The organism is uncultured Lacinutrix sp. (assembly GCF_947500605.1).
Classification (GTDB): domain Bacteria; phylum Bacteroidota; class Bacteroidia; order Flavobacteriales; family Flavobacteriaceae; genus Lacinutrix.
In genome coordinates, this window is sequence record NZ_CANMSJ010000005.1 from 1 (window position 1) to 57671 (window position 57671).

At 31.2% G+C, this 57671-nt stretch carries 52 protein-coding genes (1 of these 52 running past the window's edge); 26 read left to right on the forward strand and 26 right to left on the reverse strand.

Annotated features, from left to right (window positions below):
• Positions 1–776: 776 nt before the first annotated feature.
• Positions 777–4229, reverse strand: a complete 3453-nt coding sequence (locus tag Q0935_RS08580; protein ID WP_299384713.1) for a pyruvate carboxylase — start codon at positions 4227–4229, stop codon at positions 777–779.
• A gap of 13 nt (positions 4230–4242) precedes the next feature.
• Positions 4243–5304: a hypothetical protein gene (locus tag Q0935_RS08585; RefSeq protein ID WP_299384716.1), complete on the reverse strand. Its 1062-nt coding sequence runs from the start codon at positions 5302–5304 to the stop codon at positions 4243–4245.
• A gap of 493 nt (positions 5305–5797) precedes the next feature.
• On the opposite strand from Q0935_RS08585, the gene Q0935_RS08590 reads away from it, so the two are divergent.
• Entirely contained in the window at positions 5798–6655 is an 858-nt protein-coding gene (locus Q0935_RS08590; protein ID WP_299384719.1) for a YitT family protein, read from the forward strand.
• 72 nt (positions 6656–6727) lie between these two features.
• Here Q0935_RS08590 and Q0935_RS08595 read toward each other — a convergent pair whose 3' ends face one another.
• A complete protein-coding gene (locus tag Q0935_RS08595; protein ID WP_299384723.1) occupies positions 6728–7027 on the reverse strand; it encodes an immunity 53 family protein in 300 nt (99 codons plus the stop codon).
• A 320-nt stretch (positions 7028–7347) separates the two neighbouring features.
• Positions 7348–9264 carry a molecular chaperone HtpG gene (gene htpG / locus Q0935_RS08600; protein WP_299384727.1) on the reverse strand — a complete coding sequence of 639 codons (1917 nt, stop codon included), beginning with the start codon at positions 9262–9264 and terminating at the stop codon, positions 7348–7350.
• Positions 9265–9559: 295 nt separating this feature from the next.
• Between htpG and Q0935_RS08605 the strand changes: the two genes are divergently transcribed.
• On the forward strand, positions 9560–10570 hold the full coding sequence (locus Q0935_RS08605; RefSeq protein WP_299384731.1) for a 3-oxoacyl-ACP synthase III family protein: 1011 nt from the start codon (positions 9560–9562) through the stop codon (positions 10568–10570).
• A 1973-nt stretch (positions 10571–12543) separates the two neighbouring features.
• On the opposite strand, the gene Q0935_RS08610 is transcribed toward Q0935_RS08605, so the two are convergent.
• Positions 12544–15021, reverse strand: a complete 2478-nt coding sequence (locus tag Q0935_RS08610) for a TonB-dependent receptor (protein WP_299251352.1) — start codon at positions 15019–15021, stop codon at positions 12544–12546.
• A gap of 141 nt (positions 15022–15162) precedes the next feature.
• Here Q0935_RS08610 and Q0935_RS08615 point away from each other — a divergent pair, with 141 nt between their 5' ends.
• Positions 15163–15525, forward strand: coding sequence for a CoA-binding protein (locus Q0935_RS08615; protein WP_299251355.1), 363 nt, complete (start codon positions 15163–15165; stop codon positions 15523–15525).
• Here the strand turns inward: Q0935_RS08615 and Q0935_RS08620 are convergent.
• Positions 15509–16966: a sodium:solute symporter gene (locus Q0935_RS08620; RefSeq protein ID WP_299251358.1), complete on the reverse strand. Its 1458-nt coding sequence runs from the start codon at positions 16964–16966 to the stop codon at positions 15509–15511. The genes Q0935_RS08615 and Q0935_RS08620 overlap by 17 nt on opposite strands.
• Positions 16967–17050: 84 nt before the next feature.
• Between Q0935_RS08620 and recR the strand changes: the two genes are divergently transcribed.
• The 3 genes from recR to Q0935_RS08635 all read left to right on the forward strand — a co-directional run bounded on the left by recR (position 17051) and on the right by Q0935_RS08635 (position 20203).
• The gene (gene recR / locus Q0935_RS08625) at positions 17051–17668 is read left to right on the forward strand and encodes a recombination mediator RecR (protein WP_299384736.1); all 618 of its coding nucleotides are present in this window, start codon (positions 17051–17053) and stop codon (positions 17666–17668) included.
• Positions 17669–17674: 6 nt separating this feature from the next.
• Positions 17675–18772 carry a glycosyltransferase family 2 protein gene (locus Q0935_RS08630; protein WP_299384739.1) on the forward strand — a complete coding sequence of 366 codons (1098 nt, stop codon included), beginning with the start codon at positions 17675–17677 and terminating at the stop codon, positions 18770–18772.
• Positions 18773–18886: 114 nt separating this feature from the next.
• Entirely contained in the window at positions 18887–20203 is a 1317-nt protein-coding gene (locus Q0935_RS08635) for a dihydrolipoamide acetyltransferase family protein (RefSeq protein ID WP_299384743.1), read from the forward strand.
• A gap of 264 nt (positions 20204–20467) precedes the next feature.
• Here Q0935_RS08635 and Q0935_RS08640 read toward each other — a convergent pair whose 3' ends face one another.
• The 4 genes from Q0935_RS08640 to Q0935_RS08655 all read right to left on the reverse strand — a co-directional run bounded on the left by Q0935_RS08640 (position 20468) and on the right by Q0935_RS08655 (position 23555).
• Positions 20468–21214, reverse strand: a complete 747-nt coding sequence (locus Q0935_RS08640) for a T9SS type A sorting domain-containing protein (RefSeq protein ID WP_299251370.1) — start codon at positions 21212–21214, stop codon at positions 20468–20470.
• Between the two features lie 188 nt (positions 21215–21402).
• Positions 21403–22002, reverse strand: coding sequence for a GNAT family protein (locus Q0935_RS08645; RefSeq protein ID WP_299384747.1), 600 nt, complete (start codon positions 22000–22002; stop codon positions 21403–21405).
• Positions 22003–22137: 135 nt separating this feature from the next.
• Positions 22138–22857 carry a 3-ketoacyl-ACP reductase gene (locus Q0935_RS08650; protein ID WP_299251376.1) on the reverse strand — a complete coding sequence of 240 codons (720 nt, stop codon included), beginning with the start codon at positions 22855–22857 and terminating at the stop codon, positions 22138–22140.
• Positions 22858–22916: 59 nt separating this feature from the next.
• A complete protein-coding gene (locus Q0935_RS08655) occupies positions 22917–23555 on the reverse strand; it encodes a glutaredoxin domain-containing protein (RefSeq protein WP_299384751.1) in 639 nt (212 codons plus the stop codon).
• Positions 23556–23643: 88 nt separating this feature from the next.
• On the opposite strand from Q0935_RS08655, the gene Q0935_RS08660 reads away from it, so the two are divergent.
• The 8 genes from Q0935_RS08660 (at position 23644) to ftsY (ending at position 28839) form a co-directional block, all read left to right on the forward strand.
• Complete coding sequence (locus Q0935_RS08660; protein WP_299384755.1) at positions 23644–24417, forward strand: 3'-5' exonuclease; 774 nt, start codon at positions 23644–23646, stop codon at positions 24415–24417.
• 123 nt (positions 24418–24540) lie between these two features.
• Entirely contained in the window at positions 24541–25152 is a 612-nt protein-coding gene (locus tag Q0935_RS08665) for a fumarylacetoacetate hydrolase family protein (protein ID WP_299384759.1), read from the forward strand.
• Positions 25153–25494 carry an Hpt domain-containing protein gene (locus tag Q0935_RS08670; protein ID WP_299384764.1) on the forward strand — a complete coding sequence of 114 codons (342 nt, stop codon included), beginning with the start codon at positions 25153–25155 and terminating at the stop codon, positions 25492–25494.
• Between the two features lie 10 nt (positions 25495–25504).
• Complete coding sequence (locus tag Q0935_RS08675; protein ID WP_299384768.1) at positions 25505–26752, forward strand: competence/damage-inducible protein A; 1248 nt, start codon at positions 25505–25507, stop codon at positions 26750–26752.
• 78 nt (positions 26753–26830) lie between these two features.
• A complete protein-coding gene (gene rpmB / locus Q0935_RS08680) occupies positions 26831–27067 on the forward strand; it encodes a 50S ribosomal protein L28 (RefSeq protein WP_055435479.1) in 237 nt (78 codons plus the stop codon).
• A gap of 27 nt (positions 27068–27094) precedes the next feature.
• Entirely contained in the window at positions 27095–27277 is a 183-nt protein-coding gene (gene rpmG, locus Q0935_RS08685; RefSeq protein ID WP_055435478.1) for a 50S ribosomal protein L33, read from the forward strand.
• Between the two features lie 9 nt (positions 27278–27286).
• On the forward strand, positions 27287–27439 hold the full coding sequence (locus Q0935_RS08690; RefSeq protein WP_299384774.1) for a DUF4295 domain-containing protein: 153 nt from the start codon (positions 27287–27289) through the stop codon (positions 27437–27439).
• A gap of 425 nt (positions 27440–27864) precedes the next feature.
• Entirely contained in the window at positions 27865–28839 is a 975-nt protein-coding gene (gene ftsY, locus Q0935_RS08695) for a signal recognition particle-docking protein FtsY (protein ID WP_299384779.1), read from the forward strand.
• An 80-nt stretch (positions 28840–28919) separates the two neighbouring features.
• Here the strand turns inward: ftsY and Q0935_RS08700 are convergent, their stop codons facing one another.
• Positions 28920–29996 (reverse strand): serine hydrolase, encoded by a 1077-nt coding sequence (locus Q0935_RS08700; RefSeq protein WP_299384785.1) that lies wholly within the window; start codon positions 29994–29996, stop codon positions 28920–28922.
• Between the two features lie 107 nt (positions 29997–30103).
• Between Q0935_RS08700 and rimO the strand changes: the two genes are divergently transcribed.
• Positions 30104–31411 carry a 30S ribosomal protein S12 methylthiotransferase RimO gene (gene rimO, locus Q0935_RS08705; RefSeq protein ID WP_299251404.1) on the forward strand — a complete coding sequence of 436 codons (1308 nt, stop codon included), beginning with the start codon at positions 30104–30106 and terminating at the stop codon, positions 31409–31411.
• A 23-nt stretch (positions 31412–31434) separates the two neighbouring features.
• Here the strand turns inward: rimO and Q0935_RS08710 are convergent, their stop codons facing one another.
• Positions 31435–31857: a hypothetical protein gene (locus Q0935_RS08710; protein WP_299384789.1), complete on the reverse strand. Its 423-nt coding sequence runs from the start codon at positions 31855–31857 to the stop codon at positions 31435–31437.
• A 186-nt stretch (positions 31858–32043) separates the two neighbouring features.
• Here Q0935_RS08710 and Q0935_RS08715 point away from each other — a divergent pair, with 186 nt between their 5' ends.
• Entirely contained in the window at positions 32044–32598 is a 555-nt protein-coding gene (locus Q0935_RS08715) for a thioredoxin family protein (protein WP_299384794.1), read from the forward strand.
• 7 nt (positions 32599–32605) lie between these two features.
• On the opposite strand, the gene Q0935_RS08720 is transcribed toward Q0935_RS08715, so the two are convergent.
• Positions 32606–33094 (reverse strand): hypothetical protein, encoded by a 489-nt coding sequence (locus Q0935_RS08720; protein WP_299251410.1) that lies wholly within the window; start codon positions 33092–33094, stop codon positions 32606–32608.
• A gap of 175 nt (positions 33095–33269) precedes the next feature.
• Here Q0935_RS08720 and ctlX point away from each other — a divergent pair, with 175 nt between their 5' ends.
• Entirely contained in the window at positions 33270–34202 is a 933-nt protein-coding gene (ctlX, locus tag Q0935_RS08725) for a citrulline utilization hydrolase CtlX (RefSeq protein WP_299384799.1), read from the forward strand.
• A 1-nt stretch (position 34203) separates the two neighbouring features.
• On the opposite strand, the gene Q0935_RS08730 is transcribed toward ctlX, so the two are convergent.
• Positions 34204–36276 carry a tetratricopeptide repeat-containing sensor histidine kinase gene (locus Q0935_RS08730; RefSeq protein ID WP_299251414.1) on the reverse strand — a complete coding sequence of 691 codons (2073 nt, stop codon included), beginning with the start codon at positions 36274–36276 and terminating at the stop codon, positions 34204–34206.
• A 438-nt stretch (positions 36277–36714) separates the two neighbouring features.
• On the opposite strand from Q0935_RS08730, the gene argS reads away from it, so the two are divergent.
• From argS to Q0935_RS08750, 4 genes are all read left to right on the forward strand, one after another.
• Entirely contained in the window at positions 36715–38517 is a 1803-nt protein-coding gene (gene argS / locus Q0935_RS08735; protein ID WP_299384804.1) for an arginine--tRNA ligase, read from the forward strand.
• A gap of 130 nt (positions 38518–38647) precedes the next feature.
• Positions 38648–39247 carry a SprT-like domain-containing protein gene (locus Q0935_RS08740; protein ID WP_299384809.1) on the forward strand — a complete coding sequence of 200 codons (600 nt, stop codon included), beginning with the start codon at positions 38648–38650 and terminating at the stop codon, positions 39245–39247.
• Positions 39247–40338, forward strand: a complete 1092-nt coding sequence (locus Q0935_RS08745) for a mannose-1-phosphate guanylyltransferase (RefSeq protein WP_299384814.1) — start codon at positions 39247–39249, stop codon at positions 40336–40338. Before Q0935_RS08740 ends, Q0935_RS08745 begins: the two co-directional genes overlap by 1 nt.
• Before the next feature lie 3 nt (positions 40339–40341).
• On the forward strand, positions 40342–41829 hold the full coding sequence (locus Q0935_RS08750) for a DUF389 domain-containing protein (protein ID WP_299384824.1): 1488 nt from the start codon (positions 40342–40344) through the stop codon (positions 41827–41829).
• Positions 41830–41882: 53 nt separating this feature from the next.
• Here the strand turns inward: Q0935_RS08750 and Q0935_RS08755 are convergent, their stop codons facing one another.
• Complete coding sequence (locus tag Q0935_RS08755) at positions 41883–42650, reverse strand: ABC transporter ATP-binding protein (RefSeq protein ID WP_299251424.1); 768 nt, start codon at positions 42648–42650, stop codon at positions 41883–41885.
• Positions 42650–43387: an ABC transporter permease gene (locus tag Q0935_RS08760; RefSeq protein ID WP_299251426.1), complete on the reverse strand. Its 738-nt coding sequence runs from the start codon at positions 43385–43387 to the stop codon at positions 42650–42652. Before Q0935_RS08760 ends, Q0935_RS08755 begins: the two co-directional genes overlap by 1 nt.
• Positions 43388–43586: 199 nt before the next feature.
• On the opposite strand from Q0935_RS08760, the gene pafA reads away from it, so the two are divergent.
• Positions 43587–45248, forward strand: coding sequence for an alkaline phosphatase PafA (gene pafA, locus Q0935_RS08765; RefSeq protein ID WP_299384829.1), 1662 nt, complete (start codon positions 43587–43589; stop codon positions 45246–45248).
• Between the two features lie 115 nt (positions 45249–45363).
• On the opposite strand, the gene Q0935_RS08770 is transcribed toward pafA, so the two are convergent.
• The 7 genes from Q0935_RS08770 to rsfS all read right to left on the reverse strand — a co-directional run bounded on the left by Q0935_RS08770 (position 45364) and on the right by rsfS (position 50540).
• Positions 45364–45714 (reverse strand): SdpI family protein, encoded by a 351-nt coding sequence (locus Q0935_RS08770; RefSeq protein WP_299384834.1) that lies wholly within the window; start codon positions 45712–45714, stop codon positions 45364–45366.
• An 18-nt stretch (positions 45715–45732) separates the two neighbouring features.
• Positions 45733–45999, reverse strand: coding sequence for an acyl-CoA-binding protein (locus tag Q0935_RS08775; RefSeq protein ID WP_055435462.1), 267 nt, complete (start codon positions 45997–45999; stop codon positions 45733–45735).
• Positions 46000–46003: 4 nt separating this feature from the next.
• Positions 46004–46651 carry a phosphatidylserine decarboxylase family protein gene (locus tag Q0935_RS08780; protein ID WP_299251433.1) on the reverse strand — a complete coding sequence of 216 codons (648 nt, stop codon included), beginning with the start codon at positions 46649–46651 and terminating at the stop codon, positions 46004–46006.
• Positions 46641–47462: a phosphatidate cytidylyltransferase gene (locus tag Q0935_RS08785; protein ID WP_299251435.1), complete on the reverse strand. Its 822-nt coding sequence runs from the start codon at positions 47460–47462 to the stop codon at positions 46641–46643. The genes Q0935_RS08780 and Q0935_RS08785 overlap by 11 nt, the downstream gene beginning before the upstream one ends.
• A gap of 3 nt (positions 47463–47465) precedes the next feature.
• Complete coding sequence (locus Q0935_RS08790; protein WP_299251437.1) at positions 47466–48071, reverse strand: LUD domain-containing protein; 606 nt, start codon at positions 48069–48071, stop codon at positions 47466–47468.
• Between the two features lie 112 nt (positions 48072–48183).
• Positions 48184–50160: an ATP-dependent zinc metalloprotease FtsH gene (ftsH, locus tag Q0935_RS08795; RefSeq protein WP_299251439.1), complete on the reverse strand. Its 1977-nt coding sequence runs from the start codon at positions 50158–50160 to the stop codon at positions 48184–48186.
• Positions 50161–50168: 8 nt separating this feature from the next.
• Positions 50169–50540: a ribosome silencing factor gene (gene rsfS / locus Q0935_RS08800; protein ID WP_055435457.1), complete on the reverse strand. Its 372-nt coding sequence runs from the start codon at positions 50538–50540 to the stop codon at positions 50169–50171.
• Between the two features lie 106 nt (positions 50541–50646).
• On the opposite strand from rsfS, the gene Q0935_RS08805 reads away from it, so the two are divergent.
• The gene (locus tag Q0935_RS08805) at positions 50647–51378 is read left to right on the forward strand and encodes a biotin--[acetyl-CoA-carboxylase] ligase (RefSeq protein ID WP_299384843.1); all 732 of its coding nucleotides are present in this window, start codon (positions 50647–50649) and stop codon (positions 51376–51378) included.
• Between the two features lie 13 nt (positions 51379–51391).
• On the opposite strand, the gene Q0935_RS08810 is transcribed toward Q0935_RS08805, so the two are convergent.
• Both Q0935_RS08810 and pyrE read right to left on the reverse strand, forming a co-directional pair.
• Positions 51392–51787, reverse strand: a complete 396-nt coding sequence (locus Q0935_RS08810; protein WP_299384845.1) for an SRPBCC family protein — start codon at positions 51785–51787, stop codon at positions 51392–51394.
• A gap of 64 nt (positions 51788–51851) precedes the next feature.
• Positions 51852–52496, reverse strand: a complete 645-nt coding sequence (gene pyrE / locus Q0935_RS08815; RefSeq protein WP_299251448.1) for an orotate phosphoribosyltransferase — start codon at positions 52494–52496, stop codon at positions 51852–51854.
• A 132-nt stretch (positions 52497–52628) separates the two neighbouring features.
• Between pyrE and Q0935_RS08820 the strand changes: the two genes are divergently transcribed.
• Together Q0935_RS08820 and Q0935_RS08825 are read left to right on the forward strand one after the other, a co-directional pair.
• Entirely contained in the window at positions 52629–53210 is a 582-nt protein-coding gene (locus tag Q0935_RS08820) for an NUDIX domain-containing protein (protein ID WP_299251451.1), read from the forward strand.
• Positions 53211–53383: 173 nt separating this feature from the next.
• Positions 53384–55678 carry a T9SS type A sorting domain-containing protein gene (locus Q0935_RS08825; RefSeq protein WP_299384847.1) on the forward strand — a complete coding sequence of 765 codons (2295 nt, stop codon included), beginning with the start codon at positions 53384–53386 and terminating at the stop codon, positions 55676–55678.
• A gap of 62 nt (positions 55679–55740) precedes the next feature.
• Here Q0935_RS08825 and Q0935_RS08830 read toward each other — a convergent pair whose 3' ends face one another.
• Positions 55741–57474: a M14 family metallopeptidase gene (locus Q0935_RS08830; protein ID WP_299384851.1), complete on the reverse strand. Its 1734-nt coding sequence runs from the start codon at positions 57472–57474 to the stop codon at positions 55741–55743.
• Between the two features lie 98 nt (positions 57475–57572).
• Between Q0935_RS08830 and Q0935_RS08835 the strand changes: the two genes are divergently transcribed.
• A protein-coding gene (locus tag Q0935_RS08835) for a SulP family inorganic anion transporter (protein ID WP_299384853.1) crosses the window boundary here: on the forward strand, positions 57573–57671 show its beginning. 1563 nt of this gene lie beyond the right edge of the window; 99 of the gene's 1662 nt are visible here — the first part of the coding sequence; it begins with the start codon at positions 57573–57575; the stop codon falls past the right edge of the window.

Below are 57671 nucleotides of genomic sequence, written 5' to 3' on the forward strand. Positions count from 1 at the left end.
GTTATAAATGATATTCAAATTAATAACCATTATATATGTCATTCAGAAGGAGGCACGACTGAAGAATCTTTTGATTTGATTGAGAGATTCTTCGCTTCGCTCTGAATGACAGTTGTGCTCTGAATTACAGTTTTGTTTTGAATTGCATTTGTGTTATAAATGATATTCAAATTAATAACCATTATATATGTCATTCAGAAGGAGGCACGACTGAAGAATCTTTTGATTTAATTTAGAGATTCTTCGCTTCGCTCTGAATGACAGTTGTGCTCTGAATGACAGTTTTACTCTGTATTGCAGTTTTGTTTTGAATTACACTTGTATTATTAACGATATTCAAATTAATAACCATTATATATGTCATTCAGAAGGAGGCACGACTGAAGAATTTTTTGATTTGATTGAGAGATTCTTCGCTTCGCTCTGAATGACAGTTGTGCTCTGAATGACAGTTTTACTCTGTATTGAAGTTTTGTTTTGAATTGCATTTGTATTATAAATGATATTCAAATAAATGACCGTTACACATGTCATTCAGAAGGAGGCACGACTGAAGAATCTTTTTGATTATTTGATTGAGATTCTTCGCTTCGCTCTGAATGACAGTTTTACTTTTAATGGCACTTTTACTCTGTATTGTAATTTATTTGAAGCATAAAAAAAACCACCTGATTTAGGTGGTTTTTATTGTTTGTTATTTGTTTGAGAGATTCTTCGCTTCGCTCTGAATGACAGTTGTGCTTTGAACTACATTTGTATTATAAATTAAAGCAACACTATTCTATAGTCACAATTAAATCGTCCTGTTTTACCATACTTCCTTCTTTTAGGCTCACCGATTTTACTGTTCCAGATTTAAAAGCTGTTACAGTAGTTTCCATTTTCATGGCTTCGATAATAAAAAGCGGATCGTTTTCTTTTACTTCCTGTCCTTTTTTAACCAATACTTTGTAAAGTGAACCTTGTAAAGGCGCTCCAATTTGGTTAGTATCTGCTGGATCTATTTTTGTATTGGTTTCAATTTTAATGTTTAGAGATTTGTCTAAAATTTCTACAAAACGATTTTCACCATTTACTTTAAAAAAGACGGTTCTTATGCCTTCTTCATTAGGAATACCAATAGATAGTAATTTAATAATAACAGTTTTACCAGGTTCTAATTCTATTAAAATCTCCTCGCGAAGTTTCATACCATAGAAAAAGTTTTTTGTAGGTACTAAAGCTAAATTACCATAGGTTTTATAGTTTTCGTGCGCTTGCTCAAATACTTTTGGGTATAACGTGTACGATAAGAAATCTTCCATCTCGATAGCACGTGTAAAGCCTTTTTGGAATTTCTTTTTGAAGGCTTTAAACTCTTCGTCAAAATCTATAGGTTCTAAATGCGCGTTTGGTCTGTTGGTGTATGGTTTTCTGTTTTTCAGAATTATTTTCTGAAGCTTTTTCGGGAAACCGCCAGATGGTTGTCCTAAATCGCCAACAAAGAAACTAATTACAGAATCTGGAAACGAAATTTCTTCGCCACGTTCCATAACATCTTCTGTGGTTAGGTTATTGGTAACCATAAAAATGGCCATGTCTCCAACAACTTTAGAACTTGGTGTTACTTTTACCAAGTTACCAAAGAGTTTATTAACTGCGGCATACATTTTTTTAACCTCATCAAATCTATCTGCTAAACCTAAAGCCGTTGCTTGCGGACGTAAATTACTATATTGTCCGCCAGGAATTTCGTGTTCGAAAACCTCAGCAGTTCCTGCTTTTAAACCAGACTCGAACGGATAATACAGTTCGCGAGTATCTTCCCAAAAATTAGAAAACTGATTTAATTTAGGCATATCGAAATCGTGTGCTCTTGGTTGGCCTTTCATCATTTCTACAACCGCATTAAAGTTGGGTTGCGAGGTTAAACCAGATAAACCACTTAATGCTACGTCTACAACATCTACACCAGCTTCAATAGCTTTTAAATACGTTGCTGTTTGTAATGAAGAAGTATCGTGCGTATGTAAATGTATTGGCACCTTTACAGTATCTTTTAATGCTGCTACTAGTTCTGTTGCTGCATACGGTTTTAATAATCCTGCCATGTCTTTAATAGCAATCATGTGTGCACCTGCATTTTCTAAATCTTTAGCCAGTTGCGTGTAATAATTTAGGTTGTATTTTGTTTCGTTTACATCTAAAATATCTCCTGTGTAACTTAATGCTGCTTCTGCTATTCCGCCAGTTTTGTTACGTACATAACTAATGCTTGGTTCCATTGCTTTTACCCAGTTTAGGGAATCGAAAATTCTGAAAATATCGACACCATTCTCCCAAGACTTTTCTACAAATTTCTCGATTAAATTATCTGGATATGCTTTATAACCAACACCGTTAGAGCCACGCAATAACATTTGGAATAATATATTTGGTACAGCTTTACGCAATTCTCTTAATCGTGTCCACGGACTTTCGTGTAGGAAACGTAAGCAAACATCGAACGTTGCACCTCCCCAAACTTCCATACTAAAGGTGTTGGGATGGTTTTTTGCGAAGCTTTCGGCTACCTTAAGCATATCGAAAGAACGCATTCTTGTTGCTAATAACGATTGGTGCGCATCGCGCATTGTAGTATCTGTAAAATGAATTTTTTTCTCGTCTTTTAACCAAGCACAGAATTTTTCTGGACCTAATTCTGTTAGCATATCTTTTGTGCCTTTTGGATAGGCTTCAGATAAACTGAACTTTGGCACTTTAGGGTTTCTAAAGACTTTATTTTCTTCAATGTTTTTAACGTCCGAATTTCCGTTTACGGTGACTTCAGCTAAAAAGTTAACCACTTTAGAGGTTCTATCTTGTGGTAGTTTTATTTTAAATAGGGCAGGAGTATTCTGAATAAAATTAACAGTGACTTTACCGTCTTTAAATGTTGGATGCTGAATAACATTTTGTAAAAAATGAATGTTGGTTTTTACACCTCTAATTCTAAACTCCTTTAAAGCACGCACCATTTTACGTGTAGCTCCATCTAAAGTTCTACCATGAGAAGACACTTTTACTAACATAGAATCGAAAAACGGACTCACTTGATAGCCTTGATAAATGCTTCCGGCATCTAAACGAATACCCATTCCAGAGGCACTTCTATACGTAGTTACGTTCCCATAATCTGGTGTGAAGTTGTTTGAAGGATCTTCGGTTGTTAATCTACATTGCAAAGCAAAACCATAGGTTGCAATAGTATCTTGACCGTATATTTTTATTTGCTCGCTGTCTAATTTGTAATTACCAGCAACAAAAATTTGTGTTTTTACCAAGTCTATTCCGGTTACCATTTCGGTAACGGTATGTTCTACTTGTATTCTTGGATTAACTTCTATAAAATAGATATTATCGTCTCCATCTACTAAAAATTCTACAGTACCAATATTATTGTAGCTTACCTCTTTTGCAATAGAAACGGCGTATTTGTATAAATCTTGTTTTACAGCATCGCTTACATTATGCGAAGGTGCAATTTCTACTACTTTTTGGTGACGACGTTGTACAGAGCAATCGCGCTCGTGTAAATGACGAATATTACCATGATTATCTGCTACAATTTGTACTTCTATATGCTTTGGGTTTTCTACATATTTTTCTAAAAACATGGTATCATCTCCAAAGGCATTTAATGCTTCGTTTCTAGCTGAATCGAAATTGAATTCTAAGTCTTCATCTTTTCTAATAATTCGCATACCACGACCACCACCACCAGAAGCGGCTTTTAGCATTAGCGGATAGCCAATAGTTGCAGCTTCAGAGAGTGCAACTTTAAGAGAGGTTAGCTTTTTCTTGTTACTTTCTATAATAGGAACGTTACATTTTACGGCTACTTTTTTAGCTGTAATTTTATCGCCTAAAGCATCCATAACTTCGGGTTCTGGACCTATAAAAATAATACCGTTTGCAGCACATTGTCTAGCAAACTCAGAGTTTTCGGATAAAAAACCATAACCAGGATGTATGGCATCTACGTTTTTAGCTTTTGCCAAATCTATAATTTGTGCAATGTCTAAATAGGGTTTTAAAGGCTGATTGTCTTCACCAATTTGGTAAGATTCATCGGCTTTATTTCTGTGTTGAGAATAACGATCTTCGTAAGTGTAAATAGCTACAGTAGTTATGTTTAACTCTGTACACGCACGTAAAACACGAATTGCAATTTCTCCTCTGTTGGCAACAAGAACCTTTTTAATTTTCATTAGTAGTGGTGTGTTATTTAATGATATATGGATTTTCGTTTTGGTAATTACGCATTACAAAATCTAAGGCTGCTTTTAGTAATTCGCCCATGTTTCGAGCACGTTTAAATTTAACATCTCCTGTTAAATCGAACAAGCCAAGTTTTAATTGTTTAATTTTTTCGGGTGAAGAAATCTCATCTCTCTTCATACATAATATTAAATGACGTAAACGCTTTTGTTCACTTTTAGCACGCTTTGCAAGTAGTGAGCGTTCCTCTTTTTCGTATTGTTTTATAGAGCCTCTGGTTAATACCTCTGCACTCATTTCTACCAATGGATTGTTTTCTTTTAAAAACTGAGGTTTATAAACTTTAGGGTTGCCTTCGTAACTCTGCTGATCGAAATCTACAGCACGAATACGGTATTGTTTACGGTCGAAATCGTGTGTAATTACAATAACGTAGTTGTACGAGCGCATATCGGCCAATAACCTTACAAAACAACGTTCGTTAAACTTAACAAACTCTTTTGCTAAAGCTCTTCTGTCTTGCTCTGTAATGGTGTGTAAATGTTCTTTTATATAAATGTCTCCAGGAATTCCAGAGATGTGTTCTTCGATTAATGTGTCTTTATGAACTAAAAAATTAATGTGGTTAGGAGAAAGAATATCTTCTAGCTCTAAACCATAAATACGTGAAGCATCGGCTTTTTTAATGTAAAGAAAGATGTAGTTATCGTTTAATACGTTTCTTACCTTAATACGAAAAGGCTTCGTGTTACCAAAGGTGCAAAAATCGATACTATCAATATTTAAATAGGGTAGAATACTATCGCTTCCATCGGAATGTAAGATGGAATACATTTGCTTTAAGCTGTTTTGTATTTCTTCGCGTTCGTGTTCTGCATAATAGCAGCTTACCCAAAGTGTATCGACGTCATTATTATCAAAAATTTCTACTGCACCTTGAAAACGCAGTAAATCGTCGTAGAAAATCGGAATTTTTATATTCCTGCCTTGAGCAGTTAAGTAGTTAGATAGTTGAGCAGTAATTGGATAGGCAGGCTTTTTTTTAGAAATTAATTTTTCGTTCATAGTTATATTGGAAAGTCTATAAGTTAGCTAAAAATTATGTAAAATACAATGCGTGCATAATATATTTTGAATAATAGATTTATATTAAATACGAAACTTAATTAGAAGTGGATTTTTTACAAACGCTAATTTTCTGTCTAAGAATGATTTGTTTACTAAAAATAATTATACCTTTGCTTCATAATTATGAAAAACAACAATTTAAATAGTATTTGTAAACAGGCCTGGATGTCAAATTCCGGAAGCTAGAGCGTATACTATTATTACATATTTAATAAGCGTTCTATTTTTTTATAGAACGCTTTTTTATTACACAAAACTGAATGAATATTTTAAACTTTATTTCGATTAATGCCAGTAAGATTACACGTATAAATATGTGTAATAAGTCTTATATGTCCAATTATCGAAGCGTTTAGAATGAGTTAAAACTTAAATTTTTAATCCCTTTGATTTTATTTTAAATCAAAGGGATTTTTTTATGTCTAGTATTATGAAAAAAAGAATCACATTATTATTACAAAGAGAAGAAGTGCTTACAGAGCTTAAAAGCTATACAAACGTTTTAATAGGCTCGTTTATATTATCCATAGCCTATGTAATATTTATTATACCACACAATATAGTGCCTGGTGGTATTTTGGGATTAAGTATTGTAATTAATAAGCTTACAGGTATGTCTATAGGTATAATTGCTATACTTATAAATATTCCTTTATTGCTTTGGGGAACAAAAGTACTTGGCGGAAAAACTGGTGTTAAAACTGCTTTTTCTATGGTATTGGTTTCTTTTTATATCGATGTTTTTTCTAAGATTTTTGAAAACAGAGTTTTTGTGGAAGATGTTTTAGTGTCTTCATTATTTGGAGGTGTTATTGTTGGTTTTTCTGTTTTTATGGTAATGAAGGCAGGAGCAACAACAGGCGGAAACGATATTTTAGTTCGTATTCTAGCAACCAAAATAAAACTTCCTTTTAGTCAGCTTATTTTAATAGTTGATGGTGTCATTATTTTTCTAGGGATTTTTGTTTTTAAAGATTTTACAATGGCTGCTTATAGTATTGTTGCTATAATTGCGATTAGTAAAACGATAGGTTATTATATTAAAAAATCGACAACACACATGACCGTTTTTGTGTTCTCTAAAAAGAATTTACTTATTCAAGAAGCTTTTTTAAATTTTGAAGAGTATACCAATACTATTTTAAAGCTGATTCATCATGACTCTCAAGGAAAGTTAATATTAATAACCAGAAACGCTAAACAGTTAGAAGCTATTAAAAGCGTTGTTTATAGCGTGGATGCCGATGCTGATATTAGTGCATTAGAATCTAGTACCGAATCTATTTAAAGTACTTAGAATAAAAAAACCACCTCGAAAGGTGGTTTTTTTGTTTCCGTGTAAGCGTAGAAAAAAATAGTGTTATGAGTTTTCGAACTTTTCTATCATCTCTTTGAATAAGCCTAGCAAAAAAGTTAGTTTACTAGAGTCGCCTGAAGCATTAAACACATGGTTTTCAATTTTTACACCATACCAATCTTGTTTACTGTTTTCATTAAGAATCCATGGTATTTCTATATTTTTTAATGAAGTATTTGATAAATCAATTTCTACATCCCAACCTGGATTATCAAGTGTTGAAATATGTATACCTTCACCATGTTCCCAATCTCCATCACAATTGTTTTTAAACCAATGCTGTATCCAGTCTGTAATTTCCATTTGTATTAAGATGTTTTTATACTATTTAAGCTTAGCTGTTAAAGAATAAATGTAAAATAATTTTAAACGAAATTAGCTTAAAAAAAGATAATAAAGTCAAGTATAAAAAAAACACCTTGAAAGGTGGTTTTTTGAAATTTCGTTTAATATTTCGTTGATATAAAATCGTTTCAATGTTTTATATCAGACGTTAAACGAAGTTAGGCTAAAAAAAAGGACAAAGTCAAGCATAAAAAAACCACCTCGAAAGGTGGTTTTAGTCTTTCCGCGAAAGCGAAAAAATAGTTTTATTTAAGTAGTTTCTGGTTAAACAGAATAACTTACTTAATCATAGAGTAACTACGTTTTATAAAATCTGAAAGTTCTTTTCCTTTTAATAAACCTTGAGATAGTCTAGCTAAATCTAAACTTTGGTTTATTAAACGTTCTTGAATCTCTTTGTTTTCGGTATTTAAAATTTCGCCTACCAATTCAGAATTTGTGTTCACTGTTAAGTTATACATTTCTGGCATGGCACCAAACATTTGCATTCCACCTCCACCACCGGAAGCTTGCATTTCTTTCATTCTACGCATAAATTCTGGTTGCGTAATCATAAATGGAGAAGCATCACTATCTTGAGGCTCTAATTGTACCATGAATTTTTCTGAAGGAATAACTGCTTTCAATAATTCGTCTAATACTTTAGTTTGTGCTTCGTCTAATTTAGAAATTGTTGTTTCGTCTTTCTTAATTAGCTTGTCTATAGAATCTGCATCTACACGAGCAAATGTTATGTTCTCTTTAGTGCTTTCTAATTTCTGCATTAAATGCGAAATAATAGGCGAGTCTAATAACAATACTTCGTAACCTTTAGCTTTTGCAGCTTCAATATACGTGTGTTGTGAGTCTTGGTCGCTAGCATAAAGAATAACTAGTTTACCATCTTTATCTGTCTGGTTTGCTTTAATAGCATTTTCTAACTCTTCGTAAGTAAAATACTTGTTATCTACAGTTGGGTATAAAGTAAAGGCATCTGCTTTTTCGAAGAATTTATCTTCGCTAAGCATTCCGTATTCAATAACCACTTTAATATCGTTCCACTTTGCTTCAAAATCTTCACGATTTTCTTTAAATAACGATTTTAATTTATCTGCAACTTTACGTGTAATGTAAGATGAAATCTTTTTTACAGCACCATCTGCTTGTAAGTAAGAACGCGATACGTTTAATGGAATGTCTGGAGAATCGATTACACCACGTAACATTGTTAAAAATTCTGGTACAATACCTTCTACATTATCGGTTACATAAACTTGGTTTTGGTATAACTGAATCTTATCCTTTTGCATGCTCATGTCTTGAGTCATCTTTGGGAAATATAAAATTCCTGTTAAATTAAACGGATAATCTACATTTAAATGAATGTGGAATAATGGATCTTCGTGTTGTGCAGGATATAATTCTCTGTAAAAATTGGTGTAGTCGTCACCTTCTAATTCTGTTGGTTGTTTTGTCCAAGCAGGATTAGGGTTGTTGATAATGTTATCTACAGTAATTTTTTGTTGAGGCTCAGTTGTTTCTTTACCTTCAGCATCTTTTGTAGTTGCAGGTGTGTGCTCTGGATCGTTAACTTCTTTAGTTCCAAATTTAATTGGAATAGGCATAAACTTGTTATACTTATAAAGTAGCGTGCTAATACGTGCTTCTTCTAAAAACTCTGTAGAGTCTTCTGCAATATGAAGAATAATTTCTGTTCCTCTGTCTGTTTTATCTGAAGCTTCTAAAGTAAACTCAGGAGATCCATCGCAAGTCCAATGTGCTCCAGTTGTTCCTTCTTTATGAGATTTAGTAATAATCTCTACTTTTTCTGCAACCATAAAAGCAGAATAGAAACCAAGACCAAAATGACCAATAATACCAGAATCTTTAGCAGAATCTTTATACTGATCTAAAAACTCTTCAGCACCAGAAAATGCAATTTGGTTAATGTATTTTTCAACCTCATCTTCTGTCATTCCTAAACCTTGATCGATAATATGAAGTTTTTTACCTTCTTTATCAATTTTAATCTCGATTACAGGATTTCCGTATTCAGATTTAGATTCGCCAATACTAGTTAAATGCTTTAACTTTAAAGTTGCATCTGTACCATTACTTATAAGCTCACGTAAAAATATTTCGTGATCACTATACAAGAATTTTTTAATTAATGGGAAAATGTTTTCAACCGAAACATTAATGTTTCCTTTTGCCATAATAAATTATTTTATTTGTCATTCCTACAAAGGCAGGAATCTTATTAATTATTGTTTTAATATACTATCGATAGAATAGACAACAAAAATGCCAATTGATTAAAAGTGACAAGATGACACTGTTATAACTATAATTTGAGAATTTCATATTTATAGCAAGTTGTTATGCATGCATAATTAATTAAAACAATTTTGAGATACATTATAGTTGAAAAACTTAAATTGCGCTTCAGATTACTTGTAATAATACAGTCTTGAGATTTCCGTCTTCGCGGAAGAAATAAAATAGCTTTCTATGTACAATTCAAAAATAATAGGACTTGGTAAATATGTCCCAGATAATGTAGTAACCAACAACGATCTATCTAAAATGATGGATACTAATGACGATTGGATTACCGAACGCACAGGTATTAAAGAACGTCGTTGGGTAAAAGAAGGTTCTGGAGATACTACAGCAACAATGGGAGTAAAGGCTGCCAAACAAGCTATTGAACGTTCTGGAATTGATAAAGATGATATCGATTTTATAATTTTTGCAACCTTAAGTCCAGATATGTATTTTCCTGGTCCAGGAGTACAAGTACAACATGCTTTAGGTATTAAAACAGTAGGTGCTTTAGATGTACGTAACCAGTGTTCTGGATTTGTATATGCAATTTCTGTAGCAGATAATTTTATTAAAACTGGAATGTATAAAAACATTTTAGTTATTGGTAGTGAATTACATTCTCGCGGATTGGATAAAACAACAAGAGGAAGAGGTGTAACTGTTATTTTTGGAGATGGAGCAGGAGCAGCTATTTTAACTAGAGAAGAAGATAACACAAAAGGAATATTATCTACACACTTACATTCTCAAGGAGAACATGCAGAGGAGTTAGTACTTGTAGCACCAGGAATGGGAAAACGTTGGGTAAACGATATTATAGCAGAAAACGATCCTAACGATGAGAGTTATTTTCCGCATATGAATGGGCAATTTGTATTTAAAAATGCAGTGGTTCGTTTTAGTGAAGTTATAATGGAAGGTTTAGCTAAAAACAATTTAGATAAAGAGGCTATAGATATGTTAATACCGCATCAAGCGAATTTACGTATTGCACAATTTATACAGAAGAAATTTGGACTAAGTGATGACCAGGTTTTTAATAATATTCAAAAATACGGAAACACAACAGCGGCTTCTATTCCAATAGCTTTAACCGAAGCTTGGGAAGAAGGAAAAATTAAAGAAGGAGATAATGTAGTTTTAGCTGCCTTTGGAAGTGGATTTACTTGGGGAAGTGTTATTATTAAATGGTAACAAATTCCTTTGAAAAAAGGAATCTCATTAAAAAGTAATATAAAGTTATAGTTGTCACTCTATTCTTGGTATTGAATCCTTAATAAAACGGTTTGTCATTCTGTACTTGATATTAAACTATAATAAATGGTTTGTTATTCTGTAATTGATGTTGAACTATTATAAAAGGTTTGTCATTCCTGCGAAGGCAGGAATCCATTACAAATAGTATTTAAAATTAGATTCCTGCCTTCGCAGGAATGACAAGCATATACTAGAAATAAAAAAATCCCAATGTATCAATATTGGGATTTTTTTGTTGTTAATCATGAGAATTTAACTCATTTACAAATTTTAAAGAGTAAGGGGTAATAAAAATCTAATCAATCATTTTTTTTTAAATTATTACGAGTCGTTTTTTAATAACGTAACAATCTCTTAATATAACTAACAGATTACATAATAAAAAGGTTTGTCATTCTGTAATTGATGTTGAACTATAATAAATGGTTTGTCATTCTGTACTTGATACTAAACTATAATAAAAGGTTTGTCATTCCTGAGAAGGCAGGAATCCATTACAAATAGTACTTAAAATTAGATTCCTGCCTTCGCAGGAATGACAAGAGTGTACAAGGAATAAAAAATAAAAAAAATCCTAATGTATCAATATTGGGATTTTTTTGTTGTTAATCATGAGAATTTAATTCATTTACAAATTTTAAAGAGGAAGGGCTAATTAAAATCTAATCAATCATTTTTTTTAATTATTACGAGCTGCTTTTTAATAACGTAACAATCTCTTAATATAACTAACAGACTACATAATTAAACGGTTTGTAATTCTGTACTTGATGTTAAACTATAATAAATGGTTTGTCATTCCTGCGAAGGCAGGAATCCATTACAAATGGTACTTAAAATTAGATTCCTGCCTCGGCAGGAATGACAGAAGTATAAAAAAATCCCAATGTGAAAACATTGGTTTTTTTTTGAGGTTAATCATGAGAATTTAACTCATTTAAAAATTTTAAAGAGGAAGGGCTAATTAAAATCTAATCTATCATTTTTTTTAATTGTTACGAGCTATTTTTTAATAACGTAAGAATCTCTTAATATGAACTAACAGATTAGACAATAAAACGGTTTGTCATTCTGTAATTGATGTTGAACTATAATAAGAGGTTTGTTATTCCTGCGAAGACAGCAATCCATTACAAATAGTACTTAAAATTAGATTCCTGCCTCCGCAGGAATGACAAGAGTGTACAAGGAATAAAAAATAAAAAAAATCCCAATGTATCAACATTGGGATTTTTTGCTATTCATCATGAAAACTAAACTTATTTACAAATTTTAAAGTGGAAGACTAATTCAAATTTAACGATTCGTTTTTCTAAGTTGTGTTATACTTTAGATGTGTCTTTTCTATTTTAATTGCGCTCAAAATTTTACTTTAACATAGTTTAACAGTTGTTAAAAATTAAATAAAAATCCCAATGCGTCAACATTGGGATTTCTTGCTATTAATCATATAAACTTAACGTGTTTACGAACGTTTTTATGGAAGACTAATTCAAATAAATATTTCGTTAACTGTGTTGTGTTTCTTTATAGACGACTAAATTTCGTTTTTATTACACTGATATTCAGTATTTAACAGGTTTTTAACATTATTCAGTGTTTTTTGATAAATAAAAAATCCTGAAACATAAGTTTCAGGATTTTATCGCTATTAACCAACTCTATATCGATTAGAAAATCGGATTAAAGAATTAATCGTAGCAAATATACAACGGTTAATTAACGTAAATAGTACGTTTTAAAATTTTAGTATATATTTAACTATTGTTGAAGGCTATTTGGGTGCTAAAAAATCAAAAACCCAAAGTAGATCAAACTTTGGGTTTTCTTATTTAATAACCTTGTATAACACTAACCATTAACTATTAATAAGGTTATTAAAACACTAATTAGTATTTTAAAATTATTTTCTATAAAAATCCGCCACCAGATTTTTCATTGTTATCTCTATTTTTTCTTGATTTTGCTTGGTATTTTCCGCCTCCAAATCTGTAAGACAATCCAGCAAAAATAGTCTGACTTTCCCAGTTAAAGGTTCCTACTTGTTTGTACGGTCTGTTTCCTGTGAAACCAAATTCTTGTGTTCCAAACACATCATTAAAGTTTAAGCTAAAAGAACCTTTACCATCTGCGAAATCATGTCTTGCTCCAAGGTTAACAAAATACATTGGTTCACTTTTAAATTGTAAATCTTCGGCAGAACCACGGTAAAAAGCGAAAGCAGATAAGCTTATCTTTTTAGTAACTTTAAAATTATTGAATACTCTAAAGTTGTATGCAAAATTATCGACTTCAACTACATTGGTTTGGATATCGTTTAAAGTTGCCGTTTCTAAAGGCGCATCTAGTATTTCTGTAATTCCTTTTTGGGTTTGCATGTAAGCATCAAAACTAGCATTTAAACTCCACCATTTTGTTGGCCTGTAATTACTTGATAATTCTATTCCGTAAGCTGAGGTGTCATCATAATTATTATGAGTTAAAATTTGACGACCAGAAGTAACATCTGTTCTGTCTATAGTAATACCTTGGTTAATTTCATCTTGTATTGCACGATAGAAAACACCTGCTGTAACACTTCCTGCTTTTAATTGTCTGGTATAATTTAACTCTATAGAGTTTGTAAATTGTGGCTCTAAATTTTGGTTTCCAAAAGAAGATATTAAAGGCGTACTCCATTCTCTAATAGGATTTATTTGTCCTATTCCTGGTCTATCTACACGACGACTAAAGCTTAATTGGTAAGCATTTTTTTCTGATGGAGAATAGGTAAAGAAAGCTGAAGGATACAACTCAAAATAATCATTATCAAAAGCTATTAAGTCAGTTTCATTTGTAGCTTCAGTAGATAAAGCATCTGCATTAACTTTTACATTCTCTGCACGTAAACCTATTTGGTAGGTCCATTTTTCAAAAGTTTTACCATAGGTAGCGTAAGCAGAATAAATATCTCTAGAATAATCGAAAACCGTACTTGGTGTTGGTCTAAAAACACCCATATTGTTTAAAGAAATTCCTGTAGAATTATAATCTATACTTGTGCTAAATAAACGAGCTTGTACACCTAACTCTAACTTTGCAGAATCGCTTAACGGATTCACATAGTCTAAATTAATAGTAGTTCTATCTCTATCTGTAGTTACAAAATCTAAGTAGTTATTTAAATCTGTGTTTCCAGAAAATCTAAAATCGGCATCTTCTTGTTGGTCAAAAACATTGTAATCTACCTCTAATTCTATATTAGAACCTTCTTTTGCCAATTCTAATTTGTAATCAAAATTGTATTGCGATGAGTTATTATCGTTTTTACTATCGAAAACTTGATATTGGTTTAAGCTTGACATATTATAAAACAAAGCATCAGTTGTACCTCCGTTTTTAGCATCTGTAATATTCTGATTTGTAAAAAACGAAATGGTATTCTTATCATTTAAATAAAAATCTACACCAGCTTTAAATAAGTGATTCTTATTATTGTCTTTAAAAGCAAAAGCTTGTTCAGAGTTATTTTGTGGTCTACTTATTAAACCGCTATTATCATTTTTAGAAATATTATTACCATAATTACCGTAGAAATTTAATTTACCATTACGGTAATTCATGTCTATAGAGCTGTTAAACTTAGCATTATCTTGATAGTTTAATCCTAAATTAATATTCCCGTTAAAACCAATTTTTATATTCTTTTTCAAGATTATATTTATAAGTCCGCTCATGCCTTCCGGATTATATTTGGCAGACGGATTGGTAATTAATTCAATACTTTTAATAGAAGTAGACGGTATTTGTTTTAATAATTGTGCAGCAGGAATGTTAGACAGTTTTCCATCTACCATAACACGCACATTGGCATTTCCTCTTAAGCTTATAGCACCAGATTGAGAATCTACACTTACGCTTGGTAAATTGTTCATTATGTCGCTAGCTGTAGGTCCAGAAGTGGTTAAATCTTTACCAACAGTAATAACTTTTCTATCTACCTTTTGTTGTATGGTAGAGACTTCGGCAGTAAGTTCTACTTCGTCTAAGCTAGTAGCAGCTTCGTAAATTTTGACTTCGCCAAAATCTATTTTATTGTTTTTTTTGTCTATTGTTATTTCTCTACTTACCGTTTTGTATCCTAAATACTCGATACTTACATTAGTAGTGCCTTCTGGAATATTATCCATGTAAAAAGTACCATCATCTTTAGTAATGCTACCTGTAATAATTTTTCCGCTCAATTCGCGAATAACTATATTTACATATGGTAAGGGTTCGTTAAATACTCCGTCTAAAATAGTACCAGTAATAATACCAGTTTTAAATGTGGGTAATTGTTTTGCTGAAGTTTGCGCTTGTACTAATGTGGTTACTAGTAACAAACAAAGGAAGATAATTTTTTTCATTTGATTGATTGATTTTTGGTATTAATATTAAGACGACTAATTTTATATTGTGTTACTGTTTTTAATAAACGTTAACATTGTTTTAACATTAAAGGGTGTTTTCGCTTTCGCGGAATTAACCCAGTATTAAATAAAATTTATATGAATAAAAAAACATTAGTAATAGGAGCATCTACAAAACCGCAGCGTTATTCTAACATGGCTATGCGAAAATTAACAAACTACAATCATGAAACAGTGGCTTTTGGTTTAAGAGAAGGCGTAGAGTATGGTGTTACAATAGATACAGAACTAAAGCCTTATAAAGATATAGATACGGTTACTTTATATCTAAACCCAAAAAGACAAGAACAGTATTACGAGTACATTGTGTCCTTAAATCCAAAACGCGTTATTTTTAATCCAGGAACAGAGAATCCTGAATTTTATACAATTTTAAAAGAAAACGCTATTGCATTTGAAGTTGCTTGTACTTTGGTTTTATTATCTACAAATCAGTATTAAGAATTTCTTTTTTTCTAATAATTAGCAGCCCTAAAAAGGTAATGAATCCGTTTAAAATTAGGATAAAGAAACCGAATTCAAAACCAAACCATTTTAAGCTATTTACGCTTATTATATAAGATAAGATAGGAGAAAGTATAGCGATAATTGGTACAATTTTATCTCTAACTTGCCATTTTGTAAATAAACCAAAAGCATATAAACCTAAAAGTGGCCCATACGTATAACCTGCGAAAACAAAGAGTTTGGCTATAACGCTTGCATCTTTAATAATATATTTAAAAGCAACAATAACAAGTATTAAGATAAAAGAGATTAAGATATGTATACGTTTTCTAATTTTTACTTGTTTTTCTGGTGTATGCTTTTTTTCGATATCTAAAATATCAATACTAAATGAAGTGGTTAAAGAGGTTAAGGCAGAATCGGCACTACTATATGCTGCAGCAATTAAACCTAGTAAGAAAAAAGCAAATACACCAACACCTAAATGGTTTTTTGCTAGAATAGGAAAAAGATCATCCTTATGAGCATCAATTCCATTTTTTTGAGCATAAACGGTTAGTAATAAACCAAGACTTAAAAAAACAAAGTTTACAATCGTTAATACTAAAGTAAACCAAAACATGTTTTTTTGTGCATCTTTTAATGTTTTGCAGGTTAGGTTTTTTTGCATCATATCTTGATCTAAACCGGTCATTACTATTGCTATAAATGCACCTGAAATAAATTGTTTCCAGAAGTAGTTTCCAGATTTAAAATCATCAAAAAAGAAAGTCTTACTTAAATCACTATCTAATATAAAAGTTAAAACGTTACTTCCGTTTAAACCTAATTCATCACTCACAAAATAAATAGCTACACCAACTGCAGTAAGCATAAATAAAGTTTGTAAAGTATCTGTCCAAACAATTGTTTTTATTCCAGATTTAAAGGTGTACAACCAAATTAAAAGTACAGTAATAGTAACGGTTTGCCAAAATTCGACACCTAGCTCGTCAAACAAAATAATTTGTAAAACATTAGCAACTAAAAACAATCTAAAACTAGCTCCAATTACTCTAGAAATTAAGAAAAAGGAAGCTCCAGTTTTGTAGGAGTAGTTTCCAAAACGCTCGTCTAAATAGGTGTAGATTGAAGTTAAATTAAGTTTATAGTATAAAGGAAGTAGTACGGTACCAATTACTAAGTAACCAACAATATATCCTAAAACGACTTGCATATAACTAAAATGAGACGCTTCAATCCAACCTGGAACCGATATAAATGTAACGCCAGAAAGTGAGGCGCCTATCATTCCAAAAGCAACAACATACCACGGAGATTGTTTGTTTCCTTTAAAAAAAGCATCATTTCCAGATTTTCTTCCTGTAAAATATGAGATTAATATAAGCACGCCAAAATAGGCTGCGATTAGTAGTAATATTTGAGTAGCTGACATGTAGATGATTTTCTGAGAGCCAAAATACGAATTACTTTAAAAGAAGGATTAACAAGTTGAGAATAAATATTAAATTCGCAGTCTATGGAATTCTCTTCAAAACTTTTAGAAAATGCAGTTAACGAAATCTCTCAATTACCTGGTATTGGTAAGCGTACGGCTTTGCGTTTGGCATTACATTTACTAAAACAACCTAAGGAACAAACGCTAAATTTGTCTAATGCATTATCGCATATGCGAGAAGATTTAAAATTCTGTAAATCGTGTCATAATATTAGTGACGTCGAGTTATGCGAAATCTGCTCAAATCCGTTAAGGAAAGACGATATTATTTGTGTGGTTGAAGATATTCGAGATGTTATGGCGATAGAAAACACAGCATCTCATAAAGGATTATATCACGTTTTAGGCGGAAAAATTAATCCTATAGAAGGTATTGGACCTCACGATTTAAATATTGTAAGTCTTGTCGAAAAAGTAAGAGCAGGAAATGTAAAAGAACTCATTTTTGCATTGAGTCCAACTATGGAAGGCGACACAACTAATTTCTATATTTTTAAACAACTTAGCGGTTTAGAAGTTGAGACCTCTACAATTGCTAGAGGAATTTCGGTTGGCGATGAATTAGAGTATGCCGATGAAATTACACTCGGCCGCAGTATATTAAACCGTATTCCGTTTGAAGCTTCATTAAAATACTAATTGCATTTGCAACTTTCAGTAATCATATTAAACTACAACGTACACTACTTTTTACAGTTGTGCTTGCAAAGCGTGGAAGCTGCTGTTCAAGGATTAAATGCCGAAATTATTGTAATAGACAACAACTCTCAAGATAGTAGTTGTGCAATGGTAAAAGAGCAATTTCCAAATGTAAAACTTATAGAAAATAAAGAAAACTCAGGTTTTTCTAAAGGAAATAATATTGGCGTTAAACATGCCAAAGGCGAATACCTTTGCATACTAAACCCAGATACTGTTGTTGCAGAAGATACTTTTAAAACACTTTTGGCTTTCGCCGAAAAACAAAAGAATCTCGGAATTGTTGGTTGTAAATTAATTGATGGCAATGGTAAGTATCTACCAGAAAGCAAACGTAATGTTCCTGTAACCAAAATTGCAATTAATAAAGCATTAGGGAATTCTAAACACTATTACGCAAACCATTTAAAAGAAAACGAAATTGGTAAAGTAGATGTGTTTGTTGGAGCTTTTATGTTATTAAAACGTAGTGTTTATAGCGAGGTTAAAGGTTTCGATGAAGATTACTTTATGTATGGTGAAGACATAGATTTAAGTTATAAAATAAAAAAAGCAGGATATCAAAGTTTCTATTTTGGAGAAACTTCTGTAATACATTACAAAGGAGAAAGCACATTAAAAGATAAAACCTATGCGAAGCGTTTTTATGGCGCCATGCAAATTTTTTATAAAAAGCATTTTAAAAGCAATCTGGTTTTCGATGCTTTGGTATTCTTCGGAATACAATCTGCAAAATTATTTGAAAGTAAAGTTTCAGCAGAGAGACTAAACTTCGAAGATTATACTTTGATTTCGAAGACTAACAATAAAGCATTAGCAAATAAATTACAAAAACCTGTAACATTCGCTTCTAATACTACCGAAGTGAAAAGTAATACTCAAATTATTTTCGATGCTAATTATATTAGTTTTCAGGAGATTATCCAGCAAATGGAAGCTTCAGAAAAAAATAAAAATTTATCATTTAAAATACTTCCAAAAAGTGCTAATTTTATACTCGGAAGTAATTCCTCTAAAAGTAGAGGAGAAGTGATACACTTTTAAGTATCAGAGCATTACAGAATTAGAGTTTAAAATTATATTGAATAATCAGATAAATCGACTATTTTTTAGTAATTTTGCACTCTGAAAATACAAAAAGACACATTTTTTATTAATATGGCAAGATTTGAACTAAAATTACCGAAAATGGGAGAAAGCGTTGCAGAGGCAACGATTACTTCATGGTTAAAAGAGGTTGGTGACACTATAGAACAAGATGAAGCAATCTTAGAAATTGCAACAGATAAAGTAGATAGCGAAGTACCTAGTGAAGTAGATGGCGTTTTAGTTGAAGTGCTATTTAATGTGGATGATGTTGTGCAAGTTGGGCAAACGATAGCTATTATCGAAACAGAAGGAGAAGGTAATGCTTCTGCTCAAGCACCAAAAACACAAGAAGTTGTAGAAGAAAAAGCAGCTCCTGCAGTTGCTGAGGTTGCACAAACAGTTGTTGCAGCTAAAGAGTCTGCAGCACCAATTAGTTCTAATGGAGAGCGTTTTTACTCACCGTTAGTAAAAAATATGGCTAAAGCCGAAGGTATAGCGCAAGCTGAACTAGATGCTATTCCAGGTTCTGGAAAAGATAGTCGTGTTACCAAAGCAGATATGCAAGAGTATTTAAAAACTAGAGGTTCTCAACCAGCGAAAGCAGTTGCAGCTCCAGTAACTCAAGCGCCAGCAAAAGCAGCAGCAAAACAAGTAGCAGCTCCAGTGGTATCTGCAGGAGGAGATGAAATTATAGAAATGACTAGAATGGGCAAGTTAATTGCACATCATATGGTTGAAAGTGTACAGAAAAGTGCACACGTACAGAGTTTTATAGAAGCAGATGTTACAAATATCTGGAATTGGAGAAAGAAAGTAAAGAACGATTTTATGAAGCGTGAAGGCGAAAACCTTACGTTTACACCAATCTTTATGGAAGCTATTGCAAAAGCATTACGCGATTTCCCAATGATGAATATCTCTCTTCAAGGTGATACTATTATTAAGAAGAAAAATATTAATCTTGGTATGGCTGCCGCATTAGGTAACGGTGATTTAATTGTGCCTGTTATTAAAAATGCAGATCAACTTAATTTAGTTGGCATGACAAAAGCAGTAAACGATTTAGCATCTAGAGCAAGAGATAATAAATTAAAGCCAGACGATATACAAGGTGGTACTTATACAGTAACTAACGTTGGTACTTTTGGTAGTATTATGGGAACACCAATTATTAATCAGCCACAAGTTGGAATATTAGCTTTAGGAGCAATACGTAAAGTGCCTGCAGTTATAGAAACTCCAGATGGTGATTTTATTGGTATCCGTTACAAAATGTTCTTATCGCATTCTTACGACCATCGTGTTGTAAATGGTGCACTTGGTGGACAATTTGTTAAAGCTGTAAAAGATTATTTAGAAGCTTGGGATTCTAATCGCGAGATTTAACAAATAATTCCTTTGAAAAAAGGAATCTTATATAAGTTTCTTCAAATTATAAAATTTTTGAAAAGCAAAAAGCACAGTTTTAAAACTGTGCTTTTTTTATGTTTATGTTTTAGGAGGTTTTCGTTTAACGTTGTTGTATGAAAAGTAGCAGATTTATTTGCGATAATTTTCCGTAAAAAACAAAGATAGCAGAAAAGAAATAAACTTTAAGTTTAGTTCTTAACTGCTATTTTTTATATGCTTTGTTATCAAACGTTATTATTATTATTCCTTTAAAAATTTCAATGTATTTCCATTCTCAAATCTTAAGAAATATAATCCATTTGGAAAGTTGCTTATATCAATCTTTTCGTCATTTATTATGTTACCTTCAACAACTTCTTTTCCCAACGTGTTTAAAATACTATATTTTTCAATTTTTTCTAAATTAGAAATAACAATAAAATCGCTGGAAGGATTTGGAAATAATCGTATGTTTTTATTTTTAACAAAATCATCTAAGGATAGAGTGAAATTTAAAATTGAAACTTCAAAAATAAAATTAATTGTAGAATATTCGACGCCATCTTGAAAAGCGCTTCCACCAGTATAACCACCACTATAATCAGCTAAAACATCTATAGCGTTATCAACAGTAAACTCAAAAGTATACTGATTGTTTTGTGTTAAAGCTAAAGTATTAGTAATGTTAATTCTAATTGGATCTCCAATATTATTTATTGTGATTGAAGGGTGTGATTCTGTGTAAATAGGTGTGCCTCCAACAGAATTTCCACTATACACATTGAGGGTTCCAGCAGAAATGGTACCTGTTTCATTTGAAACAAGTTGAACATATTCTAGATCTCCATCGCATTCAGCAATAAAACCTTGTCCCCAAAGAAAGGAATCTGCAGTAACATTATCTCCATTACCAACATCGCTTATTTGACATTGAGATATAGCTACTTGTGATAAAAATAAAATACTTATTATTACATAGATTTTGATTGTTTTGTAAAGTTGTTTCATAGTTTAAATTATAATTATTATTTGGTTTTAATGTTTGCTAATGTTTCGTTGATATAAAATCATTTCAATGTTTATATCATACGTTAAACGAAGTTCGACTATTTTTTTAGAAAGTCAAGCCTTTATAAAACACAAAAAGCACAGTATTAAAACTGTACTTTTTTATATGTTTAAAGAGATATGTATTCTTAATAAACTAAAAACTCTGGAAAAATTTCATCTTTTAAAGCCTGCCATTCGTCTTTTATTATACTGTAATAAATATCGGTTCTGCTGTCTCCACTTGGTGCGACGTTATTGTTTCTAAAAACACCTTCTTTTTGCGCTCCTAATTTTTCTACTGCTCTTTGCGCTTTTATATTTTTACTATCGACGCAAAATTGTATTCTTTTAAAACCAATAGTTTCGAACCCAAATTGCAATAATTCATGCTTAGCAGCCTTGTTTAATCCGGTACCTTGAAAATCTGTTCCAAACCAAGTCCAACCAATTTCACATTTTTTGTTTGCAGCATCTACGTTACCGTATCTTGTACAGCCTGCAACTTTATTAGTTTCTTTATCGATAATTAAAAAAGGATAACAAATACGATTGTTTTTGTCCTTAATTGTTTTTGCGATATAGTTTTTTAAACCTTGTTCGTTGTTTATGTTCGATCCCATAAACTTCCAAATTTCTCTATCGAAAATGATGTCTTTAAGCTCTTCGTTTCTTTCATCGGTAAAAGGAAGAAGTAAGACTCTGTCGTTTTCAAGTTGAATATTTGATTTTAGAATTTTTATTTTCATGTCTTAAAACTATTGTCAGTGTTTTTATTCCCGAAATTTCGAGATTAAACGAAGGTCGGCTATTTTTTTTCGGTAAAGTGAGTCTTGTTTAAATATCTAAACTAAACGTTTCACTATTATTTAATAAATATAAAATTATGGATTTGTAGACCATAATGCTACACTTTTAAGCATAGCTCTTCTTGGTAATTTTAAACCTGCAACTACAACTTCTGCAAAATCTTCTGGTTGTAAAACGCTGTCTTGAGAGTCTTTATCTGCAATTCCTAATTCTACAGACATATCCGATGCTATTGTGCTTGGTGTTAATGTGCAAACTCTAATATTGTTTTTACGTACTTCTTTCATTAAAGATTCCGACATACCAATTACTGCAAATTTAGATGCAGAATAAGCAGATGTGCTAGCGTTACCATTTAATCCAGCAGTAGAAGATACGTTAATAATATCACCTTCATTTTTCTCTATTAAATAAGGTAAAACCTCTTTAGTTACATAATACATTCCCATAAGATTAGTTTGTATTATTTGGCTCCATTGCTTAACATCCATATCGTTAAATGTACCAAAGGCAGCAATTCCGGCATTATTTACTAAAATATCTATAGTGCCAAATGTGTCTATAATGCTTTTTATAGCGGTTTTAACTTCGTCATAATTACCAACATCAAAAACAGAATAGATTGCATTAACTCCTAATGCTTCTAGTTCTAAAACTGTTTCTTTTAAAACGCTTTCATTTCTTCCTGTTATGGCTACATCAATGCCTTCTTTTGCAAAAGCAATGGCAGTAGCTTTTCCTAAACCTCTTCCACCTCCAGTAATTATTGCTTTTTTGTTTTTTAAATCTTTCATTATATTAATTTTCTATTTTAGAATGTAGTTTTTCCTGTAAATTGGTTTTTAGATTAAGCTTAATTAAAAGCCTTTCGCAAAGCTGCAATAAAATCTTCAACACTTTCAATATTATTAAAAACTTCTTTTTCCACTTTTAAAAGCGGAATACGGTTTTCGAAACGGTTCTTTTTATCTGCTTGAAATTCTTTAATTATTTTTAGGTAAGTTGTACTGTCTGTATCAATATTGTATTCGGTAAAAGCAATTTTGTTATCATCTAAAATGCGTTTCGTGTCTGGGCATATTGCGCAGTCGTCTTTAGTAAAAAGAGTTACTTTTTTGTCTTTAATGGCACGGTCTAGTTTAAAATCGAAACCTTCAAAATCTTTTTTAACATCTAAAGCGTAAGCAACTTCATTAACAACAAAAACAGTATCGTAGTTGCCTTCTTTTCCGGCTAATTGAATAAGTGTCATTATTTTTATTTTACTATTAGCTGCAATGTTTCTAATAATAGGTCGGTTACTGCTACGTCTAAAATCTTTAGTGTCTACTTTTAAAAACACATCGTAAGAAATAGAATCTGTATTGGTAACGTAAAGTGTTGTGCGTTTTCCTTTTTTTTCTTCGGAAAGCTTAACGTATTTATGGTCGTTTTGAGCAAAACTGTTTAGTGTAAGTAGTAAGAAGGCTATTGCAGTAAGGTATGTCTTCATATTTATAATTGATATCAAAGTAAAAATAACATAATACATTTATATTTGCATAAATCGTACCAAGTTTTGGTGCAAAACTAACAATTACATGGAATTAAATCTCACAAAACCAATTTGCTTTTTCGATTTAGAAACAACAGGAATTAATATTTCTAAAGATAGAATTGTTGAAATCTCTATTTTAAAGGTTTTTCCAAACGGAAATAAAGAAAGTAAAACCTGGTTAGTAAACCCAGAAATGCCAATTCCTGCAGAAGTTTCCCTTATTCATGGTGTAACCGATGAGCGTGTGGCTAACGAGCCAACATTTAAGGAACTTGCAAAAGAGATTAGTATAATGACTAAAGAATGTGATTTGGCAGGATTTAATTCTAATCGTTTCGATATTCCTTTATTAGCTGAAGAAATGCTTCGTGCAGAAATGGATTTTGATATGAAAGGAAGAGTGGCTGTAGATGTGCAAACTATTTTTCATAAAATGGAAAAGCGAACACTTGGTGCTGCTTACAAATTTTATTGTGATAAAAGTTTAGAAAATGCGCACACAGCTGAAGCAGACACATTGGCAACATACGAAGTGTTAAAAGCACAATTAGACCGTTACGAAGATTTAGAAAACGATACTAAGTTTTTAGCAGAGTTTAGTGTACATAAAAAGTTTGCTGATTTTGCAGGTTTTATTAATTTTAACGAAGATGGAGAAGAGTGTTTCTCTTTTGGGAAGCATAAAAACAAAAAAGTATTAGACGTTTTAGATAAAGAACCAGGTTACTTTGGTTGGCTTTTAAATGCCGATTTCCCTTTGTATACTAAAAAGGTGTTGACAGCTATTAAGTTAAGAGCTTTTAATAATAAGATTTAAAAAAAAGAAAAGAGAGAATAGATCTAAGAAACAAGACTTTATTCTTCTAATAATTATAATTCACAAGAGTAAAAGTCTTGTTTCTTACAGCGAAGCGATCTTTTTTCTTTATTCTAAAAAAAAATGAAACTAATCTGCATAGGTAGAAATTACACAGATCATATTAAGGAGTTGGAAAACGAAAAGCCAACAGATCCTGTTGTGTTTTTAAAACCAGACACGGCTATTTTATTAAAAAAACAACCTTTTTTTATACCAGAATTCTCTAACGATGTGCATCACGAAGTAGAGGTTTTGGTGAAAATAAATCGTGTAGGAAAATATATAGATAAAAAATTCGCACATAAATATTATAGTGAAATAGGACTTGGAATCGATTTTACAGCACGCGATTTACAAGCGCAATTAAAAGCTAAAGGATTACCTTGGGAAAAAGCAAAAGCCTTTGATGGCGCAGCAGTAATAGGTAATTGGTTGCCAAAAGAAGACTTTAAAGATTTAAACAATTTAGATTTTAGCCTAAAAAAGAACGAAGAGGTTGTGCAACAAGGAAATACAGGTCTCATGCTGTGGAAAATTGACGAAATCATAGAATATGTCTCGAAATATTTTACTTTAAAGATTGGAGATGTTATATTTACGGGAACTCCAGCTGGAGTTGGTAAGGTAATTGCCAATGATAAATTAAAAGGATACATAGAAGATAAGCAGTTGTTTTCTATAACAGTAAAATAAATGGAAGAAAACTACAAACTACATAGATTAAGAGAGCTAGCAGATAACGACGAAGAGTTTATCTTGGCTTTAGCAGAAACTTTTTTAGAAGAAGTTCCTGCAGATGCTAAAGTCTTAAAAGAAGCTGTCGAAAATGATAACTTTCTTCAAACCTACCAAACAGCACATAAAATGAAACCTACGGTCGATGTTTTCGAATTAGGTGTTCTAGATAAATTAATTGTTGTCCAAGATTGGGGGAAATTTGAAAAAGCAAACGAAGATGTTTCTGCGCAATTAAAAGACGTTTTAGAGGCAGTAGAAAATGCTGCAAACGAAATCAAGTCAGATTTTAATTTATAATATATAATTCATGCAAGCCGAAATAATTACCATTGGAGACGAGATCCTCATTGGGCAAGTAGTAGACACTAATTCGGCGTTTATTGGTAAAGCACTTAATAATATAGGTGTTTCTGTTTACCAAATAACATCCGTTCAAGACGATAAGCAACACATTTTAAAAGCATTGGCTGAAGCCGAAGAAAATGCAGATATTATTATTGTTACAGGAGGATTAGGCCCAACCAAAGACGATATAACAAAACACACCATTTGCGAATATTTTAACGATACTTTAGTTAGAAACGTATCAGTTACAGAAAATATTGAAAAACTGTGGCGAGAACATGTAAAGCAACCTATACAACAAGTAAATTTAGATCAAGCATTTGTGCCTTCAACAGCAAAAGTGCTTATGAATTTGGTTGGTAGTGCGCCAGGTATGTGGATAGAAAAAGGAGATAAGGTATTTATATCAATGCCAGGTGTACCATTCGAAATGAAAGCATTAATGGAAGAAGAAGTACTTCCAAGGCTAACCATAAAATACAAACGCCCATTTATTATTCATAGAACATTACTAACCTATGGCATGGGAGAAAGTAGATTAGCGACCAAGATAGAAGCTTGGGAAGATAATTTACCAAAACATATTAAATTAGCATATTTACCAAATTTAGGAAAAGTAAGACTAAGACTTTCTGGAAAAGGATTTGATGAGCAAGTGCTAATAGATGAAATAGAAGAGTTGATTAAAGTTGTTTTACCATTAATAGAAGACGTCTTTGTAGGTTTCGAAGAAGATGGAGATATCGAGGTTTTAATAGGGAAGCAGCTTACTAAAAACAATAAAACTTTAGCAGTTGTAGAAAGTTGCACAGGTGGGAAACTAGCAGAAACGTTTACAGAACATCCAGGAGCATCCTCTTTTTTTAAAGGCGGAATGATTACTTACGCAACTCAAACAAAAATAGATATTTTAGGCGTTTTGGAGCAAACAATTAAAAAGTATTCGGTTGTAAGTGAAGAGGTTGCTAAGGAGATGGCAGTGCAATGTAGACTACTATATAAAAGTGACTATGCTATTTCAACAACAGGCACTGCAGGACCAACAAAAGGCGATGCAGAAGCAGAAGTTGGGACAGTGTTTATTGCATTAGCGACAAAAGAAGGTGTTTTTTGCGAAAAATACGAACTTGGCAATAACCGCACAAGAGTAATAAACAAGGCGGTTAATAAGGCTTTAGAGCAACTTCAAAAAGAAATTTTTAAAAATTGATAAAAAACAGATTGTGAATACTAAAACATTTCCTATATTTGCACCTCGAATTTTAATAACAATTTAAAGTTATAAGTAATGTCAAGAGTTTGTGAACTTACAGGAAAGAAAGCAATGGTTGGAAACAACGTGTCGCATGCAAAGAATAGAACTAAACGTACGTTTGATGCTAATTTAATCAAAAAACGTTTCTTCATACCTGGAGAAGATAAGTGGGTAACTTTAAAAGTTTCTACGTCTGCTTTAAAAACAATCAATAAGATTGGGATCGTAGCAATGTTAAAAGATGCAAAAGCTAAAGGATTTATAAAATAATAGCCAAGCTATATAACGAATAAGAAAATGGCAAAAAGAGGAAACAGAGTACAAGTAATATTAGAGTGCACAGAGCACAAAGAGTCTGGACAACCAGGAACTTCTCGTTATATTACAACTAAGAATAAAAAGAACACACCAGATAGAATGGAGATTAAGAAATTTAATCCAATCTTGAAGAAAATGACTGTTCATAAAGAAATTAAATAATAAGGAACCATGGCAAAGAAAACCGTAGCGTCTTTACAGACATCGTCAAAAAGATTATCAAAAGCAATCAGAATGGAAAAGTCTCCAAAAACAGGAGCCTACATGTTTGTTGAAAAAATCATGGCACCAGAATTAGTAAGCGATTTCTTAAACAAGAAATAAGTTTTACCATATAGTATTTTGTTTTTCAAAATACATAATAGTATACATCCCACGTTATAGTGGGATAGATTAAAATATATTAGCTGCTCTCTAAAAGAAAGCGGCTTTTACTTTTTATATAGTTTTCTCTTCCTCCTTAAAAAGAGTATACAATAAATCTAGTTTTATAACTAGTGCTTTTAGTATGCTAGAATAAATATCTTCAATAATTCCAAAATATTGCGTTACTTTACAAATATTAATGACAAAGTAGCAGTTTTAATAAAAAAGGCTTAACAATTGTTATTATAATTTTGGCGTTACCTAAAGGTCGGGCTTTCCACTGTATCTTTTTGCAGAAAAACAAAAAGGATGCCGTTGCAATCCCTAACGCAGAAATAACGTAGAGTATCAACTTTACTACCCAACAACAAACACAAACAGTAATGAGTTTTTTTAAAAAAATATTCTCTTCAGAAAAAAAAGAAACCTTAGACAAAGGTTTAGAAAAAACAAGCACAAGTTTTTTAGGTAAACTAAGTAAAGCAGTTGCAGGAAAATCTAAAGTAGATGCAGACGTATTAGATAATCTAGAAGAGGTACTTGTCTCTAGTGATGTTGGAGTAAATACAACATTAAAAATAATAACACGTATAGAAGAGCGTGTAGCAAAAGATAAATATTTAGGAACAGACGAGCTTAATAAAATCTTAAGAGAAGAAATTGCTGGATTATTAAGTAAAACAAATTCTGGTGAAGACACAGAATATATAATACCTAAATTACCACCTCAAGCTAACGGAACAAAAACACCTTATGTATTAATGGTAGTTGGAGTAAACGGAGTAGGTAAAACAACAACAATAGGAAAACTAGCTTACCAATTTAAAAAGCAAGGTTTAAATATAGTTTTAGGTGCAGCAGATACTTTTAGAGCAGCTGCAATAGATCAATTACAAGTTTGGGCAGATAGAGTAGATGTGCCAATGGTAAGACAAGATATGGGAAGTGATCCGGCAAGTGTTGCTTTCGATGCTTTAGAGTCTGGAGTTACCCAAAATGCTGATGTTATTATTATTGATACCGCAGGACGTTTACATAATAAGATTAACTTAATGAACGAGTTAACAAAAGTAAAACGTGTTATGCAAAAAGTAATAGGAGATGCACCGCACGATGTTTTACTTGTTTTAGATGGTTCTACAGGTCAAAATGCATTCGAGCAAGCAAAACAATTTACAGCTGCAACCGAGGTTACATCTTTAGCAGTAACAAAATTAGATGGAACAGCAAAAGGAGGAGTAGTTATTGGTATTAGTGATCAATTTCAAATTCCTGTAAAATATATTGGTGTTGGAGAAGGCATTGAAGACTTACAAGTTTTTAACAAACATGAGTTTGTAGATTCTTTCTTTAAATAATAAATAAATTCCTGCGAGAGCAGGTTTTTTTTTGATTAAAATTTACTTGTAAAAAGGTGTTATTCTTTTAATGAGTTCAATTAATCTATTAGTAAATTAATTTTCTCCCATAAATCATTATCAAAAATTGAGAGTGCAAAATTTGAATTATCTGCTGCTTCTCCCATTCTTACAATAACTAAATCTTTACTGGGTACAACGTATATTTTTTGATCGTTCTTTCCTAGAGCAGCAAACATATCGCTAGGAGCGTTGGGAATTAATTCTCCATTAAATTCAAACTGACTTTGTGGTAAATGGTAGCTGTTTTTTCCGTTTAGCCACCATAAATAACCATAAGCTTTATTAATGTCTTGAGATGTGGAAGTTGCTTCATTTATAAAGTTTTCAGGAATAATTTGAGACGTTTCCCATTTTCCATTTACAGACATTAATAAACCAAAACGCGCCATACTTCTTGTATTACTCCAATATACACTTAAGTCGCTAAAAGGAATCCAAACTCCTGACATACCAATTTTATCTCTAAGCTTTGTATTGAAATAATTAGACCAACTTTGGTTACTTGCTATTGCAATTACATCTTGCATTTTTACAAAAACATTATGGTAAGACCATCTTTGTCCAGCATCTTCAAGATATTGTAAATTTTCTGGTAAAACCGAATCACCCAAGCTATCATCAAGACCTGTTGTCATGGACAATAAATTTTCACAAGTTATTAATTGTTCTTTTGCTATTGAAGCGCTCGTCCACCCGGTACCTAAATAATCAGATACTTTATTGTTAATGTTTATTAGGTTTTCGTCTTGGGCAATTCCAGAAATGGCTGTTGTTAGTGTTTTTCCTGCACTTGCCCAATACCAGTTAGATTCAACATCATGATTATTAAAATAGTTTTCTATAACAATTTTACCATTGTGAAGCACAATAAAACCTTTGGTGTTTTTTTCTTCTAAATAATCTAAAAGTGGTTGTAATTGGCTTTCATTCCAATTTATACTATTTATAGATTTTGTTTCCCAGTTAGTACCGTCAATTGGTGGAAAATAAACAGATTCTATTTCTGTAACATCTTCAATTACTGTTTCATTAGTGCTACAATTACTAAATAATAAAAAGATTACTAAATAAAATGACGGTATTAAAACTTTCATGGACAGTGGTTTTGTAATTAGACTATAAAGAAAACAAAAAGTTTAATAGTTCACTATTAATCATATATCTTAAATCATTGCGTATATTTGCAGTCCAAAATTAAGATATGCGTACTAAGTCACTTAAGAAGAACAAAATCAATGTAATAACACTAGGTTGTAGTAAAAATGTTTACGACAGCGAAGTGTTAATGGGACAACTTAAAGCCAGCGGCAAAGATGTTGTACATGAAGAAGAAGGTAATATTGTTGTGATTAATACTTGTGGTTTTATTAATAATGCCAAAGAAGAGAGTGTTAACACGATCTTAGAGTACATGCAGAAAAAAGAAGATGGAGATGTAGACAAAGTATTTGTTACTGGTTGTCTTTCTGAAAGATACAAGCCAGACTTACAAGAACAAATTCCTAATGTAGATCAGTATTTTGGAACTACAGAGTTACCAGGTTTATTAAAAGCTTTAGGTGCAGATTATAAACACGAACTAATAGGTGAGCGTTTAACAACAACACCTAAAAATTATGCGTATTTAAAAATTGCTGAAGGTTGCGACAGACCTTGTAGTTTTTGTGCTATACCATTAATGCGTGGAAAACATAAAAGTACACCTATCGAGAATTTAGTTATCGAGGCCGAGAAACTTGCTGCAAACGGTGTTAAGGAATTAATACTTATTGCTCAAGATTTAACATATTACGGATTAGATATCTACAAAAAAAGAAACTTAGCCGAGCTACTTGAAAACTTAGTAAAAGTAGAAGGTATCGAGTGGATTCGTTTACATTATGCATTCCCAACAGGTTTCCCTATGGATGTGCTTGATATAATGAATCGTGAGCCTAAGATTTGTAACTATTTAGATATACCATTACAACATATTAGCGATTCAATATTAAAAAGTATGCGTCGTGGTACTACAAAAGAAAAAACGACGAAGTTGCTTAAAGAATTTAGAGCAGCAGTTCCAGATATGACCATTAGAACAACATTAATTGTTGGTTATCCAGGAGAAACTCAAGAGGATTTTGAAGAGCTTAGAGAATGGGTTCGCGAGATGCGTTTTGAGCGTTTAGGTTGTTTTACTTACTCTCATGAAGAAAATACACACGCCTTTAATTTAGTAGACGATGTGCCTCAAGAAGTTAAGCAGGACCGTGCTAATGAAATTATGGAAATTCAATCTCAAATTTCTTGGGAGTTAAATCAAGAAAAAATTGGTCAAGAATTTAAAGTAATTATTGATAGAAAAGAAGGTGAATATTTTATTGGTAGAACAGAGTTCGATTCTCCAGATGTAGATAACGAAGTCCTAATTAATGCTACTACTACCTATTTAAAAACAGGAGAGTATACAACAGTAAAAGTTACTGAAGCAGCAGATTTCGATTTATACGCAGAACCAATTACTAAATAGAAAATTAATTTTTAATAATAATTTTACAATTGCGCTAAAGCAGTGTAAGCATCTATACTAGAGAAATTAGCTTCTTGAGAGAATACGTTGTACTCTAATATCTCAATAACTTTCATAAGCTTATTAAAGTCTTTCTTTTTGTATATATGCATTAAGCTATCATCTGCTTTAAAATACATTTGGGTAGTGTTTGTCTTTATATCGTTTCCGAAGAAAAACAAAATTTCATTTTTCTTTGGTTTAAAATAACGATAGTCTGCAGTAATGTCTCCATCTTTTAAATAATAAATTTTAAGATTTATTTTTTCAGTTTCAACATCATTTTGAATATTTAATTCTGTGGGATGTAGCTTATAACGGGTAACTTGTAATAAGTTGTTGTTATTGTTTTGAGCTGAAATAAAAAATGACACAAAAAGGAATGCGAGTATAAGGGAATACTTCATTTAAGGGATAATGTTAAGGGTTGCTATTAATCTCTGTCAAGAAAGCAATAATTTTTGAAATACTCAAGCAAATTGGTAAAAAATCGTAAAAATATTTATCAAATTGATTATTGGTGTTTACTCGTTAGTATTTAATAGTTGCTAATCTCTAACTTTTCGAGTAATTTTAAATTCAAAATAAAAAATATGGCATTAACAGAATCTAATAGTTTCGAAAACGGAACACTTGCACCTCAATTTTCTTTACAAGATGTTGTAACAGGTAAGTTGGTAAACCTCCACGAGCTTAAAGGAGATAAAGGAACTGTAATAATGTTTATATGTAATCACTGCCCATTTGTAGTACATGTAAACACACAATTGGTAAAAGTGGCTAACTATTACATGTCTAAAGGTATTGGGTTTGTGGCAATAAGTAGTAATGATGCCGATAGTTATCCTCAAGACAGACCAGAACTAATGAAACAGGTTGCTACAAATTTAAAATATCCTTTTCCTTATTTATACGACGAAACTCAAGAGGTGGCCAAAACATATGATGCCGCTTGTACTCCAGATTTTTATGTGTTTGATGCTAATTTAAAAGCAACATATCATGGACAATTAGATAATTCTAGACCTGGAAATGGTATTGCTGTAACTGGAGATGCATTAAGAAAAGCTATAGATGCTGTATTAAATAATGAAGCACCCTTAGAAAATCAAAAGCCAAGTATAGGTTGTAATATTAAGTGGAAGTAATATTAGTTTATAGTGCTTTTGTTATTTCCTTTTTATAAATTTTGGTGTAGCGTTCTCCAAAAGTATCTATAATAGTGGCCATTGCAAAATGAATCATTAAAGCTGTTAAAATTCCAAAAGTTATAGATTTTATATCTGTTTTAGACAAAACAATAGCTAAAACTAAGAAAAGTGTAGCGTAAGTACATTTTAGAATAAAGAAGAGTTTTAAGTTTCTTTCTACTATTATTTTATCTTTTTCAAGGTAGTCTTTAGGCGATTCTTGATACGCTTCTAGTTTACTATGTACCTTGTTCGCATTGTTTACCAGAAAGTATCCTGTAATAAACATGCCAGCTTCTATAGCGCCAAGTATAAGCATGGTAATAGCAAACACCTTAAATTGAGGTTTAGATATTAAAAAGAATATTCCTAAAGAAATAGAAAATAGACCAAAAATCCCTGTACTTAAGCCTAACAAGCGTTCGCTTTGCAAATAATGAGATACAAATTCCATAGTTATTAAGTTTTATTTTTTTTGATTGTATTTTACTGTTACGAAGTTAGTTATTTGCTAATTGTTTTATTTTTTGCAAGTAAACATTTTTAAAAATATGTAATGCATAATTTTGTGAAAAATTGAATATATCATTTACATATTCTCTATTTTTACACTCTAAAAATTACAGATAATGCAACAAACAACAAATACAATATTAATGATTCGTCCAGTTCATTTTAGAATGAACGAACAAACAGCAATTAATAATTACTTTCAAGAAGACTTAGATATTAAAAATGCTGATATTAATGCAAAAGCACAAGAAGAATTTGATGCTTATGTAGAAAAATTAAGAGCTGTAGGAATTAATGTAATTGTTGAAGAAGATGATAAGTTGTTGGATACTCCAGATTCAATTTTTCCTAACAATTGGGTAAGTTTTCATGAGAATGGAAATGTAGGTTTATATCCTATGTTTGCAGAAAACAGAAGAAAAGAGCGTCGTGAAGAAATATTTACACGTTTAGAAAAAGAAGGTTTTAAGATTAATAATATAGTAGATTATACAGCTGCAGAAACCGAAGGTGTCTTTTTAGAAGGAACCGGTAGTTTACTTTTAGATCGTGTAAATGATAAAGCCTATTGCGCATTATCTCCTAGAGCAGACGAAGGTTTGTTTATAGAATTCTGCGAAGATTTTGAGTATACACCAGTTGTTTTTACAGCATTTCAAACGGTAGATGGTAAACGTATGCCAATTTATCATACAAATGTAGTGATGTGTTTAGCAGAAACATTTGCTGTGATTTGTTTAGATACTATAGACGATAAAAAAGAACGCAAAAGCGTAATTAAAAGTCTTAAAGAAGATGGTAAAGAGATAATTAATATTACCGAAGATCAAGTTGCCAATTTTGCTGGTAACATGTTACAAGTAAAAGGAAAAGACGATAAGTTATATTTAATAATGAGTCAAGCAGCTTTCGATTCTTTATCAGCAGAGCAAATAAAAGCAATAGAAAAGCATTGTGATATATTGTCTAGTTCTTTAGAGACAATAGAAACTTGTGGAGGAGGAAGTGCACGCTGTATGATGGCAGAGGTGTTTTTACCAAAAGGGTAGTTTAAGTAATTACAAGTTCTTCAACTTTAGTTTTAGGCAGCTCTACAAAAAAGGTGCTGCCTACATTTAGTTCGCTGTCTACCCAAATACGGCCTTGGTTTAGTTCTACTAATTCTTTACAAATAGTTAAGCCTAGACCTGTACCTTTTTCATTTTCGGTTCCAATAGTTGTAAACGTATTATTATTAAATAGTTTATGTTGATTCTCTACAGAGATACCAACACCAGAATCCGTAACACTAATTATACTATTGCCATTATTTACACTATTGGCTATAGTAATGTTGTCGTCTTTTTTACAAAACTTAACGGCATTTGCTAGTAGGTTTTGAATAATAATTTCGACCATACTTCTATCTGCATAAACAAAATCGCGTACCGTATTATCTATTAAGAGAATACCTTTTTTCTGCATCTTCTGTTCTACTAATTTTACTTTTTCGTTGAAAACTTCTTGTACATCAAATAAAGAAGGTTTCGGGTTTAAAGACTGCATTTGCGACTTAGACCAGTTTAGTAAGTTAAAAAGTAGCAGTGAAGCATTATTAGCATTTTCACTCAATTCCGGCAATAAACTATGAAATTCTTCATGAGACAATTGTCCATCTTTTAATAAATCGATAAAACCTTTTGTAGAAGTTAGCGAATCTTTTAAATCATGAGAAACAATAGAGAACAGCTTGTCTTTAACTTTATTTATGCTTTCTAAATGCTTACTTTGTTCTAAAATAGCTTCATTTTGTAATTCTATTTTTTGATTTTTTTCTTCTAAATCTCTTGTGTATTTAGCACTATTTCCACGTTTTATATAAAATAAAACAAAGAATATTAATAAAATAGCAAATGCAGCTAATACCGTATAGAATACAAGTTTTAAGCGGTCTAATTTTTTTTGACTATCATTATTTTCTACATTAACTGGAGCGATGTTGCTTAATGCAACTATAGGCTCTTTTTCAATTTCAACTATAGAATCTTCTTTAAAAACAGGTTCTATCTCTTTTTGTTTTTTAGCGTCAAGACTCGTTTTTATTTTAAAGTATTCTCTTTGCCAAGCAAAAGCTCTTTCAAAATCACCTTTTGTAGAATCTAAGGTTTTCATAAGCTTGTAGTTTTTTAATAACTCAAGTTTATTGTTATTTTGTCTGCCCATATTACCAGCCTCTAAAAGCTGTAACTCTGCAGTTTTGTAGTGTTTTTTTAGGATATTTAATTCTCCTAAATTATTGAGCGATTTTAAAATGCCTTTTTCATTTTTTACAGATCTATTTAGTTTTATGCTTTCAGCTAAATAATCCGACGCCGTTTTTAAGTCTTCATTTTTTATATAAGCAGCTCCTAAATCTGGAAGAATACTTGCTTTTAATTTCTCTTTGTTATTTTTTACATGTTTAAGTGCATTCTCGTAATACTGTATTGTTTTTTTAAAATCGTTCTGCTCAAGATATAATTGAGCTAAGCTTACATTACTGGTTACAATGCCTTCAATGTTACTAATGCGTTCTTGGATTTCTAAGCTTTTTAAGTTATAATCGATCGCTTTTTCTGTAGCTCCAGTTTTTTGATAAGCTTTCGCTAAACTTTGGTAAGCGATTGCTAAATCGTCGAAGAGTTCTCTTTTTTCTAACTCGTCAATCCCTTCGTGAGCATATTTTAGTCCTCTTTTATAATTACCACGTTCTATTTCTAAAATACCTAATTGGTTTTTTGTTCTAGCTAAGGATAATGTATCTTTTAATGCTGTAAATAACAGCTCCGCTTTAGTAAATTGATTAGAAGCATTAATATAATCGTTTTCTTTATTATAAATTAATGCCTTATAAAAAGTAATCTCTGCAATACCTTTTTTGTATTTTAAATTTTCAGATAGTTTTTCGGCTCCATTAATATACTTTAAAGCGCTATCGTAGTCTTTAGTGTTATATAGTAATTTTATTATTTTAAGAGAAGTTTCAATTTTTGTAGTATCAGGATTCTGAAAAGTTAATTCTATGCGTAAACTTTCTAACTCTTCATCTTGTGAAAAAGCAGTTAGAGAAAATAAAAAGCAAAAAAGAACAATTAGTCTTATCATAGGTACTTGCAGCAATGCAACGAAAATTAGCTAAAGGTTTTTAATGTTTTATAAAAAGTATTTATAAAAGACATAAACATTAGTTGGTTAAGGGTTTAATAGCCTACCAAAAATCAAAAAAAGCCATCTATTATACTAATTTATAGGTTTTAAAGCCAATATATTAGTTTAAGTGAGCTTGTTAATAAAAGACTCTTGCAATTTGTCGATGAATAGGAAATTTAAGACAAATATGTTCGGTTTTTCGTTGAAATGCATCATGTTGTCTTTTTGGTAATTACACAAGAAATGCCATCATATAGTAAGATGTTGCAACAGTAATTTTTAATATAAAACATAAGATTAGTATTGCGTTTAAATCAAATATAGAAATCAATAGATAATAAATTATGTTTAGGCAATAAATGCTATATTTGTCGGTCTAAAATTACAACTAAAATGAACCTTCAAGTAACATTAACGCAAGCAGTAAAACAAGCTGTTAATACAGTTTATAAAGCCGAATTAGAAACCGTAGAATTTCAAGCTACTCGTAAAGAGTTTGCAGGAGATATTACAGTAGTTGTGTTTCCAATGTTGCGCGTGGTTAAAGGGAATCCAGTACAAATAGGAGAAGCTATTGGTGCATTTTTAGTAGATAATGTTGATGAAGTAAAAGCATTTAACGTAGTAAAAGGCTTTTTAAATATTGAAATTGTAGATGCACATTATGTTTCATTTTTTAATACAATTAAAGATGACGCTACTTTTGGGTTTACAACACCTAAAGCAGACGATAAAGCTGTAATGGTAGAATATTCTTCGCCAAATACTAACAAACCTTTACACTTAGGGCACATACGTAATAACTTATTAGGTTATAGTGTTGCCGAGATTATTAAAGCTTCTGGAAAGAAAGTTTACAAAACACAGATAATTAACGATCGTGGTATTCATATTTGTAAGAGTATGTTAGCTTGGCAGCGTTTTGGTAATGCCGAAACACCTGAGTCTACAGGATTAAAAGGAGATAAACTGGTTGGTAATTACTATGTAAAGTTCGATCAAGAGTATAAAAAAGAAATAGCAGCTTTAATTGCTGAAGGTAAAACTGAAGACGAAGCAAAAAAACAATCACAACTTTTACAAGATGCACAACAAATGCTTCAAAAATGGGAAGCTGGTGATAAAGAAGTTGTAGCACTTTGGAAAACGATGAACCAATGGGTTTATGCAGGTTTCGATGTTACTTACAAAAACCTTGGTGTCGATTTCGATAAATTATATTATGAAAGTCAAACTTACTTATTAGGAAAAGAATTTGTTGACGAAGGATTAAAAACTGGTGTTTTCTTTAAAAAAGAAGATGGTTCTGTTTGGTGCGATTTAACCGAAGATGGCTTAGACGAAAAAATAGTACTTCGTAGTGATGGTACAGCTGTTTACATGACACAAGATATTGGAACAGCAATACAACGTTTAAAAGATTTTCCAGATGTTGGCGGTATGGTTTATACTGTTGGTAACGAACAAGATTATCACTTTCAAGTCTTATTTTTAATTCTGAAAAAATTAGGATTCGATTGGGCTAAAAACCTATTTCATTTAAGTTACGGAATGGTAGATTTACCTAGCGGAAAAATGAAAAGTAGAGAAGGTACTGTTGTAGATGCCGATGATTTAATTGGTGATATGGCTACTACAGCACAAGAAATCTCTGAAGAATTAGGAAAACTTGATGGCTATACAGAACAAGAAAAATTAGAATTATATAGTACAATAGGCTTAGGCGCTTTAAAATATTATATACTTAAAGTAGATCCTAAAAAGAGAATTTTATTCGACCCAAAAGAGTCTATAGATTTTCAAGGAAATACAGGGCCTTTTATACAATATACTTACGCTAGAATACAATCTATTTTACGTAAAGCAGAGGCAACTTTAAAGAACGATAATATTACATTAAGTACAATTAATGCCGACTATGCGTTAGAAGATAAGGAGAAAGCAGTATTAAAACATTTACAGCTTTTTCCAGAAGTAATACAAAGTGCTGCACAAAATTATAGTCCAGCTTTAATAGCAAACTATATTTACGAATTGGTGAAAGAATACAACTCATTCTTTCAAAACTTGCCAATTGTAATGGGTAACGACGATAAAGATTCTATTGCATTTAGAGTGCAGTTATCTAAAGCAGTAGGAAATACAATTAAAAATGCTTTTGGATTGTTAGGTATTAGTGTACCTGAGAGAATGTAAAATAAACATTTATTAAAATTTAAAAATCCCAAAACTATTAAGTTTTGGGATTTTTTATGCTATTTAACTAATTAAGGTTATGGTATAAAAATTATATAAAACTAATTCCCTTTTTCTTATTTTTGTTACAATGCAAAATACCATAATAAGCCACATTCCAAAGCAAGCTATCCCTAAGGTTTTAGAACTTTTAGAACATGATAATTTAACTGTTTTAGTAAAAAACGAAAGAAAGACTAGGCATGGCGATTATAGGAAATTACCAAACGGGAAACACCAAATAACAATAAATAATAATTTAAATAAATACCGTTTTCTAATTACGCTTGTACATGAAGTTGCTCATTTTGAAGCTTATAAAAACTACGGACGGCTTATTAAACCACACGGGTTAGAGTGGAAGCGTACGTTTCAACATTTAATGTTACCATTTATAAATCCAGAAGTTTTTCCATTAAATTTATTGCCTTTATTGGCAAGACACTTCAAAAATCCAAAAGCAAGTAGTGATACAGATTCTGATTTAGCTTATGCATTAAAGCAATTTGATGACTCTAGTAGCAACAAAACCTATGTTTTTGAGGTGCCTTTTGGAACTGTTTTTAAATTTAGAGATAAAAAAACTTTTAAAAAGGTTAGCAAACGTGTAAAACGTTTTGAATGTGTTGAAATTAGTACAGGAAAAGTGTATCTTTTCAGTCCCAATGCAGAAATAGATATTATAGAATAATGAGAGAAGAAAAGAATAAAAATTATTATGCCATATTAATGGCCGGAGGAGTAGGTTCAAGATTTTGGCCAGTGAGTACAACAGATTTTCCAAAGCAATTTCACGATATGTTAGGAACTGGAGATACGCTTATTCAAAAAACGTTTAATCGTTTAGCAACTTTAATTCCGAAGGAAAATATTTTTATTCTAACTAATGAGATCTATAACGATTTAGTTTTAGAGCAACTACCAGAGGTAACTAAAAGACAAGTTGTTTTAGAACCAGCAATGCGAAACACTGCACCTTGTATTTTATATGCTTCTTTAAAAATTCAAAAAGAAAATAAAGATGCAGTAATGATAGTTGCACCAAGCGATCATTGGATTGAAGATGAAAAAGCTTTTGTGGACAACGTGCAGCAAGCATTTAATTTTTGCGAAGGAAATAATGCATTAATGACTTTAGGTATCAAGCCAACGTTCCCAAATACAGGTTATGGTTACATAGAATACAATAAGGTTTCTAAGGACCCTATTAAATCTGTAAATCAATTTAGAGAAAAGCCAGATTACGAAACAGCTAAAAGCTTTATCGCTCAGGGTAATTTTTTATGGAATGCGGGAATTTTTATATGGAGTGCTAAAAGTGTAGTGGAAGCCTTTAAAAATAATCAACCAGAATTATTTCAACTCTTCGAAAACGGAATCAATACATATAATACAGATTTAGAAGACGATTTTATAAAAGATAATTATGGTAAAGCTGAAAATATTTCGGTAGACTACGCTATTATGGAAAAATCTGAAAACGTATTTGTTTTGCCTGCTACTTTCGATTGGAACGATCTTGGAACTTGGGGAAGTTTATACGACAAGTTAGAAAAAGATGAAGACAATAACGCTGTAGTAAATGCAAGAACATTAACCGAGGATGCCTCGGGAAACATGATACGTACCAAGACAAATAAAGTGGTGGTGGTAGATGGTTTAAAAGATTATATAATTGTGGATAAAGATGAAGTTTTACTTATTTATCCAAAGAAAAAAGAACAAGATATTAAAAAAGTGCTTCAAAAAGTGAAAGCTAAATTTGGAGACCATTTAGGATAATATATGAGTGACGAAAATAAATTTAATTTTGCTGAAGACTCTAAAAAAGATGAAGCAGAAATAATAAAAGAAGTAGCAGATAAAAAAGACGAAGCTGTACAGCAGTCTAAAGAAACGGTAAAGAAAGATGCAAAAAGTTTTTTTGAAAGCATAAAAAAATTCTTTATCGAACTTCTTGATTTTAGAGAAGACACAGATAGAGATGCTACAATAGAGGCAATTAAGGCAGATATTCCTTTTAAAGGAGCAACTGCATGGATTTTAATTTGTTCTATTTTTGTGGCCTCCATAGGCTTAAATGCTAATTCAACTGCAGTTGTAATTGGAGCCATGTTAATTTCTCCGCTAATGGGACCAATATTAGGTATTGGTTTAGCTATTGCAATTAACGATATCGATACTCTAAAACGATCGTTAATAAATTTAGCAACTATGATTGTGTTAAGTTTATTAACCGCTTTTCTATTCTTTTATTTCTTTCCATTAAGTGAAGATACCTCAGAACTTTTGGGGCGTGTAAGTCCAGATATTCGAGATGTATTAATAGCCTTTTTTGGTGGTTTAGCATTAATTATTGCGCGTACTAAAAAAGGAACAATTGCTTCTGTTATTTTTGGTGTAGCCATTGCAACAGCATTAATGCCGCCACTTTGTACAGCGGGTTATGGTCTGGCAAAAGGTAATTGGGTCTATTTTGGAGGAGCAATGAACCTGTTTACTATTAATACCATTTTTATTGCTTTGGCAACTTTTATAGTTTTAAAAGTATTGCGTTTTCCAATGCTTAAATATGCTAATTCGGCTAAGCGAAAAAGAATTGCACAATTTGCTGCACTTGTAGCAATTATTGTCATGATTTATCCAACTATTACTTTTGTAAAAGTTCTTAGAGAGAGTCAGTTAGAGATTAATTACGACAATTTTATTAAAAATGAAATTGCTCCTAATAGCGAACTTTGGTTTCAAAAAGGAATTCCTAATTATGAAGAAAAATTAATAACACTTTATTTTAATGGTGAAATTACTGAAGCTACAGAAGTAGATTTACGAAATGAGCTTAAAGGTTATGATAAAATAGGGGATTTTGAATTGAAAATTAATGGAAACAAAAATAGAAGTTTCGATAAAATTTCTGATGCTTATGATAGAGCAATAAGAATCTTAGATGAGAAAGATAATATTATTTTAGGCTTGCAAACAGAAGTCGGTAATTTAAGAAATGAACTGCAAAGAATTAATAACAGTAATAATACTATTTCATTCTCGATCTTGTCTAAAGATGCTAAAATAAAATTTAACGATTTACAGTATTTTGGTTATTCTAAAATGTTAGTATCTAATAATTTTACAACGGTAGATACCATAGATGTTGCAACTGCAAAATGGAATACAGGTATAAACGATAGTATCGCAAAAATTAAAGATGAAGAGTTAGTTAAATGGCTTAAAACAAAAATTAAAACAGATACAATTGTTTTAAAAAGAGAATAATCAAGACGTTATAGACTATGTTTTAAACGTATTTAAAAAGTTATAAATAAGTTTTATTTATTTTCTTTAATAATAGCTTCTCTTACTTTTTTAAATAAGTTCGAAGAATAAACAAAGTCTGTAACAACTTCATTATCTGTTCTAAAGATTGTGTCTTTACTACCTTCCCAGGCTTTTAATCCATCTTTTAGAAACATAATATGATCTCCAATTTCCATAACAGAGTTCATATCGTGAGTATTAATTACAGTTGTTATTTTATACTCTTCTGTAATTTCATGAATTAAATTATCTATTACAATTGCCGTTTTAGGATCTAAGCCAGAGTTAGGCTCATCGCAGAATAAGTATTTTGGATTGTTTACAATTGCTCTTGCAATGGCAACACGTTTTTGCATACCACCGGAAGCTTCACTAGGCATTTTGTTGTGAGCATCTTCAAGGTTTACACGCTTTAAAACAATGTTTGCACGATCTCGCATTTCGTCCTTTTTAAGCTTGGTAAACATACGTAATGGGAACATTACGTTTTCTTCAATAGTTAAAGAATCAAACAAAGCACTACCTTGAAATACCATGCCTATCTTTGCACGCATATCTCTTTTTTTGTCTTCAGATAAATCAGCGAAAATTTCACCATTGTATTCTATACTACCTTGCTCATAAGAGTATAAACCTAATAAGCATTTCAAAAACACAGATTTACCAGAACCACTTTGTCCAATAATTAAATTGGTTTGTCCTTGATGAAATGTTGCGCTAATACCTTTTAAAATATGAGCTTCTCCAAACGATTTATGTAAATTTTTTACTTCTATCATTAGCTTAGTAATAATTGAGTTGCTAAATAATTTATAATAATAATAGCGACACTAGTCCAAACAAAAGACGTCGTACTTGCTTTTCCAACTTCTAATGCACCACCTTTCATATAATACCCATGAAAAGAAGGGATTGTAGCTAATACAAAGGCAAATAAGAATGTTTTAATAAAAGCATAAACAATATGAAAAGGTTCAAACTCTTGTTGTATGCCAGTTATAAAATCATCTACAGATGCATAACCTCCATAAATACATGCCATTAATCCACCAATAACACCTAAGAACATAGCTATCGATATTACAAAAGGATAAAATGCCATTGCAACCAATTTTGGAAAAACAAGGTAGTTTAATGAGTTTATACCCATAACTTCTAAAGCATCAATTTGCTCTGTAACACGCATAGTTCCTATGCTAGAAGTAATAAATGAGCCTACTTTTCCTGCCATAATAATAGACATAAAGGTGGGAGCAAATTCTAATAGAATAGATTGCCTTGTGGCAAAACCAATTAATTCTTTCGGGATTAGAGGATTATCAATATTTAATGCTGTTTGAATGGTTACTACACCACCAACAAAAAAAGCAATAAACGCAACAATACCTATAGAACCAATTATTAAATCGTCTATATCTTTAAGTATAAGTTCTCTCATTACAGACCATTTCGTTGGTTTACGAAATAGCTCTATAATCATTAAAAAGTAAGTGCCAATATTATGTAGATACTGCATATAAGTATTGAAACGATTTTTGTTTCATTTTTAGTTTAAAAACCGAATTGTATTAATTGCTAAAGTATAAAAATCTAAAACCAATGTTCTATAAAATGTTATAATATATTCAGATAATTATAACAGGTATTTAACGCTATTTTTAAATTAGAATATTTTAAATAGTTTATTTTTGTCTTGTAAAACTAAAGCTTATAACATGAAATTTTTATCACGTATTTTTATATTACTATTCTTTTTTAACTGTACAGCACAGAATAAAGTATTGCAAACTAATGTAGAAAAAGAAGTGTCTCTACATGCTAAACCTAAATTAGTTATTGGTATTGTGGTTGACCAAATGAGATACGACTATTTAACGCGTTTTTATAGTAAGTTTGGAGACGATGGATTTAAACGCTTAATAAATGATGGTTTTAATTGTAAAAATAACCATTACAATTATGTGCCTACTTATACAGGACCAGGACATGCTTCAATTTTTACTGGAACGTCTCCAAAAAATCATGGAATAATTGCTAATTACTGGTATAATAAATTTAGTAAGAAAACCATGTATTGTGCAGACGACTCTACTGTTGTTGCTGTAGGTAGTACTACAGATGCAGATCGTATGTCTCCTCGTAACATGAAAACAACAACCTTTGCAGATGAGAATAGATTATTTACTCAAATGCGAGGAAAAACTATAGGGATATCTGTTAAAGATCGTGGTGCAATTTTACCAGCTGGTCACTCTGCAAATGCTGCTTATTGGTTTAGAGGTAAAGATGAAGGTAACTTTATTACTTCTAGTTATTATATGGATAATCTTCCAGAATGGGTAAAAGCTTTTAATGCAACTAATACTGCCGAAAACTATTTACGCGAATGGAATACATTATATGATATTAATACATATACAGAAAGTGGAAGTGATTTAAATACGTTTGAAGGCGGATTTAAAGGGAAAGAAAATGCTACTTTTCCTTATGATTTAGCAGTTTTAAAAGACGACAATAAAGGATTTGATATTATTAAAGCAACACCTTTTGGAAATAGTATAGTAGCAGATTTTGCAATCGAAGCACTTGCAGGAGAGCAATTAGGAAAAGATGATATTACAGATGTTTTAACGGTTAGTTTTTCTAGTACAGATTATGTTGGTCATAATTTTGGCGTTAACTCTAAAGAGGTTGAAGATACTTACATTAGATTAGATAAAGATTTAGATCGTTTATTTAAAGCTTTAGATGCCCAAGTAGGAGTAGGTGAGTATACTTTGTTTTTAACTTCAGATCATGGAGCAGTAGAAGTACCTGCATATTTGCAGAGCGCAAAAATACCTGCTGGATATTTTAATAAAAAAGAATTTAGAAAAAATCTAGATGCATTTTTATTAAAAAAATATGCTGCTTCAGATTTAATTGAGAGTTTTAGTAACGATCAAATATTTTTAAACAAAACACGATTAAAAACATTGAACTTAGACTTAAGAGAAGTACAATATGCTATTGTAAACGAAGTAATAAATTACAAAGATATTGATAAGGTGTATTCTTCTGAAACGATGCAGAATGCAACATTCTCTAATGGAATTGAAGCTTTAATTCAAAATGGTTACCACCAAAAGCGTTCTGGAGATATTATTATTATTAAAGATCCTGCTGTAATTAGTTATAGCGAAACTGGTTCTACTCATGGTTCTGGCTCTACTTTCGATACGCATGTACCATTATTATTTTACGGAAATGGTATTAAAAAAGGAAGCACATTAGCCAAAACTGAAATTATTGATATTGCTCCAACAATCTCTGCATTACTAGGAATAAGCTATCCTACAGGCACTACAGGTAGTGTGTTAGATTTTGTAATAGATTAAGGAGTAGTTCTTTTTTATAGTGGGTTTCTGCTAAGGCAGAAACTCATACTTATAAGTATTGTTAGGTAAAGTAAATAAATATTAAAGTATAGTATTTTAGTTCTTTTAAAACAGCTTAATGATCTTTAGAGTTTATTCTAATAGCATTTTCTGTCTTTAAAAATAAATATAGTACACTAAATAGAATTATAATAAGACCAATAATTAGTATTTGATTGGCACTAAAATCTATTACAATAAAGTTGATGCTTATAAGAAGCATTATAAATCCTATTAGCATCATTTTTTTAGCAGAATAAACTTGAGCAAAATCCCAATTTTGTTGGTTTTTCATGGATGCCGCAGTTCTGTAACCGTAAAGAGAATTTATTTTCTTTGGAGGAAATTTATACATTATAAATCCAACAATAATAAATACAATACCGCTTAAAGATAATGGATTAATTAAATGTTCTAGGAGTTCCAAAATCTACTTGTGTTTAGTTTACTTTCTGTAGATAAAGTAATTGTTAACCAATTCTATATAGGTTTGCTTAGCTTCATCATTAGTAATACCCTGAATTTGAAAAAGCGCATTGGTTTTAAAAGCATTAATAATAGGAGTACGACTACTTGGCCTTTCGTAGTTATTAGTAGCCTTTTTATAATAAGCATATAAACGTAGAAGGAAATCTGCAGGGAAAGGTTCTGTATGAGCGTTTATACGTTCTACAGCTTCATTAAATGCGATATCTATTTCTTCAGAAGTCATTTTCTTATAATTCGGCAATAATACTTTCGCCTCCTTTTACTTTTTCGTTTAGTTTTACTTTAATTTTCGTGTCTAAAGGTAAGTATAAATCTACTCTAGAACCAAATTTAATAAAACCAGAGTCACTACCTTGAACAGCAGTGTCATCTACTTTTGCATAATTTACAATACGTTTTGCAAGGGCTCCTGCAATTTGTCTGTATAATACTTTACCGTAAGTTTCATTCTCTACAACTACAGTTGTGCGTTCATTTTCTTCACTTGCTTTTGGATGCCAAGCGACTAAATATTTACCTGGATGGTATTTACTAAATAATACTTTTCCATTAATAGGGTAGCGTGTTACGTGCACATTTAAAGGAGACATAAAAACACTAACTTGTAATCTCTTTTCTTTAAAATATTCTTTTTCAAAGACTTCTTCAATTACAACAACTTTACCATCAACAGGTGATAATACATGGTTGTTATTGTTTACTGTGTTCCTTTTTGGGTTTCTAAAAAACTGAAGGATTAAATATAGAAATACTGCTAATGTTGCAAATACTAAATATTTAAGCCATGCAATATTTATGAAATCTGCAGCTAAATAAGATGCAATGACAATAATAAAAGTAATGACAATAATTTTATGGCCTTCTTTATGAAACATAGTGTAGAATTCTTAAAAATAAATATATAAATGGTGCGGCAAATATAATACTATCAAAACGGTCCAACAAACCACCATGACCTGGCATAATTACACCACTATCTTTTACGTTTGCTTGACGTTTAAATTTTGATTCGATTAAATCTCCAATAGTACCAATAACACTAATAATAACGGCTAAAATTAACCAGTTATTAAAGTTTAAAGTTTCGGTATAAGTGGCAATAAAATAACTTGCAATACATGAGAATAATAAGCCTCCAAGAAAGCCTTCTACTGTTTTTTTAGGCGAAATACTTGGAAACAGTTTTTGTTTACCAAAATTTTTACCAACTAAGTAAGCAAAAGAATCATTAACCCAAACAATAATAAAAGAACCTAATAAAAGTTTAGGAGTAAAGGTGTGATTAAAATTAGCTATTAATATTAAAAATACAAATGCACTAGAAACATAAAATGTAGTTAGTATAAAGCGCTTTGTTATAAATAAAGGTATTACTTTTTCTGAAAATAAATCTTTAATAAGTAGCAGCTGAACAAATATAGTTATGACTTGTAATATCTGTGTCGCTTCGTCTAATCCTTCTGAAGAATTCATAAGTAGCTGCCAATATCCAAATATAAAGTACAATATTGTAAATACAACGTAAGGTGCAAAGCTCTTTAAACCAATTAGTTTTTTAAACTCTGCAATAGCAATAATTCCAAAAACAAAAAACAGAATGATTAGTGCGTGCTGATTTAATAACGATGCTACAAGCAACGAAACAAATAGGATACCTGAAAGTGCTCTAGTAATGGTTTCTTTCATTAATTATAAATCTTCAAGAAGCAACAAATATAGGTTTTTTGAAGCACTACCATAGGTTAAAAAGTCTTTTTCATCAAGATCTTTAAAGTGCTTTATTGTAGTAATATTTGTTGGTATTTTCTGCGCGTTTTTGTTTTTTATTTGGCGTAATCCTTCGCCTATATTTGTAACAATCTGGCTTGTAGTTGCAAAGACTATAAAGTTGTTAGGGAACTCTATTAGTTTAGATTCTGCTATTTGATGAGAAGATATAAGTATAGAGCCATCGTCTGCAATTAAGTTTTCGCAAGTTGTAAAAAAATAGGTAGCATCTTTAAGCGAATCTATTTTTAGGTCTAAACTTTCGAAACGTTCTTTTAAATTTTTATCGTAAAAATAACCGGATTTATCTACCCAATTATTTTCTTGAAAAATAAGGTTAGTATTCTCAAATACTTCGTTTAAATTCTCGCAATACAAGAATTTACCACCATTAGCTTTAAAGTTTATTGTGAAACTTTCGTCTATTGGTAGTTTAACTTGAGGCATATATTTACCTCTATTATCGTTACTAATCTCCTCCTTCTTATTGTTAGATTTAGAACGGAAAAAGTTTTTAAAAATGCTCATTTATCTATTGCTATTAACCTAAGCCATTAACCTAATTATCAAATATAAAAAATCTCAAACTAACATAAGGGTTAATTTGAGATTTTAAGACTATTTTATTATTAAGTAGTACTTATTCTTCGTCTGCTTTCGTTTCTTTATTCTCTGTTAGGAGTTTTTCAGATGGTTTTTCTCCAGCAGTATCAAAAGGACGTTTTCCTAAAATTTCTTCTAGATCATCTTTAAAGATAACTTCTCTTTCCATAAGTCTTTGAGCTAATTTTTCTAACACATCACGTTTAGAAGTTAATAATTCTAAAGCACGATCGTATTGTGTTTCAACAATGTTTTTTATTTCATTATCAATAAGCTCAGCAGTACTTTCGCTATAAGGTTTTACAAAACCGCTTTCTCCAGCAGGATCGTAATATGTAATATTTCCAACCTTTTCGTTTAAGCCATATATCATAACCATAGCTTTTGCTTTTTTGGTTACATTTTCTAAATCGCTAAGTGCACCTGTAGAAATCTCGTTAAAAATTATTTTTTCGGCAGCACGTCCACCCATAGTAACACAAATTTCGTCTAAAAACTTGCTAGTTCTTGTAATGTATGCTTCTTGTGGTAAATACCATGCAGCACCTAAAGAACGTCCACGAGGAACAATAGTTACTTTAACTAACGGATCTGCGTGCTCTAAGAACCAACTTACAGTTGCATGTCCTGCTTCGTGATATGCTATTGTTCTTTTCTCTTCAACAGAGAAAAGGTGACTTCTTTTTTCTAATCCACCAATAATACGGTCTACAGCATCTAAGAAGTCTTGTTTATCAACTGCTTTTTTATTGTTTCTTGCTGCAATTAAGGCTGCTTCATTACATAGGTTAGCAATATCTGCACCAGAAAAACCAGGAGTCTGCTTTGCTAAGAAATCTAAATCTAAACCTTCAACCTTTTTTAATGGTCTTAAGTGTACATCAAAAATAGCACGTCTTTCAGTTAAATTAGGTAAGTCTACATGTATCTGTCTATCAAAACGTCCAGCACGCATTAAGGCTTTATCTAAAATATCGGCTCTGTTGGTTGCAGCTAATACAATAACATTTGTATTAGTACCAAATCCATCCATTTCTGTAAGTAATTGGTTTAATGTATTCTCACGCTCGTCGTTACTTCCGGACATTGCATTTTTACCTCTTGCTCTACCAATAGCATCAATTTCATCTATAAAAATAATAGCCGGAGATTTTTCTTTAGCTTGCTTAAATAAGTCTCTTACACGAGAGGCACCAACACCAACAAACATCTCAACAAAATCTGATCCAGATAATGAGAAGAATGGCACTTTTGCTTCACCAGCAACAGCTTTAGCTAATAAAGTTTTACCTGTTCCTGGAGGGCCTACTAGTAGAGCTCCTTTTGGAATTTTACCACCTAAAGAAGTGTACTTCTCTGGGTTTTTAAGGAAGTCTACAATCTCTTGTACTTCTTCTTTTGCTCCTTCTAAACCTGCAACATCTTTAAAAGTTGTTTTAACTTTAGTGTTTTCATCGAATAATTTGGCTTTAGATTTTCCAATGTTAAAAATCTGTCCACCAGCACCTCCGCCAGCTCCGCCAGACATACGACGCATAATAAAGATCCAAACACCAATTAATAGAATAAATGGTAACAGACTAAATAGTAAATCTGCTAGAACATTTTCTTCTCTGTCGTTATCGTACTTTGTAGTAAGATTGTTTTCGTCTATAATTTGAGTATACTTATCTTCAAAATTACTTAAGTCACCATATTGAAAAACATAGTTAGGTAATTCTGTAGATCCAAGTTTAAAACCTGTAGATACAGTTTTTGCGTGCTTTTTTAATTTTGCTGCATCGTCTGTAAGGTATACTTTTACATATCCTGTATTTTTAATAATATCAAAATGATCTATTTCACCAGCTTTTAAAGTTTCAAAAAACTCTATTGGTGTTATTTTTTTATTATCATTAGTATCACTAGTGCCAAAAACTTGAAATGCAATTAATGCAATTAAAAGCGCTCCAGAAATCCAATACGGATTAAACTTAGGTTTTTTAGGAGCTTGTGGTTTTTTATTTTCTGCCATGTATGGGTTTAAAATTTAGATTCGATAACTGTAGTCTTGGCATCACCCCAAAGACTTTCAATATCATAATATTCGCGAATATGCTTTTGGAAAACATGTACTACAACATTTACGTAATCCATTAAAATCCATTCAGCATTGTCTTCTCCTTCAATATGCCAAGGCTTATCTTTAAGTTCTTTGCTTACCTTTTTTTGTATTGAGCTAACAATGGCGTTAACTTGAGTGTTAGAAGTTCCTTCGCAAATTATAAAATAATCGCAAACAGTATTATCAATCTCTCTTAGGTCTAGAATAATTGTTTCTTTTCCTTTTACATCTTCAATGCCACTAATAATTGTTGCTATTAGTGTATCTACATTTGCTTGTTTTTTAGTCATTAATGAAATTTAATTTGTGCAAAGTTATTATTTTTTGGTTCTTTATACTTTAAAATTATTATAAACATTTGTTATAAAAATTTAATCACGAAGATAACCAATTTATATGCGTATAATCAAACTTGATGCCATCGATTCTACAAATACTTTTCTTAAAGAGATTAGTAGTGCAGAAACACTTGAAGATTATACAGTTGTTGTTGCAAAACAACAGACCAACGGGCGTGGACAAATGGGTAAGTTGTGGGAAGCGAAAGCAGGTGAGAACCTTACGTTTAGTATGTTTAAAGGTGTTAGAGGTTTAACCTTTTCTAATCAGTTTTATCTTAGTGTTGTTACTTCTCTTGCATTGTATAACACGTTAAAAGTGTATAATGTGCCTAATTTATTTGTAAAATGGCCTAACGACATTTTGTCAGCGAATAAGAAAATAGCTGGTGTTTTAATTGAGAATGTTGTAAAACAAAACAGATTAGAGTATTCTATTATTGGTATTGGCTTAAATGTTAACCAAACTGAGTTTAATAATTTAACAAGTGCTACTTCTTTAAAAGAATGTTGTGGTAAATATTTCGATTTAGATGAAATACTCTATAAATTTTTAATTGAGTTTAAAAGCGCTTACAAAAGGCTAGAGTCTAAATCTTTTGAGTCGCTAAAGGCAGATTATGAGTCTAAACTCTTTAGAAAAAATAAACCTTCAACATTTAAAAATATTGAAGGCGATTTATTTTCAGGTTTCATAAAAGGTATTTCTTCTAATGGAAATTTAGTCGTCTTATTAGAAGATGAAATTATTAAAGAATTTACTTTAAATGAAATTACTTTATTGTATTAAGTAGTCTGTGTTTTTATACAGCAGCTACCATATTTGTTGCTAATGTGTCTATGAAATTACTTATTGGTCTTTTAATCATCATAGCCATCATAGCATTAAATTCACCATCAAAGTTAAGTTTTACTTCACTTTTGTTACTGTCTATTTCTGTAATGGTCGCTATTAAAGAAAAATCTAATTTACCACCAGCAGCACCAAGTACTATTTTATTGTTAGGTACTGTCTCTTTCTTTTTAAGCACAATCTCTGGCATTCCTTTTAATGCGAATAGAAATTTGTCTTCACCAAGAAGTTCAAACTTACTTATAGTATCTGGCATAAGTGTTTCAAAGTTTTTAACATCGCTTAAAAAATTGAAAGTCTCTTCTGCAGATTTTTCTATTGTTACTTTTTGTGATTCTAAATTCATATTAGGTAGTGTAATTATTAATTCTTTATAATAGCTAAAATAGCCTTTTTCATGTATTTAGATATCAAGAAGCATTCCATTCGCTTGGATTACTGTTCCAGGCAGACAAAGTTTCTAATTGTTCTTCTTTAATGTAGTTAGTTTCGGCAGCTTCAATAAGCAGGTTGTCATAGTTACTTAAAGTTTGCAAGTCTATGTTTTCTGCTTCAAAGTTAGCTTTGGCAACATCAAAACCATAAGTAAATATGGCAACCATACCCTTTACGTTTACATTTGCTTCTTTTAAAGCTCTTACAGCATTAAGACTACTCTTACCTGTACTAATAAGATCTTCTACAACAACAACATTTTGTCCGCTTTCAATAAAACCTTCAATTTGGTTTTGGCGACCATGTCCTTTTGCTTCAGGTCTTACATATATAAAAGGTAATCCTAAATATTCAGCTACTAGTATACCAATACCTATTGCTCCGGTTGCAACACCAGCAATAGCATCTGGTTTTCCATAATGCTGTTCTATAAATTTAGCCATTTCCTCTCGAACATAATTTCTTACGGGAGGGAATGATAAAATAATACGGTTGTCGCAATAAATAGGAGATTTCCATCCAGAAGCCCATGTAAATGGCTCTTTAGGACTTAATTTTATAGCGTTAATTTGTAATAATACCTTAGCGGCTTGCCTTGCAATGTGTTTGTCGAAAATCATAGGAGCAAAAATAAACAATAATTTAAATTTATTGGCTTAGATATAAAGCTAAAAAATAATTTTTTAAGAGGTGCTTAACTAAAATAAAAATAATATTTTTACAAAAGTTAACTATTAGCTAGATCCCAAATTATGCATTACATTTTTGTAAACGATAAACCAATCATTCTAACAACTTTAGTTGAGAAGGAAACAGACTTTAAAAATTTCCTTTTAAAAGATGTTGATATTGAACAGGCTTTAAAAGTGTTAAAAAAGAAAAGAATAAAATCTATTAGATTTATTCATCATAATGAAGACACAATTCTAAAAAAGTTTCTAAAAAAATTACCAAATGTTATTGCAGGTGGAGGTAAGGTGTATAATAAGAATAATGAAATCTTATTTATTTACAGAAACAATAAGTGGGATTTACCAAAAGGTAAAGCCGAAAAAAGAGAGTCTATTGAAGCTACTGCAATTCGTGAAGTAGAAGAAGAGACAGGTGTTTCGGGATTAAAAATAGATAAGCCTTTAGAGACAACCTATCATATTTTTAAAAGAAATGATAAGTTGAAAATAAAAATCACTTATTGGTTTAAAATGACAACCAATTTTGAAGGAGAATTATTTCCTCAAGAAGAAGAAGGTATTACTAAAGTACAGTGGCTTAATAGCGAAGAATCTGCTCAAGCATTAACAAACTCTTATGCAAATATTAGGCGATTGGTTTAAGTCTTTTTTTTTAGAAATAACGTTTTAAAAATCCCCTAAAGTATCTTAAAAAATAGTTAAATATGGTTTTTTACACCCTTTAAAGGGATTAATTGTATTATGACTAAAATATTATACAGTTAAATATTGTTTTTTTATTTTTCCGCGTTATTACTAATTAAAATTAATTAATCATGGAAAAAAAATTACCTATTTACTTCCCTCAGGTTAAAAGGTTGCAGAACTTTTTAATGCTCTTTGTATTGTGCTTTTCAATACAATCTTACGCAACAACTATAGAAACATTTGAATCTAGCGAAGACACTTATTGTGGGTCTATTTCTGGTTTTGAGTTTTCTAATGGGAATTCATCTACACCAATTCAATATGGTGGAGAGTATATATTGTCAGAATTACCAAGTAATTTTTATGTAAACTTAAAAGTTAATGGCTATTTAAGAAGTGCAAACTTTAGATTAGTAAATTTAGATACTGGTCAATATTACAATATTAACGAAAGTTCATTACCTTATACGTTTCCAGGAGGAAATGGAGCATGGTCTTATGGAACAGGTAGATTTAAGGTTGTAGCAAAAGTATATAAGTATAATAATTGTAATGGATGGTATTGTGATAAAGAAGTAACTAAATTCACAATAACAAATAATCCTTCTTGTGGTACTATTTCTGGATTCGAATTCACAAATGGAAATTCTTCAGTAACAATAGAGGACAATGGAGAATATTCTTTAGATCAATTGCCAAATAATTTTTATGCTGATATTATTGTAGATGGTTTTTCTGAAAGTGCAAGTATTAAAGTTAAGAACAAAAATACTGGTCAACAATATACAATAGGTGAAAACTATTTACCATATACATTCCCTGGAGGAAACGGAGCTTGGAATTTACCAGCTGCAGAATATGAAATTGAAGCTAAAATATTTAAATACGCTAATTGTGCTGGTTCATATTGTGACAGAGAAAAAATTAGTTTCACACTAACAAATTCATCGTCTTGTGGTGAAATTGATGGTTTAGTATTCTCTAATGGAACAAATACAATTGCTATTGCTAATGGTGGTAGTTACGATGTTGCTTCGTTACCATATAACTTTTATGTAGATGTTGTAGTGTCTGGAATGACAGAAAGTGCTTCTCATAAAATAACAAACTTAGATACTGGAGAGGTATTTAATAATGGGACTAATTCTTTTCCTTATACTTACCCAAGTGGAAACCAAGCGTGGAATTTAGGAACAGGAACTTTTCAATTTTATTCAGAGATATTTAAGTACGACAATTGCGTAGGTACAAGATGCGATCACATTTGTTACACTTTTACTATTTACGAGCAAAATTGTGGAGACATAGCAGAGCTGCAATTCTCTAATGGTACAGATACTCTTACCATTGAAGATGGAGAAGCTTATAATATTAATAACTTACCATCTAACTTTTATATAGATGCAATTGTAAGTGGAGCATCAGAAAGTGTTAGACTTGAGGTTGAAAATCTAGAGACAAACGAAGAGTACTCTATAATAGAGAACTATATACCATATACTTTTCCAGCAGGAAACGGTGCTTGGAATTTAGGATTAGGTACTTTTGAGGTTAAAGCATCAATGTATAGCGGTAATTATTGTAATAGTACACTTTGCGATGAAAAGACACTTACATTTACAATTACAGATGAAAATACATTATGTGAAGTAAATACAGGTACTATAACATTAGATAATAGTATTATTTCTATTCTTAATTTAAGTTCGCCAGTAACAGTTAATATAGTTTCAAATGGAGACGCAGTTGTGCCACAAGGATACAATACTGCAATTCTTTTATCTAGAACAAATTCAAGTAACAATACTGTAATTGAGGAGTATAAGTTGTCTAGTAACTTTTTCTTCTTTGCTAATGGGTATAATTCTATAGGTGATTATAAAATACATTCATTAGTTTACAATCCAACATCTTTAGATTTAAGTTCTATTTCTGTTGGTAACACTACAATTACAGATGTAGCAAATACAATAAGTGGTAATGATGTTTGTGCATCGTTTGATGAAGTTGGTGTACCATTCTCTATTATGGCACCTCCACCTAGAATTGCAGAAGAAACATCAACAGAAGGAACCCCAATAAAAGGAGAAACTCTTGTTAGTGAAGAAGTAGATGAGACGGTTGAGATAGAGCCTGTTGTTGAAGTGGAAGTACTACCAAGCACAAAAAATAACGTAGATATTAAATTATATCCTAATCCAGTAGTAGATAACTTAAATGTTGAGTTATTATTATTAGATGCAGAGGTAATGAAATATAATATGGTAGATTTAAATGGAAGACAGGTGCTTCAAGGTTCTTTCGATAACTCTACTTTTGGTAAAACAAGCGTAGATGTTAACGGGTTATCTAATGGGGTATATATAATAACTTTTAGATCTAACTTTAGAACATTTAGTAAAAAGATTCAAGTTAATCACTAATGTAATTAACGAGTTAAATTTTAAAAGGCCACTACAACTGTAGTGGCCTTTTTTATTTGTTATTAATGTAATACTCTATAAACAGGATATTGTAAATGAGCTTTTTCGTAGTTTTTACTGTGTTTATGAAGCCAATCTAACTGTGCATACCAACTTTTGGCAAAGTCTAAATTAGCACTTTTTTTTACTTCAAATTTAGCTTTTAATACATAGTCTTTATTTAAAATCTCCAAGGCTTTGTCTTCCCAAACATAGGCAGAAAAACCTTCTTTTTGCTGTAAAATAGTATCGAAAAAATTCCAATTAAAAAAGGAGTCTGGAGCCTGAGGTTCTAATGTCTCTATAATGTATCTAAAACTTGGTTGATTTGTTTTAATAACATAATCTCCTTCTTTAAAAGTTATTGTTTTTTCTTTAGACGAAATAGAGGTGTCAAAATGGAGGTAGTGTCCTTCGTATGGTGTTTTCTTACTTTTGTAATCTTCAATCCTATAGCTTTCTACAGTTAATGTAGAATCTTTTTTTAGCTGAAACATATTAGTATTGTTCAGCTTTAATAATTCGATAACAGTATACCAACCTTGTGGAATAATATAAGCCTTCGGGATTGTTACTTCAATATTTGGTTTAAAGTAATTCTGATAATTTACCTCTTTTTCAAATGGCTTTTGTCTATTGTATTTTAGGCGATTTTTTCCAGTAACTTTACTAGTTATAACTTCGCCTTCAAAACCTTTAAAGTTTAGGGTAGACTGTTTTAACGTGTCTATTTCCCAATTTAAGGTGTAAGTTTTTTGCGTAATAAAATTGGTGTTAGCATCTTTACGTAGTTGCTTTATTTTTTTACCATCATTTTCGGTTATCTCAATCATACTTTTCATTAACTCATAAGTCCCTTCAACACGTTGTTTGTATGGTTTTAGCATGTGTGTTTCTACCATCATCCCTAAAGTATTAAAGAGTGTTGTGTAACCTGTAGAGTAACGAGGAGAATCTTTAAATTGAGAAAAACCATTATCGGGAACTCTGTTGTAAACATTAACATAAGGAGTAATGTCCCATTCTTTATCTGCTAGTTTTTGCTCTAAATTTGGCATCATTTCAGTATGTATATAGTTGCCTAAATCTCCACCAAGTTTATTGTGTTGTGTAAATAAATGAGTTAAAGTGTATTGGTAATCTGCACCATTACTAACATGGTTGTCTATAAATACATCTGGTTGCACTAAGTGAAATATCTCTGCAAAAGATTTAGCATTTTTAGTATCACATTTAATGAAATCTCTGTTTAAATCGTAATTTCTAGCATTTCCTCTAAAACCATATTCTTTAGGTCCGTTTTGGTTTGTTCTAGAAGTAGAGTTTCTATTTAAACTACCTCCAATATTATAAATAGGTATAGTAACAATTACGGTGCTATCTGGCATTGCTATTTTGCCTTCAGCAAGATCGCGATATAGCATCATGGTTGCATCTATTCCATCGCTTTCTCCAGGATGAATGCCATTATTTATTAAAAGAATGCGTTTGTTTTTTCTTATCTCCGAAAAATCAAAGTTTTTGCCTTTATTAAGTGTAATAATATGAAGCGGTTTCCCGGAATCTGTTTCTCCTATAGAATCGATAGCTATAGAAGTGTATTCTTTAGATAGAGCTCTGTAATATGTAATAGTTTCGGCATAAGTTGCAGTTTCTAAGCCGTTCGATTTTTCGAAAACTGTTGTAAAATCGAAATTAGTTTTAGTCTCGCAGCTAAAACTAATAATAACAAGTAAGAGTATAAGTATTTTCTTCATTTTAAATTATTTAATAATAGAGAATGAAACAAATATAGGAATTGCAAGTTTGTGTATCTATTAATTAAACGTACTTTTGCAGCTTCAAAAATTAGATTATGACTGAGTTTATAAGAAAGATAGTGCCAAATGCAAAAGATGATGTTTTAGCCGGAATAACCGTGTCTTTAGCAATGATACCAGAGGTTGTTGCTTTT

Coding starts and splice junctions, on each gene's coding strand:
- Q0935_RS08580 (WP_299384713.1), bottom strand. CDS start 4,229: ATGAAAATTAAAAAGGTTCTTGTTGCCAACAGAGGAGAAATTGCAATT.
- Q0935_RS08585 (WP_299384716.1), bottom strand. CDS start 5,304: ATGAACGAAAAATTAATTTCTAAAAAAAAGCCTGCCTATCCAATTACT.
- Q0935_RS08590 (WP_299384719.1), top strand. CDS start 5,798: ATGAAAAAAAGAATCACATTATTATTACAAAGAGAAGAAGTGCTTACA.
- Q0935_RS08595 (WP_299384723.1), bottom strand. CDS start 7,027: ATGGAAATTACAGACTGGATACAGCATTGGTTTAAAAACAATTGTGAT.
- htpG (WP_299384727.1), bottom strand. CDS start 9,264: ATGGCAAAAGGAAACATTAATGTTTCGGTTGAAAACATTTTCCCATTA.
- Q0935_RS08605 (WP_299384731.1), top strand. CDS start 9,560: ATGTACAATTCAAAAATAATAGGACTTGGTAAATATGTCCCAGATAAT.
- Q0935_RS08610 (WP_299251352.1), bottom strand. CDS start 15,021: ATGAAAAAAATTATCTTCCTTTGTTTGTTACTAGTAACCACATTAGTA.
- Q0935_RS08615 (WP_299251355.1), top strand. CDS start 15,163: ATGAATAAAAAAACATTAGTAATAGGAGCATCTACAAAACCGCAGCGT.
- Q0935_RS08620 (WP_299251358.1), bottom strand. CDS start 16,966: ATGTCAGCTACTCAAATATTACTACTAATCGCAGCCTATTTTGGCGTG.
- recR (WP_299384736.1), top strand. CDS start 17,051: ATGGAATTCTCTTCAAAACTTTTAGAAAATGCAGTTAACGAAATCTCT.
- Q0935_RS08635 (WP_299384743.1), top strand. CDS start 18,887: ATGGCAAGATTTGAACTAAAATTACCGAAAATGGGAGAAAGCGTTGCA.
- Q0935_RS08640 (WP_299251370.1), bottom strand. CDS start 21,214: ATGAAACAACTTTACAAAACAATCAAAATCTATGTAATAATAAGTATT.
- Q0935_RS08645 (WP_299384747.1), bottom strand. CDS start 22,002: ATGAAAATAAAAATTCTAAAATCAAATATTCAACTTGAAAACGACAGA.
- Q0935_RS08650 (WP_299251376.1), bottom strand. CDS start 22,857: ATGAAAGATTTAAAAAACAAAAAAGCAATAATTACTGGAGGTGGAAGA.
- Q0935_RS08655 (WP_299384751.1), bottom strand. CDS start 23,555: ATGAAGACATACCTTACTGCAATAGCCTTCTTACTACTTACACTAAAC.
- Q0935_RS08660 (WP_299384755.1), top strand. CDS start 23,644: ATGGAATTAAATCTCACAAAACCAATTTGCTTTTTCGATTTAGAAACA.
- Q0935_RS08665 (WP_299384759.1), top strand. CDS start 24,541: ATGAAACTAATCTGCATAGGTAGAAATTACACAGATCATATTAAGGAG.
- Q0935_RS08670 (WP_299384764.1), top strand. CDS start 25,153: ATGGAAGAAAACTACAAACTACATAGATTAAGAGAGCTAGCAGATAAC.
- Q0935_RS08675 (WP_299384768.1), top strand. CDS start 25,505: ATGCAAGCCGAAATAATTACCATTGGAGACGAGATCCTCATTGGGCAA.
- rpmB (WP_055435479.1), top strand. CDS start 26,831: ATGTCAAGAGTTTGTGAACTTACAGGAAAGAAAGCAATGGTTGGAAAC.
- rpmG (WP_055435478.1), top strand. CDS start 27,095: ATGGCAAAAAGAGGAAACAGAGTACAAGTAATATTAGAGTGCACAGAG.
- Q0935_RS08690 (WP_299384774.1), top strand. CDS start 27,287: ATGGCAAAGAAAACCGTAGCGTCTTTACAGACATCGTCAAAAAGATTA.
- ftsY (WP_299384779.1), top strand. CDS start 27,865: ATGAGTTTTTTTAAAAAAATATTCTCTTCAGAAAAAAAAGAAACCTTA.
- Q0935_RS08700 (WP_299384785.1), bottom strand. CDS start 29,996: ATGAAAGTTTTAATACCGTCATTTTATTTAGTAATCTTTTTATTATTT.
- rimO (WP_299251404.1), top strand. CDS start 30,104: ATGCGTACTAAGTCACTTAAGAAGAACAAAATCAATGTAATAACACTA.
- Q0935_RS08710 (WP_299384789.1), bottom strand. CDS start 31,857: ATGAAGTATTCCCTTATACTCGCATTCCTTTTTGTGTCATTTTTTATT.
- Q0935_RS08715 (WP_299384794.1), top strand. CDS start 32,044: ATGGCATTAACAGAATCTAATAGTTTCGAAAACGGAACACTTGCACCT.
- Q0935_RS08720 (WP_299251410.1), bottom strand. CDS start 33,094: ATGGAATTTGTATCTCATTATTTGCAAAGCGAACGCTTGTTAGGCTTA.
- ctlX (WP_299384799.1), top strand. CDS start 33,270: ATGCAACAAACAACAAATACAATATTAATGATTCGTCCAGTTCATTTT.
- Q0935_RS08730 (WP_299251414.1), bottom strand. CDS start 36,276: ATGATAAGACTAATTGTTCTTTTTTGCTTTTTATTTTCTCTAACTGCT.
- argS (WP_299384804.1), top strand. CDS start 36,715: ATGAACCTTCAAGTAACATTAACGCAAGCAGTAAAACAAGCTGTTAAT.
- Q0935_RS08740 (WP_299384809.1), top strand. CDS start 38,648: ATGCAAAATACCATAATAAGCCACATTCCAAAGCAAGCTATCCCTAAG.
- Q0935_RS08745 (WP_299384814.1), top strand. CDS start 39,247: ATGAGAGAAGAAAAGAATAAAAATTATTATGCCATATTAATGGCCGGA.
- Q0935_RS08750 (WP_299384824.1), top strand. CDS start 40,342: ATGAGTGACGAAAATAAATTTAATTTTGCTGAAGACTCTAAAAAAGAT.
- Q0935_RS08755 (WP_299251424.1), bottom strand. CDS start 42,650: ATGATAGAAGTAAAAAATTTACATAAATCGTTTGGAGAAGCTCATATT.
- Q0935_RS08760 (WP_299251426.1), bottom strand. CDS start 43,387: ATGCAGTATCTACATAATATTGGCACTTACTTTTTAATGATTATAGAG.
- pafA (WP_299384829.1), top strand. CDS start 43,587: ATGAAATTTTTATCACGTATTTTTATATTACTATTCTTTTTTAACTGT.
- Q0935_RS08775 (WP_055435462.1), bottom strand. CDS start 45,999: ATGACTTCTGAAGAAATAGATATCGCATTTAATGAAGCTGTAGAACGT.
- Q0935_RS08780 (WP_299251433.1), bottom strand. CDS start 46,651: ATGTTTCATAAAGAAGGCCATAAAATTATTGTCATTACTTTTATTATT.
- Q0935_RS08785 (WP_299251435.1), bottom strand. CDS start 47,462: ATGAAAGAAACCATTACTAGAGCACTTTCAGGTATCCTATTTGTTTCG.
- Q0935_RS08790 (WP_299251437.1), bottom strand. CDS start 48,071: ATGAGCATTTTTAAAAACTTTTTCCGTTCTAAATCTAACAATAAGAAG.
- ftsH (WP_299251439.1), bottom strand. CDS start 50,160: ATGGCAGAAAATAAAAAACCACAAGCTCCTAAAAAACCTAAGTTTAAT.
- rsfS (WP_055435457.1), bottom strand. CDS start 50,540: ATGACTAAAAAACAAGCAAATGTAGATACACTAATAGCAACAATTATT.
- Q0935_RS08805 (WP_299384843.1), top strand. CDS start 50,647: ATGCGTATAATCAAACTTGATGCCATCGATTCTACAAATACTTTTCTT.
- Q0935_RS08810 (WP_299384845.1), bottom strand. CDS start 51,787: ATGAATTTAGAATCACAAAAAGTAACAATAGAAAAATCTGCAGAAGAG.
- pyrE (WP_299251448.1), bottom strand. CDS start 52,496: ATGATTTTCGACAAACACATTGCAAGGCAAGCCGCTAAGGTATTATTA.
- Q0935_RS08820 (WP_299251451.1), top strand. CDS start 52,629: ATGCATTACATTTTTGTAAACGATAAACCAATCATTCTAACAACTTTA.
- Q0935_RS08825 (WP_299384847.1), top strand. CDS start 53,384: ATGGAAAAAAAATTACCTATTTACTTCCCTCAGGTTAAAAGGTTGCAG.
- Q0935_RS08830 (WP_299384851.1), bottom strand. CDS start 57,474: ATGAAGAAAATACTTATACTCTTACTTGTTATTATTAGTTTTAGCTGC.